Annotated in this window: 49 protein-coding genes (1 of these 49 only partly in view); 28 read left to right on the top strand and 21 right to left on the bottom strand. The window is 60.4% G+C overall.

Annotated elements, in window-relative coordinates; genetic code table 11:
* From CKW29_RS20510 to yaaA, 8 genes are all read right to left on the bottom strand, one after another.
* Positions 1-779 carry the 5' portion of an alginate O-acetyltransferase gene (locus CKW29_RS20510; protein WP_095149003.1) on the bottom strand. It extends 670 nt beyond the left edge of the window, so the window shows 779 of its 1,449 coding nt (coding positions 1-779); its start codon is at positions 777-779; its stop codon lies off the left edge, out of view.
* A gap of 11 nt (positions 780-790) precedes the next feature.
* Complete coding sequence (gene algG / locus CKW29_RS20515; protein WP_095149004.1) at positions 791-2,410, bottom strand: mannuronan 5-epimerase AlgG; 1,620 nt, start codon at positions 2,408-2,410, stop codon at positions 791-793.
* Complete coding sequence (locus tag CKW29_RS20520) at positions 2,410-3,897, bottom strand: alginate export family protein (RefSeq protein WP_095149005.1); 1,488 nt, start codon at positions 3,895-3,897, stop codon at positions 2,410-2,412. Before CKW29_RS20520 ends, algG begins: the two co-directional genes overlap by 1 nt.
* Complete coding sequence (algK, locus tag CKW29_RS20525) at positions 3,894-5,300, bottom strand: alginate biosynthesis TPR repeat lipoprotein AlgK (RefSeq protein WP_095149006.1); 1,407 nt, start codon at positions 5,298-5,300, stop codon at positions 3,894-3,896. Before algK ends, CKW29_RS20520 begins: the two co-directional genes overlap by 4 nt.
* 9 nt (positions 5,301-5,309) lie before the next feature.
* A complete protein-coding gene (locus tag CKW29_RS20530) occupies positions 5,310-6,479 on the bottom strand; it encodes an alginate biosynthesis protein Alg44 (RefSeq protein WP_095149007.1) in 1,170 nt (389 codons plus the stop codon).
* Positions 6,480-6,514: 35 nt separating this feature from the next.
* Complete coding sequence (gene alg8 / locus CKW29_RS20535) at positions 6,515-7,996, bottom strand: mannuronan synthase (RefSeq protein ID WP_371850800.1); 1,482 nt, start codon at positions 7,994-7,996, stop codon at positions 6,515-6,517.
* Positions 7,997-8,098: 102 nt separating this feature from the next.
* Positions 8,099-9,415 (bottom strand): nucleotide sugar dehydrogenase, encoded by a 1,317-nt coding sequence (locus CKW29_RS20540; protein ID WP_095144902.1) that lies wholly within the window; start codon positions 9,413-9,415, stop codon positions 8,099-8,101.
* 815 nt (positions 9,416-10,230) lie between these two features.
* Complete coding sequence (gene yaaA, locus CKW29_RS20545; protein ID WP_095149009.1) at positions 10,231-11,010, bottom strand: peroxide stress protein YaaA; 780 nt, start codon at positions 11,008-11,010, stop codon at positions 10,231-10,233.
* Between the two features lie 149 nt (positions 11,011-11,159).
* Between yaaA and CKW29_RS20550 the strand changes: the two genes are divergently transcribed.
* The 6 genes from CKW29_RS20550 to CKW29_RS20575 all read left to right on the top strand — a co-directional run bounded on the left by CKW29_RS20550 (position 11,160) and on the right by CKW29_RS20575 (position 16,413).
* Positions 11,160-12,284 carry a polysaccharide deacetylase family protein gene (locus tag CKW29_RS20550; RefSeq protein ID WP_095149010.1) on the top strand — a complete coding sequence of 375 codons (1,125 nt, stop codon included), beginning with the start codon at positions 11,160-11,162 and terminating at the stop codon, positions 12,282-12,284.
* Positions 12,285-12,621: 337 nt separating this feature from the next.
* Positions 12,622-14,016: a PhoH family protein gene (locus CKW29_RS20555; RefSeq protein WP_095144899.1), complete on the top strand. Its 1,395-nt coding sequence runs from the start codon at positions 12,622-12,624 to the stop codon at positions 14,014-14,016.
* Positions 14,017-14,248: 232 nt separating this feature from the next.
* Positions 14,249-14,722, top strand: coding sequence for a cyclic pyranopterin monophosphate synthase MoaC (gene moaC / locus CKW29_RS20560; protein ID WP_095144898.1), 474 nt, complete (start codon positions 14,249-14,251; stop codon positions 14,720-14,722).
* Positions 14,719-14,961 (top strand): MoaD/ThiS family protein, encoded by a 243-nt coding sequence (locus CKW29_RS20565; RefSeq protein WP_095149011.1) that lies wholly within the window; start codon positions 14,719-14,721, stop codon positions 14,959-14,961. Before moaC ends, CKW29_RS20565 begins: the two co-directional genes overlap by 4 nt.
* 3 nt (positions 14,962-14,964) lie before the next feature.
* Complete coding sequence (moaE, locus tag CKW29_RS20570) at positions 14,965-15,414, top strand: molybdopterin synthase catalytic subunit MoaE (RefSeq protein WP_095149012.1); 450 nt, start codon at positions 14,965-14,967, stop codon at positions 15,412-15,414.
* A gap of 222 nt (positions 15,415-15,636) precedes the next feature.
* Positions 15,637-16,413 carry an ABC transporter substrate-binding protein gene (locus CKW29_RS20575; protein WP_095144896.1) on the top strand — a complete coding sequence of 259 codons (777 nt, stop codon included), beginning with the start codon at positions 15,637-15,639 and terminating at the stop codon, positions 16,411-16,413.
* 45 nt (positions 16,414-16,458) lie between these two features.
* On the opposite strand, the gene CKW29_RS20580 is transcribed toward CKW29_RS20575, so the two are convergent.
* The 5 genes from CKW29_RS20580 to CKW29_RS20600 all read right to left on the bottom strand — a co-directional run bounded on the left by CKW29_RS20580 (position 16,459) and on the right by CKW29_RS20600 (position 21,766).
* Positions 16,459-17,085 (bottom strand): transcriptional regulator, encoded by a 627-nt coding sequence (locus CKW29_RS20580; protein WP_095144895.1) that lies wholly within the window; start codon positions 17,083-17,085, stop codon positions 16,459-16,461.
* Between the two features lie 88 nt (positions 17,086-17,173).
* Positions 17,174-18,301, bottom strand: coding sequence for an FAD-binding oxidoreductase (locus CKW29_RS20585; RefSeq protein WP_095144894.1), 1,128 nt, complete (start codon positions 18,299-18,301; stop codon positions 17,174-17,176).
* 157 nt (positions 18,302-18,458) lie between these two features.
* Positions 18,459-19,409, bottom strand: coding sequence for an ornithine cyclodeaminase family protein (locus tag CKW29_RS20590; protein WP_095144893.1), 951 nt, complete (start codon positions 19,407-19,409; stop codon positions 18,459-18,461).
* Positions 19,410-19,537: 128 nt separating this feature from the next.
* Positions 19,538-21,013, bottom strand: a complete 1,476-nt coding sequence (gene rhlB / locus CKW29_RS20595; protein WP_095149013.1) for an ATP-dependent RNA helicase RhlB — start codon at positions 21,011-21,013, stop codon at positions 19,538-19,540.
* Positions 21,014-21,109: 96 nt separating this feature from the next.
* Positions 21,110-21,766 (bottom strand): alpha/beta hydrolase, encoded by a 657-nt coding sequence (locus CKW29_RS20600; RefSeq protein WP_095144891.1) that lies wholly within the window; start codon positions 21,764-21,766, stop codon positions 21,110-21,112.
* Positions 21,767-22,233: 467 nt separating this feature from the next.
* Between CKW29_RS20600 and CKW29_RS20605 the strand changes: the two genes are divergently transcribed.
* From CKW29_RS20605 to CKW29_RS20645, 9 genes are all read left to right on the top strand, one after another.
* Positions 22,234-23,265 carry an amino acid ABC transporter substrate-binding protein gene (locus CKW29_RS20605; RefSeq protein WP_095144890.1) on the top strand — a complete coding sequence of 344 codons (1,032 nt, stop codon included), beginning with the start codon at positions 22,234-22,236 and terminating at the stop codon, positions 23,263-23,265.
* A 65-nt stretch (positions 23,266-23,330) separates the two neighbouring features.
* Positions 23,331-24,512, top strand: coding sequence for an amino acid ABC transporter permease (locus CKW29_RS20610; protein WP_095144889.1), 1,182 nt, complete (start codon positions 23,331-23,333; stop codon positions 24,510-24,512).
* A 10-nt stretch (positions 24,513-24,522) separates the two neighbouring features.
* On the top strand, positions 24,523-25,620 hold the full coding sequence (locus tag CKW29_RS20615) for an amino acid ABC transporter permease (RefSeq protein WP_095144888.1): 1,098 nt from the start codon (positions 24,523-24,525) through the stop codon (positions 25,618-25,620).
* An 11-nt stretch (positions 25,621-25,631) separates the two neighbouring features.
* A complete protein-coding gene (locus CKW29_RS20620) occupies positions 25,632-26,396 on the top strand; it encodes an amino acid ABC transporter ATP-binding protein (protein ID WP_095077659.1) in 765 nt (254 codons plus the stop codon).
* Positions 26,397-26,550: 154 nt separating this feature from the next.
* Positions 26,551-27,210, top strand: a complete 660-nt coding sequence (locus CKW29_RS20625) for a FadR/GntR family transcriptional regulator (RefSeq protein ID WP_095144886.1) — start codon at positions 26,551-26,553, stop codon at positions 27,208-27,210.
* On the top strand, positions 27,200-28,516 hold the full coding sequence (locus CKW29_RS20630; RefSeq protein ID WP_095144885.1) for a CynX/NimT family MFS transporter: 1,317 nt from the start codon (positions 27,200-27,202) through the stop codon (positions 28,514-28,516). Before CKW29_RS20625 ends, CKW29_RS20630 begins: the two co-directional genes overlap by 11 nt.
* 99 nt (positions 28,517-28,615) lie before the next feature.
* Positions 28,616-29,086: a nuclear transport factor 2 family protein gene (locus tag CKW29_RS20635; RefSeq protein WP_095144884.1), complete on the top strand. Its 471-nt coding sequence runs from the start codon at positions 28,616-28,618 to the stop codon at positions 29,084-29,086.
* Between the two features lie 42 nt (positions 29,087-29,128).
* Complete coding sequence (locus CKW29_RS20640; protein WP_095144883.1) at positions 29,129-29,449, top strand: GIY-YIG nuclease family protein; 321 nt, start codon at positions 29,129-29,131, stop codon at positions 29,447-29,449.
* Between the two features lie 87 nt (positions 29,450-29,536).
* Entirely contained in the window at positions 29,537-30,472 is a 936-nt protein-coding gene (locus tag CKW29_RS20645; protein ID WP_095149014.1) for a glutathione S-transferase family protein, read from the top strand.
* A gap of 43 nt (positions 30,473-30,515) precedes the next feature.
* On the opposite strand, the gene CKW29_RS20650 is transcribed toward CKW29_RS20645, so the two are convergent.
* Together CKW29_RS20650 and yejK are read right to left on the bottom strand one after the other, a co-directional pair.
* Positions 30,516-30,866 carry a glutaredoxin family protein gene (locus CKW29_RS20650; protein ID WP_095149015.1) on the bottom strand — a complete coding sequence of 117 codons (351 nt, stop codon included), beginning with the start codon at positions 30,864-30,866 and terminating at the stop codon, positions 30,516-30,518.
* On the bottom strand, positions 30,866-31,870 hold the full coding sequence (yejK, locus tag CKW29_RS20655) for a nucleoid-associated protein YejK (protein WP_095077646.1): 1,005 nt from the start codon (positions 31,868-31,870) through the stop codon (positions 30,866-30,868). The genes CKW29_RS20650 and yejK overlap by 1 nt, the downstream gene beginning before the upstream one ends.
* Positions 31,871-32,266: 396 nt before the next feature.
* On the opposite strand from yejK, the gene CKW29_RS20660 reads away from it, so the two are divergent.
* Positions 32,267-32,548, top strand: a complete 282-nt coding sequence (locus CKW29_RS20660; RefSeq protein WP_007905514.1) for an HU family DNA-binding protein — start codon at positions 32,267-32,269, stop codon at positions 32,546-32,548.
* 99 nt (positions 32,549-32,647) lie between these two features.
* On the opposite strand, the gene rlmF is transcribed toward CKW29_RS20660, so the two are convergent.
* From rlmF to CKW29_RS20685, 5 genes are all read right to left on the bottom strand, one after another.
* Positions 32,648-33,679: a 23S rRNA (adenine(1618)-N(6))-methyltransferase RlmF gene (gene rlmF, locus CKW29_RS20665; RefSeq protein WP_095144879.1), complete on the bottom strand. Its 1,032-nt coding sequence runs from the start codon at positions 33,677-33,679 to the stop codon at positions 32,648-32,650.
* A gap of 279 nt (positions 33,680-33,958) precedes the next feature.
* On the bottom strand, positions 33,959-36,805 hold the full coding sequence (locus tag CKW29_RS20670; RefSeq protein WP_095144878.1) for a valine--tRNA ligase: 2,847 nt from the start codon (positions 36,803-36,805) through the stop codon (positions 33,959-33,961).
* A 155-nt stretch (positions 36,806-36,960) separates the two neighbouring features.
* The gene (locus CKW29_RS20675) at positions 36,961-37,368 is read right to left on the bottom strand and encodes a DNA polymerase III subunit chi (RefSeq protein WP_095144877.1); all 408 of its coding nucleotides are present in this window, start codon (positions 37,366-37,368) and stop codon (positions 36,961-36,963) included.
* A 7-nt stretch (positions 37,369-37,375) separates the two neighbouring features.
* Positions 37,376-37,804 carry a DNA polymerase III subunit chi gene (locus tag CKW29_RS20680; protein ID WP_095077638.1) on the bottom strand — a complete coding sequence of 143 codons (429 nt, stop codon included), beginning with the start codon at positions 37,802-37,804 and terminating at the stop codon, positions 37,376-37,378.
* A 60-nt stretch (positions 37,805-37,864) separates the two neighbouring features.
* A complete protein-coding gene (locus tag CKW29_RS20685; RefSeq protein ID WP_095144876.1) occupies positions 37,865-39,355 on the bottom strand; it encodes a leucyl aminopeptidase in 1,491 nt (496 codons plus the stop codon).
* Between the two features lie 301 nt (positions 39,356-39,656).
* Here CKW29_RS20685 and lptF point away from each other — a divergent pair, with 301 nt between their 5' ends.
* The 10 genes from lptF (at position 39,657) to CKW29_RS26135 (ending at position 49,401) form a co-directional block, all read left to right on the top strand.
* Entirely contained in the window at positions 39,657-40,775 is a 1,119-nt protein-coding gene (gene lptF / locus CKW29_RS20690) for an LPS export ABC transporter permease LptF (RefSeq protein ID WP_095144875.1), read from the top strand.
* Complete coding sequence (gene lptG, locus CKW29_RS20695; RefSeq protein WP_095144874.1) at positions 40,768-41,829, top strand: LPS export ABC transporter permease LptG; 1,062 nt, start codon at positions 40,768-40,770, stop codon at positions 41,827-41,829. Before lptF ends, lptG begins: the two co-directional genes overlap by 8 nt.
* Positions 41,830-42,001: 172 nt before the next feature.
* Entirely contained in the window at positions 42,002-43,801 is a 1,800-nt protein-coding gene (lepA, locus tag CKW29_RS20700; protein ID WP_095144873.1) for a translation elongation factor 4, read from the top strand.
* Positions 43,802-43,806: 5 nt separating this feature from the next.
* The gene (lepB, locus tag CKW29_RS20705; protein ID WP_095077629.1) at positions 43,807-44,661 is read left to right on the top strand and encodes a signal peptidase I; all 855 of its coding nucleotides are present in this window, start codon (positions 43,807-43,809) and stop codon (positions 44,659-44,661) included.
* A 177-nt stretch (positions 44,662-44,838) separates the two neighbouring features.
* A complete protein-coding gene (gene rnc / locus CKW29_RS20710) occupies positions 44,839-45,528 on the top strand; it encodes a ribonuclease III (RefSeq protein WP_095077627.1) in 690 nt (229 codons plus the stop codon).
* Entirely contained in the window at positions 45,521-46,423 is a 903-nt protein-coding gene (era, locus tag CKW29_RS20715) for a GTPase Era (protein WP_095077626.1), read from the top strand. The genes rnc and era overlap by 8 nt, the downstream gene beginning before the upstream one ends.
* A gap of 174 nt (positions 46,424-46,597) precedes the next feature.
* Complete coding sequence (recO, locus tag CKW29_RS20720) at positions 46,598-47,281, top strand: DNA repair protein RecO (RefSeq protein WP_095149016.1); 684 nt, start codon at positions 46,598-46,600, stop codon at positions 47,279-47,281.
* Positions 47,282-47,378: 97 nt separating this feature from the next.
* Positions 47,379-48,125 carry a pyridoxine 5'-phosphate synthase gene (gene pdxJ / locus CKW29_RS20725; protein WP_095149017.1) on the top strand — a complete coding sequence of 249 codons (747 nt, stop codon included), beginning with the start codon at positions 47,379-47,381 and terminating at the stop codon, positions 48,123-48,125.
* Between the two features lie 122 nt (positions 48,126-48,247).
* Positions 48,248-48,871: a DUF4372 domain-containing protein gene (locus tag CKW29_RS26130; RefSeq protein WP_256584926.1), complete on the top strand. Its 624-nt coding sequence runs from the start codon at positions 48,248-48,250 to the stop codon at positions 48,869-48,871.
* Positions 48,835-49,401: an IS4 family transposase gene (locus tag CKW29_RS26135; RefSeq protein WP_256584927.1), complete on the top strand. Its 567-nt coding sequence runs from the start codon at positions 48,835-48,837 to the stop codon at positions 49,399-49,401. The genes CKW29_RS26130 and CKW29_RS26135 overlap by 37 nt, the downstream gene beginning before the upstream one ends.
* A gap of 49 nt (positions 49,402-49,450) precedes the next feature.
* Here CKW29_RS26135 and mltF read toward each other — a convergent pair whose 3' ends face one another.
* Positions 49,451-50,911, bottom strand: coding sequence for a membrane-bound lytic murein transglycosylase MltF (gene mltF, locus CKW29_RS20740; RefSeq protein WP_095144869.1), 1,461 nt, complete (start codon positions 50,909-50,911; stop codon positions 49,451-49,453).
* A 286-nt stretch (positions 50,912-51,197) separates the two neighbouring features.
* On the opposite strand from mltF, the gene purL reads away from it, so the two are divergent.
* The gene (gene purL / locus CKW29_RS20745) at positions 51,198-55,094 is read left to right on the top strand and encodes a phosphoribosylformylglycinamidine synthase (protein WP_095149018.1); all 3,897 of its coding nucleotides are present in this window, start codon (positions 51,198-51,200) and stop codon (positions 55,092-55,094) included.
* Between the two features lie 5 nt (positions 55,095-55,099).
* Positions 55,100-55,411 carry a YqfO family protein gene (locus tag CKW29_RS20750; RefSeq protein ID WP_095144867.1) on the top strand — a complete coding sequence of 104 codons (312 nt, stop codon included), beginning with the start codon at positions 55,100-55,102 and terminating at the stop codon, positions 55,409-55,411.
* Positions 55,412-55,605 lie beyond the last annotated feature (194 nt).

A 55,605-nucleotide genomic window follows, 5' to 3' on the forward strand; every position in this document is an offset into this window, starting at 1 on the left:
AACAGGTCGCCGTCCGCCGCCTCGCCCTTGGGCTCGGTGGTGAACTGGTCCATGTACTGGATGGCGTAACTGGTGCCGCACAGTTGCCCGGCCATGTTGTGCAGGGTGCCGGTCTTGCCCATACGTCCGGTCTTTTTGGTTTCGAACTCACGCTTGGGAATATCGGCGAACCCTGGCAGTTGCTTAACCTTCTCAGCGACGATTTTTGCCGTGCGTTGGGCACCGTACGGGGTCCAGTGCTGGTCGCCACGGAAGTAGAAATCGTGAGCGGGCAGGGTCTCGGGCAGTGATTCGTTGGTCAGTGGCGAGAGGTCCGGCACCACGTAGCCCATCTCGGCAAAACGCCCGAGCATGGTCTGGTAGTTTTTCAGCGCCTTGTCGTAATCGAACGCGGCCTTTTCCTGGGGGTTGAGTTTGTTGCGGTTCACCAGGCCACGGGTCGGCTGGTAGACCACCACCAGTTCAATGCCTTTGCTCTGGAACGCATCGTGCAGTTGCTTGAGGCGGCGGTAGCCTTCGGCCGTGGTAGTGAATTCGGTGCGCAGGTCTTCCCGGGTACGGAACAACCAGTCGCCTTGCGCCTGCACCAGGGTGGTGAAGTTTTGCTGATAGCGAGTGGTGTAGTTTTTCGCGTCGTGGGCCTCGGGGCACAGGTTGCAGCACGGCTCGGCGGTAAAGGCCGGCGCCTTGCCATCGTCCGCGCTGGCCGCAAGGCTGGCAGTGAACATGGCCGCGGTCAGGCCGGTGAGGCTGAACAGTTTGATCAGATGTGGCTTCATGAATGTCATCCTCAGTCGCGCAGGTCGGTCTGACGTTCGACGGGGTCGATCAGCACGGCTTTTTGCTGGCGCACCAACAGGTCGAGGATTTCGTCCTGGCGTTCGCCCAGGATCCCCGAGAAGCTGATGCCACTGGATTTGGTCGGGGCAAGCATCGACACCCGGTACAGCTCGACGCTCAACGGCGAGTCGATGGACATCGGTCCGCTGCCGTTGGCCGCCAGTTCACCGCCAACCACGATCAGCGACACCTGGGCATCGAACGGGTCGAGCTTGATGTCACGGTCGGTGTCGCTCAGGTCCTTGATGTGGCCGTAGACGCCGGTCAGGCCGTTGGCCATGGCGACGTTTTCGTAGAGACGAATGTTCACGCTGTTACGAATGCGGATGCCGTGGCGTTGGTTGCTGATCACCTTGTTGCCCCACAGCAGGTTGTCGGCACTCTCGTAGAGGGTGATGCCGTCGGTGTGGTTGCGGTAGATCTCGTTGTAGGCGATCAGGTTGTTGACGCTATTACGGTCGATCACCAACCCTGACAACTTGTTGTCGTAGCTGCGGTTGTTGAAGATGAAGCTGTCATTCACTTCACGGGAAATGATGATGCCGTGCTTCTTCTTCGTGCCATGGACGGTGTTGTCCGCGATGATCAGGCCATGGGAGCGGTCGTGGGGGTCGATGCCGTAGACGATGTTGTCGCGGTAGGTGTTGCCCTTGACCACGAAGTCCCGGGTCTCATAGCAGTAGAAGCCGTACCACATGTCCGAGAACTCGGAACCGATGATCCAGCCGGTCGGTTCCGGGCGCTTGAGCACCTTGGCCATGTTGGGCGTGTACTGGGAAATACTCACCCCGTAGGACTTACTGTTGGCGTAGCCGAAGCTGGCCATCTTGCTGTTGACGATGTACGTCTGGGTGCCACCCCAGGCCAGCAGGAACGGGCGGAACTCCTTGGGCGAGCGGAAGCTCGCCGGGCCGTTTTCCTTCTCGCGCCAGCCGGTGATTTTCGTGTCGCGCACGAACAGCTGGCCGTCGTTGACCAGGAACGAACCGGCCTCTTCGGACAGGCGCAACTCCTGGGTCTGCTGGTCGATGTCGAGGATGCCCTTGGCTCCGACCACGATCGGCAACCTGGCCAGGAACACACCCGGTGCCGTTTCGCTGAAGTACTGCTTGGGCAGTGTCTTGACCAGGTCCTTGAGGTTCAGGTAGCCGTCGTCGATAAAGATCGCCTGGGGGATGCCGTGTTGACGCACCACCCATTCGGCCATCTTGTTATCGCCGCCGATGAAGTCCTTGAGCGCGTCTTCCTGCATCATCCGCCGCACGCTGACCTTGCCGACCTTGCTGCGCACGATCTTCGCCTCGACCGCTTGCGCGGTATAGCCGGACAGGTCGGGCAAGGTCGGCGCCGCCAGTTCCAGTGGCGCGGTCGGTGCGCTGCTGACGGTGTAGGTCTTGGCCTGTTGCAGCTCCTTGGCCAGGGTCACCGGCTTGCCTTTCTGGACAGGCGCGGCAGGCTCGACGGCGGCGAATGCTGCGTGACTGGCCAGCAGCAACGCAGCAGCCAACAGGCCGAGCGAACGGTTGGTCGCTGGGATGTTCATCCGGGGCACTCCCTTGGCGGCTTGCATCAGAAGCGCCAGATCACGTCGACGAATGCACGGTGCATGTACGAATCGACCTGGTTGCCATAGGCGTCGCCCGGTTTGAACACACCGCCGCGAACGCGCACCAGTGCTGCCGGTTCATCGATCGACTGGCTCAGGTTCGCTGGCAGCAAGCCATGCTTGAAGTACTTGGTAACCACCAGGTCGACTTCCTGGCCGAGGTCTTTATTGCCGTCTTCCAGTGGCAGCGAGGTGCTGGACAGCAGGGCGCCGGTGACGTCGTCGTAGTTGTTTTCCACGGCATTGATGCCGTTGCTGCCGACCGGCTTGTTGCCGTCGACACGCCAGAACTTGTGGTAGACCAGGCTGGCGTCGTAGTCGTCCTGGAGCATCCAGGAGCCGAACAGGGTGGCGCTCTGCATGTTGTTCATCTCGCCGCGGAACGCTTCGCCAAAACGGTGAACCCGCGAACGCGTGCCGGTGTAGTTGGAGCGGTTGCTTTGCAGGCCGTTCTGTTCGTAATCGCTGCTGGCGCGGGCGTAGGCCGCACCGACTTGCCATTGCGGATCAAGGCGCAGACGCACCCCCAGGTCCGTGGCCCAGCCGTCGACGTCGCCGCTGCGCTTGGCATCGACTGGCTGGCTGCCATCGGCATTGAGCGGGTTGACGGTGTCACGATCGCCGGTCATGCCGGTGATGCTCGCCCAGTAGTTGACTGTGTTTCTGTTTTTCAAGCTGTAGGCGTCGCTGTTGGCTTCCAGGCCGACCCAGCTCAGGTCGCCGTTCTGTTTCTTGTCGCTGGCATCAGGCACTTCGCCGGGTGTCGGGTAGTCCAGCTTGCCGTCGTCGTGGGTATGGTGGGCACGCAGGCCGACCCATTGCCCCGGTGTCCATTGGGTCGCGATATCGCCGTACAGGTGCAGGCGATCCTTGTCCTCGGGTGCCAGTTCGGTCAGGTCGGTACGGTATTCGCTGAAGCGTTCGGCAACGCCGACGTTGGCTTTCAACAGGGTGGTGTCGAAGGTCCAGTTCAGCGCTTCGATATTGGTGTCGCGCCATTGGCCGTCGTCGTTGCGCAGACGCTGGCGACCGAACTTGAGGACCTCGCCGGGGTAGGGGGTCAGGCCGCCGTAGCCGACCCAGAACTCACGCATCGCCAGGTAGTTCTTTTTGCTCTCGCGGCCATCGTCGTTGCTGCCCTGGGTGCCCTCAGTGTCGGACTGCTGCAGGGTGTCGGTCTCGATGATGTCGGTGGAGGTCACGGCCTGGCCCATGGCGAAGGCACTCCAGTTGCCGCTTTCGCCGTAGACCCACGGACGCACGTCCAGGCCCACGCCGTTGACGTCGCCGCCAGGCAGCGTGCCCAGGTCGCGGTCGTCCTCGGATTGGCCGGTGATCTTCACGTCCAGGCCGAAGTTCTTGGTGTCAGTCATCGCGGCCAATGTCGGGCACGACCACAACAGGGCAAAGCTCAGGCCGATGCCGGCTTTCACAAAGGGGTTCAACTTCATAGGGATTCCTCGCCGTCTTCTGCTTGCAGGGCCTGCGCGGCCATTGGGTTGTGGCTCAAGGCGCCACGCATGGCCTGTTCTTGTCGCAACAGGCGTTGGGCCTCGGCCAGTTGCGCAGGGGGCAGTTGGGCTTCGAGTGTGTTGGCCAGTTCGTTGGCTTGCGGGGTGTTCTGGGCCTTGGCCAGTTGGCTGAAGACATAGGCATTGAGCGGGTCGGGCCGGGTGCCCTTGCCTTGGGAGAACAACTGGGCAATGGCGAAGTCGGCACTGTTCTGGCCGTTGCGCGCAGCCGTCAGCAAGTGGTCCAGGGCTTTTTGCGGATAGACCTGGCCCAGGTAGCCTCGGCGGTAGATCTGCCCCAGGTAGTAGTCGGCGGCGACTTCCTTGCCCACGGCTTTCTGGAAATGCGCTTCGGCGACCTTGGCGTCGGCCGGTACCCATTTGCCTTCGAAGTAGAGCTTGCCCAACAGCAATTCGGCCCGCGGCTGATCAGCGGCGCGGCCGTTGTCCAGGTAGTGCATCAGCGTGTCGACGTCACCCAGTTCGGGGAAGTCGTAGAGCAACTGTGCCAGGCTAACCCAGGATGCCGGGTAGCCTGGAGCGATCTGTTCCAGCATGGCTTGCGCGGTTTTTTCGTCCGGCTTGCCGAGGCTGGCATCGCTCAGGACCCGGGCGACGCTGTCCATGCGTTGAGCGGACACGGCGCCACGGGCAAACGCGGCGTGCAGTTGCTTGAGCAGTTCTGCCTGTTGCTCGGGTTGGGCCCGCTTCTGATAGACCGTGGCCAACTCGACGTAGCAGATGTCGGTGGTGGTGAGTGCGGCTTTGCAGATGCGCTCGACGTCGTCCAGGTGTTGGTCGTACGTGCCCTGTGTGCGATACAGCAGCACCTGGGCCAGACCGGCTTCCGGGTAACCGGCGGTGCGCCACTGACTGATCTGTTGCTGAGCGTTGACTTCGGGGAAGCTGTGGGGATATTGCAGGTACAGCATGGCCAGCGGGATCAGGGTGTTGCCTTCGCCATTGGCGAAGGCCTTTTTCAACAGGCCTTCGGCCTCATGGCGCTCGGCGTCGGTCGACCCCGGCTTGGCCACCAGCAGGCGCCCCAGGCGAGCCTGGGCCCGTGGCGAGATGTCGGCGGCCGCGCGGTAGGTGGCTTCGGCCGCCGTGATCTGGGCCGGGTCACGGCTTTCCACTTGCAGGTCGGCCAGGCCGACTTGGGCCTCGCTGTACCCCAGGTCCGCCAGTTGTTTGTAGTTCTGCTGCGCCAGCGCCGTGTCACCGCGTTTCAGGGCTTCATTGGCCAGGCGCTGGTCGGGCAGGCCGGCACAGCCAGCCAGGGCGATTGCCATGGCCAGGGTCAATGGCACCGGCAAGGTTCTGATAGGGCTAGTCACAGGCATGTCCTCTGCTTAAAGACCGGCGGCCATGGCTTTGTCGATCAGCCAGTTCACCGATGGGCCGCGGTCGCTGCTGACTTCCACCGGGCGACCGGCGAAGGTGCTGTTCAGTGGCTCGTCCGGCTTGATCTGCACGCGAATGTCGGACGACAGGTCGGCGCTGTTGAGGCTGGTGCTGCTGATGATCTTGCCGGTGCGCAGGCTGTCGTCGCCGGCCACCTGGAAGTTCACGGAGGTGCCAGGGCGTACGTCGGCGAACTGGCGATAGGAGAAGCGGGCCTCGACATTGGCCTCGCTGTTACGCGGCACCAACTGGAAGATCACGTCACCCTTGCTGGCGTACTGACCGTCGGCAACCATCTGCCGGGCCACGGTGCAATCGCAGGGCGAGGTGAGGGTGCCGGTCATTTGCTTGCCGAACAGTTCTTCAACCTTGGCCGGCTGCAGCTGGTCCTGATCCAGATGGCCCTTGAGTACGTCGAGCATGCTGGTGCTGAACGTCGCCAGTGGGGCGCCCTTGGCGGCTACGCCATCGGTCTGGATCAGGCTCTGCACCGTGCCGTCGCGGGGCATGGTCACGTTCATGCCCGGCACATTCACCAGCCCGGCCTGGGCATGGCTGACGAAGTACATGCCATACACCGACTTGAGAATGAACCCGAAGGCTGCCAGGCCCACGACGAAGATCCCGGCACTGAACGTCACCGCGCGCAAACGCCCGAGTGCGCTCATGCCACTGCCGCCGTCCTTGAGCTTGCGCGCCTTGGTGAAGTTGTCCCGTTGCAGGGTCGCCAGTACGTCACCCATGGTCACGATGTCACCGGACAGGTGCGAGGTGATCAGGTGACGCAGGGTGGAGATGTCCTGTGGTTCAAGGTTCTGGAACTGGCAGCCGGTGCGACCGCTCTGGCGATCGTACGAGCGGACCTGCAATTCGACGTCCATCGCCAGGCCGAGGTTGTCGATCAGGAACTGCAGCCGGGCCTTTTTCACTTCACCGACCTTGAACGGTATCTGCCCGGCGTTGAAGCTCAGGCCACCGGCGGACAAGTCGATCAGGCGTGTCTCCACAGGCGTACGGTCCGGGCCGAAGAAGCGCAGCCTGGCCGGGATTTTGACCCGGGCGTGCTGGCGCTGGGCTTCGGATTCATGCACTACGTTGACGTTCACGGCGGTATTCATAGGGGCGATTTCCTAGTTAATTCAGGCAAGGCGGTTCAGACCATCATCAGCAGCACGGCGACGAAAATACTGCCGGCGGAGAAGGTCATGGTCCGAGACGACCAGGTGTTGAACCAACGTTGAAAGCTGGCCAGATCACGGGTCAGGGAAGTGGGCTGGCGAGTCCAGGACTGTTGGTCGAGGCGGAAGAACACGTAGATCTTCACCAGCGCGCCGACGATCTGGTTGTAATAGAGAATCGCCGGGTAGGCCGGGCCGATCCGGTGGCCGGAGCAGGACAGCAGCAGGGTCAGGATCAGGCGGGTGATGCCGATCCACAGCAGGTACACCAGGATGAACGCGGTGCCGTACTTGAAGCTGGCGATCAGCGCCACGGTCAGGCCGAGCAGGGAGGTCCACATCGACACGCGCTGATCGAACAGCACCACCGAGGTGAACGCGCCGAGGCGTTTCACCCCAAGGCCGAGGGCCCGGGAGTTCTGCCGCAGGTTGTTGCCGTACCAGCGGAACATCAGCTTGCGACTGGCCTTGATGAAGCTCTTTTCCGGCGGATGCTCGACGGTGTTGATCGCGGCGTCGGGCACGTAGAAGGTGTCGTAGCCCAGGCGCATCAGGCTGAACCAGCTCGACTTGTCGTCGCCGGTGAGGAACTTGAAACGACCCAGGCGCCAGTGTTGCAGCGAGTCGCTTTCCACGTCGGCGATGAATTCCGGGTTGGTGACCACGGTGGCACGGAACACCGACATGCGCCCGGTCATGGTCAACACGCGCTTGGACAGGGCCATCGAGCACATGTTGATGTGACGCTGGGCGAAACGCAGCTTGTGCCATTCGCTCATGATGTAGCCGCCGCGCACTTCGCAGAACTCGTTGGTGGTCAGGCCGCCGACGTTGCCGAACAGCTGGAACCACGGCACGGTCTTGCGCACCGTGCCTTCGCCGAGCACGGTGTCACCATCGATCACGGCGACCACGGCGCGGTCATCCGGCAGGTGGCGGGAGATGGCGCGGAAACCGTAGGCCAGGCCGTCGCGCTTGCCGGTGCCGGGAATGCGCACGAAGTCGAGCTTGACCCGGGCAGGCGGATTCATCCGGTTCCACAGGCTTTTGACCAGCAGTTCATCGGACATTTCGACGATGGAGCAGACCACGGTGGTCGGCAACTCGCAGTCGATCGCTTCGCGGATCACCGAGCTGTAGACCTGCGCGGTGGTCAGCGCATCGATACGGAAACTGGTGACCATCAGGTACACGTGTGACGGGTCTGCCGCCTTGCCCAGCTTGCGCACTTTGCGCCGCAGGTGCGGGTAGACCACGTAGAGAAACAGCATGCCGCGCACAAAGTGCGTGGCACCCATCGAGTAGCGCCAGATACCCACGGCGCCAATCAGGAAAATGAAGTCCTTCGATTCGGAGTCGAACGTGGACGCGGGCAACGCGAGGGCGAGCCCCATCAGCAAACATAAAAACAACAGCCAACCGGCGGCCTGAAGTAGGCCGTGCTTTAGCCTGTGCATAATCAACATCCGTCGGAGTGGAGGGGCCCCAAGCGGCAAGCCACAAGGCTCGAGTGAGGAGCTTTGAACTTGCCGCTTGCCGCTTGAAGCTTGAAGCTGCTCTTACCAACAGATGCCTTCAGTCCGGCCACTCGCGCTGGTGGCCTTGGACATGAAGCCGACCAGGTCGATGACCTGTTTACCGTCCGGCGCGGTCTCGGCCAGGGCGCGGAACTTCTCGTCGCGGTTGCCCAGGATGATCACGTCGCTGTTGTCGATCACCGAGTCGAAGTCGGCGTTGAGCAGGGACGAGACGTGAGGGATCTTCGACTCGATGTAGTCCTTGTTCGCACCGTGCACGCGAGCGTACTCGACGTTGCTGTCGTAGATGCTCAGGTCATACCCCTTGCCGATCAGCATTTCCGCCAGGTCCACCAACGGGCTTTCGCGCAGGTCGTCGGTGCCGGCCTTGAAGCTCAGGCCGAGCAGGGCGACTTTGCGTTTGTCGTGGCTCTTGACGATGTCGAAGGCGTTCTGCACCTGGGACTCGTTACTGCGCATCAGCGAGTTGAGCAGCGGTGCTTCTACGTCCAGGGTGCCGGCGCGGTAAGTCAGGGCGCGTACGTCCTTGGGCAGGCAGGAGCCGCCGAAGGCAAAGCCTGGGCGCATGTAGTACTGGGACAGATTGAGGGTCTTGTCCTGGCAGACCACGTCCATCACTTCACGACCATCGACACCGACGGCCTTGGCGATGTTGCCGATCTCGTTGGCGAAGGTCACCTTGGCGGCGTGCCAGACGTTGCAGGTGTACTTGATCATCTCGGCCACGGCGATGTCCTTGCGGATAATCGGCGCATCGAGCTCTTCGTACAGCGATTGCAGGACGTCGCCGGACGCTTTGTCGAATTCGCCGATGACGGTCATGGGTGGCTGGTCGTAGTCGGCGATGGCGGTGCTTTCGCGCAGGAACTCAGGGTTCACGGCTACGCCGAAATCAACACCGGCCTTCTTGCCGGAGCAGTCTTCGAGAATCGGGATGACCACGTTGGCCACGGTGCCCGGCAGCACGGTGCTGCGCACGACGATGGTGTGGCGGGTGGTCTTGTCGCGCAGGACAAAACCGATCTCACGGCACACGGCCTCGATGTAGTTCAGTTCCAGATCGCCGTTTTTCTTGCTCGGTGTGCCGACGCAGATCATCGACAGGTCAGTGTCACGGATCGCCTCGGCGAAGTTGGTCGTGCCACGCAGGCGACCGGTCTGGATACCTTGTGCCAGAAGTTCACCCAGTCCCGGTTCAACGATCGGTGAACGACCGGCGTTGATCATGTCGATCTTGTCTTTGGCGACATCAACGCCAACCACGTCGTGGCCCCGTGCAGACAGGCAACCGGCACATACTGCGCCGACGTAACCCAAACCAAATATGCTGATGCGCATCGCATTTACCTCTGTATATATCACGCCATTAAATGGCCGAAGTTAATAGTGTTCAGCGGTCAAAGAGCACTCGGAAGTTAGGCGAGCAGGCGCCACAACGCCGTGTGCTGGCATACTCAATTTCGAGTGTCTAAATAAGTGCACTCAAGTTGTGCGTAACTTGGCCGGATTATGTTGGCTTGCCCTGATATGCAGCCCGGCGTCCTCGGGACGTCGTGGTGCAGCAGAATGGTGGCACTTGAATGTCGGCACAATACCAGCAATATCAAGCACTTTGGTGCTCGAGTGAGCACGCTTTCAGGGGCAAAGCCTTGGCCTTAATGGGGATAGTGAGGTTAGGTTCTCTCCTGCGGTTCACTGTTATCCCGATTCAGTGGCCCCGATGCGCAAGTTGTGTGTAGCAACTTGGTTATAGGGTTAGCACTGTTCGTAAGTTATCTCGTACAAGCGCTGCGAGAATCGTTACCGATGGTATGAGCGGTGCATTTTCAGATAGTTCATGGCCGTTCATCCTGAAATCTGAAATTTCTTGAAATATTGCAAAAGATGGCACTGCCCTCATATTGATAGCACTTACCATTTCGCCCTTTATTGGCGGGGAGTTAATTGGCCGGGATAGTTTTATGCCACTACCGGTAAAAAAAACACGTGCCACTAGTGAAAAAAATCACCGTTGTCGAGTGAAATTAAAGTTAGCGAACAGGTGCGCTGTGTTTTTGGCGTCATTAAAATGACGATTTGGCAGGTGCCGGGGCAGAATCGGGCAGGTTGCAGGCGCACGTGCATCTCTCAATGCCGTGCGCCAGGAGGAGGGGTTACTCGGGGGCGTGATCGCGCAGGAACACCAGATTGTCTGGTTTCGATTGTTCGGCGCTGTAACGGTACCCCTGTGCGTCAAATTGCTTGAGTGCTGCGGGGTCGTCGATGCGTTCCTGGATCACGAAGCGGCTCATCATGCCGCGGGCTTTTTTCGCGTAGAAACTGATGATCTTGTACTGGCCGTTCTTCAGGTCCTTGAACTCGGTGTTGATGATCCGGGCGTTCAGGGCGCTGCGTTTGACCGCCGAGAAATACTCGTTGGAGGCCAGGTTCAGTAGTACATCGTCACCTTGCTCGGCCAGCGCTTCATTAAGCCACTCACTGATGAGCGTGCCCCAGAAGGCGTACAAATCCTTGCCACGGGCGTTGGCCAGCTTGGTGCCCATCTCCAGCCGATACGGCTGCATCAGGTCCAGCGGGCGCAGCAGGCCGTAGAGGCCCGAGAGCATGCGCAGGTGCTGCTGGGCATAGTCGAAGTCGGCTTCGCTGAAGGTCTGGGCATTCATGCCGGTGTACACGTCGCCCTTGAACGCCAGCAATGCCTGCTTGGCGTTTTCCGGGGTAAAGGCCGGGGTCCAGCTGCCGAAACGGGCAGCATTGAGGCCACCGATCTTGTCGGAAACGTGCATCAGCTCGCTGATGTGCGCCGGTGTCAGCTCGCGCAATTGCTGGATCAGCTCCTGGGAGTGGTCCAGGTAGTGCGGCTGAGTGAAGCGCTGGGTGGCCGGCGGTGTTTCGTAATCGAGAGTTTTGGCGGGGGAAATCACCATCAGCATGAAGTCGTCTCCTTTAATCGTGCGGCGATTCTAGGGGGTTGTCCTGCTTGACTCCAGCTATCGGGGTCATAGGTGATCGGCGGTGTGCCGCGATCCCGTAAGCGGGATCGGCTATAGTGCCGCGCGGGTTTTGTAACGGAGACATCCCTTTGCGCATCGCTTTACTGTTTGTTGCCTGGCTGTCGGCTGCCGGAGCGTTTGCCGCGCCCAACGAACCGGCCTCGCTGGATCGCAGTACCTGGCCAGAACCACTGACCAGCCCGACCCTGTTCGATGTTGCCTCACGGGCGGAGATCCTCACATTTGCCCGCGCGCTGCTGGCCAGTGAATCGCTGGACGAAGCCGCATTAAAGCAGCGCCTGGGGCTGCGCATGATCAACCTCGATGCCATCAACACCCTGCGCGAGCGGATGTGGCAGCGCCTGCTCGTCAATTACAACTTCGCCCAGCAGAGCTGCGATCAGGATGCTTCTTTCTGCTTCCTGGTGGAGGACCGGGATACCCTGCGTCAGCAGGCCGCCAAGTTCGAGCTGGGCCCGGACTCCTATTACACCCGTTGGGTCGAACCGAGCCGGCAGTTTCATGAGCGCTACCTGGACGAGCAGTTGCGCAAGGCCGCGCTGTTTCCACAGGTCGGCAGCGAAGTAGCGTTGTTTGGTGACCACGAGCGCAATGGCGATGGTCTCAACGACCGGCTCTTTGCACTGAGTTTCGACAGCGGCGCCAACCTCGCACCGGATCACACGCCATGGCTGACCGAGTACCTGCGCAAGGCGAAGCTGAGCGGTACCTTCTTTGTGCTGGGCAGTGATATCCAGAACCGCCTGGCGCAACACTCGGTGGGCGAGTTGCAAGCGCTCTATTCAACGCAGTGCATCGGCGTGCAGGGCTGGGAGTTTCGTTCCCACAGTCACTGGCAGGACTGGCAGTACTCAGTGACGCGCAGCGTCGAGCTGGTCAAGAACAAGCTGCCAGAGAATTTCGTACCGCTGTTCCGTCCGCCTACCGGCCAGCGTCGCGCCGATGCGGCCGGTTTCTTCAGGGGCCAGGGGCTGCAGGTGGCGCTTTGGGACATTGATCCTGCGGACAGCAATCGTCAGTTGACCGGTGAGCAGAGCGCACAGCGGGTGCTGACGCTGATGCTGTTGTGGCGCCATGGGGTGATCAATTTCAACGCAAAACAGGATGGGGTCAAAACGGCGATGCCCTGGCTGTTGACGCACACGGCGCAAAGCGGGATCGGCTGGGAGGATTGTCAGGATACGTTCCGCTGAAAAAAACGCAGGCCCCGGAAATACGGGGTTTGGGGTGATTTCAGGAGGGATTTCGAGGCAGGCGGACTTTCGACTTTAACGGTGCTGGGGCAATGCGCCAAGCGCTTTTTATCGCTCTGAAAAATAAACTTCAAAAAAGCGTCAAAGTACTTTTTTCTGTCACGGGTTTTGGAGTATTACGAAGACAGACCGCCGAAACCTGCAACACAGGTGGCGTCTTCCAAGACCCGCTTGTGTGCAATTCACCTGAAGCCCCCACGGGTGAATTCGGTGGCCACTTCGAGGCGCAGCACTGTCATGGTATTGCGTCGACTGGCTCCCACAAAGGTGACCGAGTATGGATGATCACGGACGTAGCTCTTCTTCCAACCAGCCAATCCTTTATGTACTCGATACCAACGTATTGATTCACGACCCAAACGCGCTCCTGAACTTCGAAGAACACCACGTTGCCATACCGATGACCGTCCTTGAGGAGCTGGACAAGCTCAAGAGCGGGCATCACAGCGTTGCGGCCGAATGCCGTCAGGCTATCCGGTTGATCGACAAGACCCTGGGCGATGCCTCACCCGAGGATGTCGAACAGGGAGTGCCGATTCAGCGGGGCAAGAGCGGGCCGAAGGGTTTGCTGTCAATTCTGATGAGCAAGCGTGCCGAGCCGACCATCATTCTGCCCGAGCACCTGAACGACAACATCATCATCAACCAGTTGATCGACCTGCATACACGCGATCCGAAGTTGCCTGTGGTGCTGGTCACCAAAGATATCAACATGCGCCTCAAGGCCCGTGCCTGCGGGATTGCGGCCGAGGACTACAGCACTGACCAGTTGGTCGACGACGTGTCGCTGCTGCCTAACGGCTATCACAACATGACCGGCTCGTTCTGGGACCGTGTGAGCAAGGTCGAAACTCGTCAGGACCATGGCCGCACCTGGCATCAGGTGCAGTTGATCGACAACCTGCCGGCGGTGCATATCAACGAGTTCATCATCGATGAGCAGGGGTTTGTCGGCTGGATCAAGGAAATAGAGGAAGACAAGCTGCTGATTCTGGATCTGCACCAGGAACCGCTGTTGCACCAGGAAGCCTGGGGCCTGAAGCCACGTGATATCTATCAGAGCCTGGCGCTGTATGCCTTGCTCGACCCGGATATCCACCTGGTCAACCTGTCGGGTGCGGCCGGTTCCGGTAAAACCATCCTGGCGCTGGCTGCTGCCATCGAGCAGACCATGGTCAGCAAGCGCTACCGGCGCATCATCGCCACCCGTAGCGTGCAGGGCCTGGACCAGGAGATCGGTTTCCTGCCCGGCACCGAAGCGGAAAAAATGGAACCTTGGCTGGGCGCCATTACCGACAACCTCGAAGCCTTGCACATGGATGATGAAAGCACCCATGGCAGCGTCGACTACATCCTCAGCAAAGTGCCGTTGCAGTTCAAATCCCTCAACTACATCCGCGGTCGCAGCTTCCAGCAAAGCCTGATCCTGATCGATGAATGCCAGAACCTCACCCCGCACCAGATGAAAACCATCATCACCCGTGCCGGCGCCGGTTCCAAAGTGGTGTGCCTGGGCAACCTGGCGCAGATCGACACCCCTTACCTGTCCGCGACCAGCTCCGGACTGACCTACCTGACTGAACGCTTCAAGGATTTCCCCAACGGTGTACACATCACCCTGCAAGGGGTGCCACGTTCGATTCTGGCCGAATACGCCGAATCGCATCTGTAACCGTCAATCAGAACCGGGCGGCCGCAAAGCCGCCCGGTTTTTTTATACCCGACACCCATATCCCCTGTAGGAGCGAGCTTGCTCGCGAGAAACCTGAGGGCGCCGGGGTAAATCAGGTTTACGCGTCATCGTTGACCACCATCGCGAGCAAGCTCGTTCCTACAGCGTAATCAGGCGTGCGAAAAATTGACCCGCGGGTTTACAATCGACGCTCCTGATCAGGAGTAATCCCGTGCTGACTCATCTCGATTCCCAAGGTCGCGCCAATATGGTCGACGTCACTGAAAAAGCCGTGACGTCCCGTGAAGCCACGGCCGAAGCGCTTGTGCGTATGCTCCCTGAAACCCTGCAAATGATTGTCAGCGGCGGTCACCCCAAGGGCGATGTGTTCGCCGTGGCGCGCATTGCCGGGATTCAGGCCGCGAAGAAAACCTCCGAGTTGATTCCGTTGTGCCATCCGCTGATGCTGACGGGCGTCAAGGTCGAGCTCAGTGCCGAAGGGGTCGATGCCGTGCGGATTACCGCTCGCTGCAAATTGGCGGGGCAGACCGGGGTGGAAATGGAAGCGCTGACCGCCGCCAGCGTCGCTGCCCTGACGATCTATGACATGTGCAAGGCCGTGGACCGTGGCATGGTCATCGAAACCGTGCGCTTGCTGGAAAAGCTTGGCGGCAAGAGTGGGCATTACCAGGTGGCCGGGCAATGAAACTGACGGTGAAGTTTTTTGCCCGTTACCGCGAGGCGCTGGGCGTGGACTCGGTGAAGGTCGAAGGCGATTTCGCCACGGTCGATGATGTGCGCGTGCTCTTGGCGCAACGCGACGGTGCCCAGGTGCTGAGCGAACAGAACCTGATGTGTGCCCGCAATGAAGACCTGTGCCAGCTAGGCGAGCCAGTGAGCGACGGTGATGAAGTGGCGTTTTTCCCCACCGTGACGGGAGGCTGAGCCATGGCGATTCGCGTGCAGCCCACGGCGTTCGACCCCGGTGCTGAAGTCAATGCGATGCATGCGGCGAATGTCGGCGTCGGCGCGGTGGTCAGTTTTGTCGGCTACGTGCGCGACTTCAATGACGGTCTCGATGTGGCCGGGATGTTCCTGGAACACTATCCGGGCATGACTGAAAAGGCGCTCGGCAAGATTGCCCTGGAGGCAGAGCAGCGCTGGCCGTTGCTCAAACTTGAAGTGCTGCATCGCATCGGTGCGCTGGAGCCGGGCGAACCGATTGTCTTCGTTGGTGCGGCCAGTGCCCACCGCGAGGCGGCATTCGAGGCCTGCGCCTTTGTCATGGACTACCTGAAAACCCGCGCACCGTTCTGGAAGAAAGAACAGACCTCCGACGGCCCGCGTTGGGTGGAAGGGCGCGAAAGCGATCATGCGGCGGCAGATCGCTGGAAGTAGTGTTCAGCGCTGATCGTACCCACGCCCCCGCGTGGGTACGATTACCACGATCTCCAATCCCCTCAACTCACTCACTCGACCAATGGGCGAAATACCCCTGTTCGCCTGATTGACGTCAAATACATAAAAGTCCAGTATGGAATTATAAGTACAAAAAAAGGCGTTCCCTGTTTCTCATTCTTCACTCTTGCCAAACCAACAACAACTCGCGAGAAAACGAATATGAAGAAATTCCCCCTCATCAGTGGTCTGGCCCTCAGTCTGCTGGCGTCTACCAGCCTTTTCGCCGCCGAGAAAACCCTGCGTCTGGGTATTGAAGCGGCGTATCCGCCATTTGCCTCCAAGACCTCGGATGGAAAAATCACCGGTTTTGACTATGACATCGGCAATGCGCTGTGCGCGCAGATGAAGGTCAAGTGCGAGTGGGTCGAGGGTGAGTTCGATGGTTTGATTCCTTCCCTCAAAGTGAAGAAAATCGACGCCGCGCTGTCGTCCATGACCATTAACGAAGACCGCAAGAAGTCGGTGGACTTCAGCCACAAGTACTACTTCACTTCCTCGCGGCTGGTGATGAAGGAGGGGGCCGTGGTGGATGACCAGTATGCCAGCCTCAAAGGCAAGACCATTGGTGTGCAACGGGCGACCACGACCGACCGCTATGCCTCTGAAGTCTTCGAGCCCAAGGGCATCAAGGTGGCGCGTTACAGCAACAATGAAGAGATCTACATGGACCTGGCGGCCGGGCGGCTGGATGCCATTTTCGCCGATACCATTCCACTGAGCGACTTCCTGTCGATGCCGCGCGGCAAGGGTTACGCCTTCGTCGGCCCGGAGCTCAAGGATCCGAAGTACGTGGGCGAGGGGGCAGGGATTGCGGTGCGCAAGGGCAACACCGAGTTGGTCACCCAGCTCAACAGCGCCATTGATGCGATTCGGGCCGATGGCCAATACCAGAAGATTTCCGAGCATTACTTCAAGTCGGACATCTACGGCGATTGATGACCTGTGGCGAGGGAGCGTGCTCCCTCGCCACAACGGCAGATGTCAGCCCTTCAATTCCTTCAAATGCTTGTACACCGTCGCCCGGCCCATGTTCAGTACATTGGCCACATAGTTGGAGGCGCTCTTGCCCTTGAAAGCGCCTTCGGCGTGCAGTGCCAGCACCAGCTCGCGCTTATGCTCGCGGGTCAGCACGTTCAGGCCCAGTTGCCGCTCCCGCAGCCAGCTATGCAGGAAGGTGTTGATCCGTTCCTGCCAGTCATCGCGAAACAGCGCATCGGGTTGCGGAATCAGCTTGCTCGGCGACAGAAACAGGTCCAGCGCCGCCTTGGCGTTTTCAAGCAGCGAAATATTCAGGTTGATGCACAACACCGCCATCGGCTGGCCTTCGCTGTCGCGTAGCACGCTGCTCAGGCTGCGGATCTTCTGACCATCCCAATTGAGCTTTTCATAAGGGCCAATGTTGCGCTCGCTGACGTCACCGCTGAGCATGTCTTCCAGCGCGGCATCGCCGCCGACTTCGCGTTTGGACAGGTTGTTGGCGATGTAGTCGATTTTCTGCGTGCGCAGGTCGTGCAGCACCACCTCGGCATGGGGGAAAAACAGCGTGGCAATGGCGTCGGCGACCGCCCGGAAATTATCCAGGGCAGGATCTTGAAGAGGTGGGTTCATCGGTGTTGCTCCAGGCAATCAGCACCCCTTGAGCCAGGGGCGCTGGAAGTTTGCCGCAATCGGGATCGGACGTCACCCCAAGGCGGGGTCAGCCGAGGCGGGAAGGGGACAGCATCTCGGCGCTCAGGCCAAAGCGGCGCAGGTGTTCCGGCAAGGCCTCACCGCGAACCAGCGCGGCACTGGCCTGGCCCATGGCCGGCGAGGTCTGGATGCCATAACCTCCTTGGGCTGCTACCCAGAACAGCCCGGGCACCTGGGGGTCGAAGCCGCTGATCAGGTCGCCATCGCCGACAAAACTGCGCAGGCCTGCCCAGGTGCGGGTGGGGCGGCGAATGGTCAGGGTAGTGGCTTCTTCGATCTGGTAGATGCCCATGGCGATGTCCAGCTCTTCCGGCTGCACGTCATGGGGTTCGACCGGGTCGGCATTGGCGGGCGAGCCGAGGAACATCCCGGCGTCCGGCTTCATGTAGAAGGACTCGTCGAGGCTGACCAGCATCGGCCAATTGTGGATGTCCACGCCGTCGGGACCGGCGAAGATGAACGCGGCGCGGCGCTTGGGGACCAGCCCCAGGGGTTTGGCGCCGGCCATTTCGCCGAGCCGGTCGGCCCAGGCGCCGGCGGCATTGATGATGACCGGTGCACTGAAGGTCTGGTGGGTGGTGCTCACCTGCCACAGGTCGTCGGCATCCCGGGACAGGCCCAGCACTTCACAGTCGGTGTGTACTTCGCCCTGATTGCGGCGGATGCCGCGCAGGTAGCCTTGGTGCAGGGCATCGGTGTCGATGTCGGTCGCGGTCGGATCGTAGATCGCACCAAAGACCTTTTCTCGACGCAGGATCGGCAGGCGCGCACAGGCTTCGTCGGCGCTGAGCAATTGCATCTGCGGCACCGTGGCCTTGGCGCTCAGGTACTGGTTGTTCAACTCGTCCGGATCGCCGGTGAAGTCGACGGTCATCTCGCCGCGCGGGGTCAGCAGCGGGTGTTCGCAGAAGCCGGCTGGCGGTGTGTCGAAGAAATCCCGGCTGGCCTGGGTCAGCGCCCGCACTTGTGGCGTGCCGTAGGCTGCGGTGTACAACGCTGCCGAACGCCCGGTGGAGTGGTAGGCCGGGTGGGATTCACGTTCCAGCACGATCACCCGAGCGTGTTGCGACAGCCAGAAACCGGTGGAAGCACCGGCGATACCACCGCCGATGATGATGAAGTCTGCCTGGGTCATGAACGTCTCCTGAAAGGCGCAAATACCGAAAGTGTGGAGGTGCCCTGCGGGAGCGAGCTTGCTCGCGATGGTCGTGAACGATAACGCAGAAAACCTGATACCCGACGGTGCTCTCAGGTTTTTCGCGAGCACGCTCGCTCCTACAAAGGGAGAGGTGTCAGCTCAGTAATTGGTAAATGGCGTTGGCCAGCGCGATGTCTTCCAGGCCCAGTCCGATGGAGCGGAAAAATACAGGGCGATCATAGGTCGGGCGTGGCGCCTGTTCGCTCAGCAGTTCAGCCAGGTCGCCGATGATGGAGGACTTGTTCCAGCCATGCTGTTCGCTGGCGATCAGCATTTCGCCGGCCGAACCCGGTGTGGTCAGGCGATAGTCGCAATAGACCTGCATGTTACCCAGGGAGTGTGGCGGCACTTCGTGAGCCCGCACGGCGTTGGTGCTGATGGAGGTGATCAGCGCCGGCTTGCTCAGGTTCCGTGGATCGATCACGGGACCTGCGGATGAGGTGCAGAGCATGATCACGTCGGCGTCCTGGATCGCCGCTTCAAGGCTGCGTTCTATTTGCAGGCGCGGGTCGATGGCCATCCATTGAGCCTGTGTCTCGGAACTGCAGTTCGCCAGGCTGGGCGAATGAAGACTGATGCTTTGCCACTCGCGCAGGTGCTTCACGTAGTGCAGGTGCGCTTGCGCTACCGGGCCGCTGCCAATGATTGCCAGGTGTGCCGCGTTTGGCCGGGCCAGGGTGTCAATGGCCACGGCCGTGGTGGCGGCGGTGCGAGCCGTGGTCAACTCGCCGGCATCACACAGCATCAAGGGCTGGCCGGTCTGCATCGACATCAACAGCGTCCAGGCCGTGACCAGAGACCCGCCGTCCTTTCGCACAATGTAGGGCGAGGTTTTCACCCCGTACACACCGTCTTCGGCCAACACCCCGAGGTAGTTGATGAAGTCACCCGCGCCTTGCGGGAACTCCACCAGCTGCTGAGCCGGTTGCACGGCCTGGCCGGCGGCCAGGTCACGGAACAGCTTGCGCAGGATCTGTGGCACGTCGACGCGATCAAGCAGTTCGCGGGCCTGGGGTTTGGCGATCACAAAAGGGAGGCTGGACATGCGGAGGCTCCATGGCGTTGCAAGTAAACTAATTTGTCCATTGTGGACTTATTGTTCCGATTGGCAATATCCAGGCGTAAAAAAAGCGCAGTCCGTTGCCGGCTGCGCTTCTCTGGTTGCTACTCGACCTACGGGCGCTTGCGCTCTACGGGGCGTAGCAGATGGGTCGGCGGGGTTTCGCAACTGATCTTGCGGCCCAGCAGCGTCTCGATGGACGGTAGTTGGTAGGAGTCGTCTTCACCGGCAAAGCTGATGGACACACCATCGGCGCCTGCACGACCGGTACGGCCGATGCGGTGCACATAATCGTCCGGCACTTCGGGCAGGGTGAAGTTGATCACGTGGCTGATGCCGTCGATGTGAATCCCGCGACCGGCGACATCGGTGGCCACCAGTACGCGGATCTTGCCTTCGCGGAAGCCTTCTAGGGTCTTGATGCGCTTGTGCTGCGGAACGTCGCCCGACAGTTGGGCGGCGTTGACACCGTCGCGCACCAGGCGTTCTTCGATGCGTCGAACTTCATCCTTGCGGTTGGCGAAGACCATGACCCGCTCCCAACCGTTGTCGTTGACCAGGTTGTAGAGCAGCTTGTACTTGTCGGCACCGGCCACGGCGTAGATGTGCTGCTCGACGTTTTCGCTGGCCACGTTCTCGGATTCGATTTCGACGATGGACGGATCAGTGGTCCATTGCTTGGCCAGGTTCATCACGTCTTCGGTGAAGGTCGCGGAGAACAGCAGGGTCTGGCGTTCGCTTTTCGGTGGGGTCTGGCGAATGATCTGACGCACTTGCGGGATGAAACCCATGTCGAGCATCCGGTCGGCTTCGTCCAGCACCATCACTTCCACCATGTCCAGGTGCACGTCGCCGCGCTGGTTGAAGTCCAGCAGGCGGCCTGGCGTGGCCACGAGGATGTCACAGTGGCGGGCTTCGAGGTGCTTGAGTTGCTTGTCGAAGTCCATGCCGCCGACGAAGGTCATCACGTTGAGGCCGGTGTACTTGGTCAGGTTTTCCGCGTCCTTGGCGATCTGCACCACCAGTTCACGGGTGGGGGCGATGATCAGCGCCCGCGGCTCGCCCATGTAGCGCTCTTTCGGCGGCGGGGTCTGCAGCAGTTGGGTGATGATCGAGACCAGGAACGCGGCGGTCTTGCCGGTACCGGTCTGGGCGCGACCGATCGCGTCCTTGCCGGCCAGGGTAAAGCCCAGTACTTGCGCCTGGATCGGTGTGCAGTACGGGAAACCCAGGTCCTGGATGGCGTGCATCAGTTCCGGGGCCAGTTTGAAATCGTGGAAGCGGGTTTTGCCTTCCTGGGGCTCGACGACGAAATCCTCGAGTTTCCAGGCGACGACCGGCGGCTTGGCGGCACGTTCGCGACGTGGCTTGGCAGGTTTTACCGGCTCGCTAAGCGGTTTTTGCGCGACCGCTTCGCTGGCAGGCGGGGTCACCTGCTCGTGTTGGGGAGCCGCAACGGCAGCGGCACGGCCAGGCTGATGACCGTCGGTACGGCTGCTGGTAGTCGGGGAAGGTGCGCTGGAGCTGGGCGCGAGCTGCTCAGCCTCGCTTTTACCGAACATTTTCTTGAGTGCTTTGAGCACGGTCATCTCATCAATTGGTTAAGGAATGTACGCCGGCCAGTGTAATGCAAGAATCGGGCGCGGCGTAGTGTGTTGGTCATACTGCTACACGAAGTTTGTGTGCTAGCGCAAACGTTCGCTGAGCCAGACGCCAATATCGCGAATTTCTTCGGGTAACACTTCGTGACCCATTGGGTATTCCTGCCATGCCACGGTGACACCACGGGCCTTCAGGTGCTCGTAGGCCGTGCGGCCCATGGCGTTCTGCACGACATCGTCGTACTGGCCATGCAGGCACAGCACCGGAATCCGCTGTTGGCTGGCGGAAAGTTCCAGCTCGTCGCTGAAGGTTGGCGCATAGGTGGAGAGGGCAAGTACGCCACCGAGCGGTCCCTGCCATTTGAGGAACGTGCTGTGCAAGACCACCGCGCCACCCTGGGAAAAGCCGGCCAGGAAAATCCGCGAGGCGTCTATTCCGCTGGCGCGCTGCTCTTCGATCAAATCGATGACCCGCTGTGCCGATTCATCCAGTTGTTCACGGTTGATTGCCCGCGCCGGACTCATGGCCAATATGTCGTACCAGCTCGGCATCTCGTAACCACCGTTGATGGTCACGGCGCGGGTCGGCGCCTGGGGCAGCACGAAGCGGGTTGTCTGCAGTATTTCCTGTAACGCTTCGGCCACTGGCAGGAAGTCATAGCGGTCGGCGCCCAGGCCGTGAAGCCAGATGACACAAGCGTCTTCGGGCTTGGCGGGGTGAAGAATCAAGGGCTCGGTCATGGTTGCTCCATTGTTGTGCGCTCGCTCCCTTTGAGTGCGAGCTCAAAGTGCACGGCATGTCGATCAGTTAAGAAGATGTCGCAAGGTTGCAAGTTTTGCTCTTGACCTGTCACTGAACCGCTTAAGCGGCCGGTGTGGTACGGCGCTTGCTATGAAAGAGCCCGTGCAAGCAATCCTGCGCCTGGCGGTAACACTATCAGGCTACTGTCAGCTGCGGGAGTGCAAAAGTCCGGTGATGGACGTTCGCCATAGGCCGCTACGGGCTTGGCAGACAAGAAAGGGCTACAGCCCGTTCGGCCGATTGGTGAGAAGTGAGTTTTCCATTATGTGGATTTTCTCCTACTAGACTCATAGCTAAGGTCTTACGCCGCTTGACCCTATAAAAAGCCAACACGGGTCAACAGCGCCTCATAAGGGTGCGGCAGGACTCAAGCTCCGACACAACAAGAGCAAAACTGGAGGTTTGAATGAAGATGTTGAAATCCACCCTGGCAGTCGTGACTGCGGCCGCAGTACTCGGCGTCAGTGGGTTTGCCCAGGCGGGCGCAACCCTGGATGCGGTCCAGAAAAAAGGTTTCGTACAGTGCGGTGTGAGTGACGGTCTGCCGGGTTTTTCGGTTCCTGACTCCACTGGCAAGATCGTCGGTATCGATGCTGACTACTGCCGTGCTGTGGCCGCTGCCGTCTTCGGCGATGCGACCAAGGTCAAGTTCAGTCAGTTGAACGCCAAAGAGCGCTTCACCGCGCTGCAGTCGGGCGAAATTGACATCCTGTCGCGCAACACCACCATGACCAGCTCCCGTGACTCGGGCATGGGCCTCAAGTTTCCTGGCTTCATCACTTACTACGACGGCATCGGCTTCCTGGTAAACAACAAGCTGGGCGTCAAGAGCGCCAAAGAGCTGGATGGCGCGACCATCTGCATCCAGGCCGGTACCACCACCGAACTGAACGTTTCCGACTACTTCCGCGGCAACGGTCTGAAATACACCCCGATCACTTTCGACACCTCCGATGAAAGCGCCAAGTCGCTGGAGTCCGGCCGTTGCGACGTACTGACCTCCGACAAATCCCAGCTGTTCGCCCAGCGCAGCAAGCTGGCAAAGCCTGCGGACTACGTGGTTCTGCCGGAAACCATTTCCAAGGAACCGCTGGGCCCGGTCGTGCGTAACGGCGACGACGAGTGGCTGGCCATCGTGCGCTGGACTGGCTACGCCATGCTCAACGCTGAAGAAGCAGGCATCACGTCGAAGAACGTCGAAGCCGAAGCCAAGGCCACCAAGAACCCGGACGTTGCCCGTCTGCTGGGTACCGACGGTGAATACGGCAAAGACCTGAAAGTGAAAAAAGACTGGGTCGTCCAGATCGTCAAGCAAGTCGGCAACTATGGCGAAGTGTTCGAGAGGAACCTCGGCAAGAGCACTCCGCTGGAAATCGACCGCGGGCTGAACGCTCTGTGGAACAACGGCGGCATTCAATACGCACCACCAGTGCGCTAATGGATCTATCACCCGGTGGGCCAACCGCCGGGTGATGTTCTGTTCCATTATTTGCGGGGCACTTCATGCAAAATTCAATCGGCGCACCAAAGCAGAGGCTCAGCCTCAGCGATCCACGAGTGCGTGCCTGGGTATTTCAGATCATCACGATTGCCGCGGTGGTCTCGCTGGGCTGGTTTCTGTTCGATAACACTCAAACCAACCTGGAACATCGGGGTATTACCTCCGGTTTCAGCTTTCTGGAGCGCAGTGCCGGATTCGGCATCGCTCAACACCTGATCGACTACACCGAATCGGACAGCTATGCCCGGGTGTTTGTCATCGGCCTGCTCAACACCCTGTTGGTGACCTTTATCGGCGTGATTCTGGCGACGATCCTCGGATTCATCGTCGGTGTGGCACGGTTGTCGTCGAACTGGATCATCGCCAAGCTGGCTACTGTTTACGTGGAAGTCTTCCGTAACATTCCGCCGCTGCTGCAGATCCTGTTCTGGTACTTCGCGGTGTTCCTGACCATGCCAGGGCCACGCAACAGCCACAACTTCGGTGACACCTTCTTTGTCAGCAGCCGCGGCCTTAACATGCCGGCAGCGCTGGCAGCGGACGGCTTCTGGGCATTCATGGCGAGCATCGTCGTGGCCATTGTCGCCATCGTGCTGATGTGCCGCTGGGCCAACAAGCGTTTCGAAGCCACCGGCGTCCCGTTCCACAAATTCTGGGTGGGGCTGGCGATGTTCCTGGTGATCCCTGCACTGTGCGTGCTGATCTTCGGCGCACCGCTGCATTGGGAAATGCCTGAGCTCAAGGGTTTCAACTTTGTCGGTGGCTGGGTACTGATTCCTGAACTGCTGGCGCTGACGCTGGCCCTGACGGTGTACACCGCGGCGTTCATCGCCGAGATCGTGCGCTCCGGGATCAAGTCGGTCAGTCACGGGCAGACCGAAGCGGCCCGCTCGCTGGGGCTGCGCAACGGTCCGACCCTGCGCAAGGTGATCATCCCGCAAGCCCTGCGAGTGATCATTCCACCGCTGACCAGCCAATACCTGAACCTGGCGAAGAACTCCTCGCTGGCCGCCGGTATCGGTTATCCGGAAATGGTTTCGTTGTTTGCTGGCACGGTGCTGAACCAGACCGGGCAGGCGATCGAAGTCATTGCCATCACCATGAGCGTGTACCTGGCGATCAGTATCAGCATTTCCCTGCTGATGAACTGGTACAACAAGCGCATTGCGCTGATCGAGCGGTGAGGAAACGCGCATGAGCATTCATATTTTCAAACCTGACATGCCAGCCCCTAACCGCAGTATCGGTGTGGTGGCGTGGATGCGCGAGCACATGTTCTCCAGTTGGCTCAACACCCTGCTGACCCTGCTGGCGTTCTACCTGATTTACCTGGTGGTCCCGCCGATCCTGCAGTGGGCGGTCCTGGACGCCAACTGGGTTGGCACCAGCCAGGCCGACTGCACAAAGGAGGGCGCCTGCTGGGTGTTCATCCAGCAGCGCTTTGGTCAGTTCATGTACGGCTACTACCCGACGGATCTGCGCTGGCGCGTTGACCTGACCGTGTGGCTGGCGGTACTCGGCGTGGCGCCGCTGTTTATCTCGCGCTTTCACCACAAGGCGGTGTACGGCCTGGGCTTCCTGGTGCTGTACCCGATCATGGCCTACTTCCTGCTGCATGGCGGCATCTTCGGCATCACCACCGTGGCGACTAGCCAATGGGGTGGCCTGATGCTGACCCTGGTGATCGCCACGGTCGGGATTGCCGGCGCCTTGCCGCTGGGGATTGTGCTGGCGTTGGGGCGGCGCTCGAACATGCCGGCGATTCGTGTGGTCTGCGTGACCTTCATCGAGTTCTGGCGCGGCGTGCCATTGATCACGGTGCTGTTCATGTCGTCGGTGATGCTGCCGTTGTTCCTGCCCGAAGGCATGAACTTCGACAAGCTGCTGCGGGCCTTGATCGGGGTCATCCTGTTCCAGTCGGCCTACGTCGCCGAGGTGGTGCGGGGCGGCCTGCAAGCGATCCCCAAGGGGCAGTACGAAGCGGCCGCGGCGATGGGCCTGGGTTACTGGCGCAGCATGGGCCTGGTGATTCTGCCGCAAGCCCTGAAGCTGGTGATTCCCGGCATCGTCAATACCTTCATTGCGCTGTTCAAGGACACGAGCCTGGTGATCATCATCGGCCTGTTCGACTTGCTCAACAGCGTCAAACAAGCCGCCGCCGACCCGAAATGGCTGGGCATGGCCACTGAAGGCTACGTGTTCGCGGCCCTGGTGTTCTGGATTTTCTGTTTTGGTATGTCCCGCTATTCCATGCATTTGGAACGCAAGCTGGACACAGGCCACAAGCGTTAGGAGCGTAGTTTATGAGTGAAGCGATCAAACAGCCTGTGAGCCCTGAAGGCATTATTCAGATGCAGGGCGTCAACAAGTGGTACGGCCAGTTCCACGTGTTGAAAGACATCAACCTCAACGTCAAGCAGGGCGAGCGTATCGTGCTGTGCGGGCCGTCGGGTTCCGGCAAGTCCACGACCATCCGTTGCCTCAATCGCCTGGAAGAACACCAGCAGGGCCGCATCGTGGTGGATGGCGTGGAACTGACCAACGACCTCAAGCAGATCGAAGCGATTCGCCGTGAAGTCGGCATGGTGTTCCAGCACTTCAACCTGTTCCCGCACCTGACCATTTTGCAGAACTGCACCCTGGCGCCGATGTGGGTGCGCAAGATGCCCAAGCGCAAGGCCGAGGAAATTGCCATGCATTACCTGGAGCGCGTACGCATTCCAGAGCAGGCGCTCAAGTACCCGGGGCAACTGTCCGGCGGTCAGCAACAGCGTGTGGCGATTGCCCGTGCCCTGTGCATGAAGCCGAAAATCATGCTGTTCGACGAACCGACTTCGGCACTCGACCCCGAGATGGTGAAGGAAGTACTCGATACCATGATCGGCCTGGCTGAAGACGGCATGACCATGCTCTGCGTGACCCACGAGATGGGCTTTGCCCGCACCGTGGCCAACCGCGTGATCTTCATGGACAAGGGCGAAATCGTCGAACAGGCCGCGCCGAACGACTTCTTCGACAATCCGCAGAACGAGCGCACCAAGCTGTTCCTGAGCCAGATCCTGCATTGATCCAGGCTTGGTAATGAAATAAACCCGGACAGTGTTCCGGGTTTATTTTTGTCCTCGATTTTTGATCATCTCCCGGTAACCCGTTGCTCTGGTGGATTAACCTGACTAACATGTCAGAAAATTCATCCTATGATTGGATGAAAGGGCGAATTTCATGACAGACACCTCCCCACTGATTAAGCGCTCCCTGGTCGATCAGGCCCTTGAACAGCTGCGCCTGCGTATCAACACCGGCACCTGGACCGTCGGCCAGCGCCTGCCCACGGAGCCGGAGCTGGCGAGTGAGTTGGGCATCAGCCGTAACACCGTGCGTGAAGCCATGCGCGTGTTGGCGTTTTCCGGGCTGATCGAAATCCGCCAGGGCGACGGCAGTTACCTGCGGGCGGTGGTCGACCCACTCGATACGATGAAAGCCTTGTCCCGCTGCTCCCATGAGCAGGCGCGGGAGACCCGGCACATTCTGGAAGTCGAGGCCATAGGCCTGGCGGCGTTGCGCCGTACCGATGAGGACCTGATTGCACTGCGTGCAGCGCTGGGTACCAGTGGCGGTCACTACCATGGTGATCTGGACAGCTACATCGCGTGCGACATGGTGTTCCACCGCCTTCTGGTGGACGCCGCACACAACCCGACCCTCAGCGAGCTGTATCGCTATTTCTCCAGCATCGTCGGCGCGCAACTGCGCGAGACCCTGAGCATCACCCCCAGGCGTCAAGCCGTGTTCGATCTGCATATCGATTTGCTCGATGCCGTCGAGCAGCGCGACCCGCAGCGGGCCAAAGCCATTTGCCGGCAGTTGATCAATGAACCGTGAGACCGAGAGCCCTATGTCCAGCCAGCAGGCGACCCCCAACAGCACGGCCCAGGCCAAACGTTCGACGGAGCTCGAAGAGCTGCTGATCGATGCCGAGGCCGATGACGAACAGGTCCAGCAAAGCCATCCGGTGTTGCGTCGCCCGTGGCTGTTGTTGCTGGGGCTGGTGCTGGTGGCGCTGAACCTGCGTCCGGCGCTGTCGAGCATGGCGCCATTGCTCAGCGATGTGTCGAAGAACCTCGGGTTGTCGGCGGCCCAGGCCGGTTTGCTCACCACCTTACCGGTCCTGTGCCTGGGCCTGTTTGCCCCGCTGGCGCCGGTGCTGGCACGGCGTTTTGGTGCCGAACGGGTGGTCCTGGGGATTCTGCTGACCCTGGCGGGGGGGATTATCCTGCGCAGTTCCTTCGGTGAGATCGGCCTGTTTGCCGGCAGCATTCTGGCGGGTGCCAGCATTGGCGTGATCGGCGTGTTGTTGCCGGGCATCGTCAAGCGCGATTTCGCCAGGCACGCCGGCACCATGACTGGCGTGTACACCATGGCCCTGTGCCTGGGCGCCGCCATGGCCGCCGGTGCGACGGTGCCCTTGAGCGAGCATTTCGGCGACCGCTGGGCGCTGGGTCTTGGCTTCTGGATGATCCCGGCGCTGGTCGCGGTGGTCTTCTGGCTGCCGCAAGTCGGCAGCCGACAGGGCGCACACAACGTGGCGTATCGAGTGCGCGGCTTGCTGCGCGATCCACTGGCCTGGCAAGTGACCCTGTACATGGGCCTGCAATCGTCGCTGGCCTACATCGTGTTCGGCTGGTTGCCGTCGATCCTGATCGGCCGTGGCCTGACGCCCACCCAGGCCGGGCTGGTGCTGTCCGGTTCGGTGATCGTGCAGTTGGCCAGTTCACTGGCAGCTCCCTGGCTGGCCACGCGTGGCAAGGATCAGCGCCTGGCGATTGTGGTGGTGATGTTGATGACCCTGGGCGGCTTGTTTGGTTGTCTGTATGCACCGATCGAAGGCTTGTGGGGCTGGGCGATTCTGTTGGGACTGGGGCAGGGCGCTACGTTCGCCCTGGCCCTGACCTTGATTGTGCTGCGTTCGCGTGATGCCCATGTGGCGGCCAACCTGTCGAGCATGGCCCAGGGTTTCGGTTACACCCTGGCCTCCATGGGGCCGTTTGCGGTCGGTATCGTGCATGACTGGACGGGTGGCTGGACCGCGGTGGGCTGGATTTTCGGGGTCATAGGCCTCGGCGCGATCATCGCCGGGCTAGGTGCAGGTCGCTCGCTGTACGTGCAGGTTGAAAGCGAAAGGCTATGAGATCGACACACTACCGGTATTTGCCTGGCGAATACCGGTAGTTTTCCCGACGTTTGCAGACTATCGTCCAGGTACCTTTCGATTGTCCGGAGCCTGTCCATGAGTGACGCCAACCGCGCCTTGATCACGGCGTTCTATCAAGCCTTCCAGCGGCTGGATGCCGAGGCCATGAGCGCCTGCTACACCGAGGATGTGGTGTTCAGTGATCCGGCCTTTGGCGAGTTGCGCGGGCGCGATGCCGGCGACATGTGGCGGATGCTCACCAACCGCGCCAAGGACTTCTCCCTGACCTTCGACAGCGTGCGTGCCGACGAACGCACGGGCAATGCTCACTGGGTGGCCACGTACCTGTTCAGCCAGACCGGCAACACGGTGGTCAACGATATCCAGGCGCGTTTTGTGTTCCGTGACGGCAAGATCTGCGAGCATCACGACCAGTTCGACCTGTGGCGCTGGTCGCGTCAGGCGCTGGGCTTCAAAGGGCTGGTGCTGGGCTGGACGCCACTGGTGCGCAACGCCGTTCGGGCCCAGGCCTTGAAGGGTTTGAAGGCGTTCCAGGTTGGTCGCTGATAAGATCGCAGCCTTGTCTTCTTTTTAAGTCTTGAGCGTCACGTGAGCACCCTGAGCGATACCTCCCCCCTTTCTGAAGAGCCTGCAATTACGCTCGGCAAACCCTGGTTCGTCTACCTTGTTCGCGCGGCCAATGGTTCGTTGTACTGCGGCATCAGCGATGATCCGGTCAAGCGTTTCGCCAAGCACCAGAGCGGCAAGGGCGCACGGTTTTTTCTCTCAAGCCCGGCGGTGGAGTTGGTCTATACCGAAGTCTGCCGCGACAAAAGCGAAGCGCTGCGTCAGGAACGCCTGATCAAGAAACTCAGGAAAAGCGCCAAGGAATGCCTGGTGGCGAGCGCCGCTGCCGGCTTATCAATCTGACTGATAAGCGTCCATCAGGCGGATGGGTAGGCTGCTATCCGATTGCGCGTTAAGCTGCCAATTCCTCACACAAGCGGCGGAACCAGCATGTCCGAGTTGATTCTTCATCATTACCCGGCTTCCCCATTCGCGGAAAAGGTACGCCTGTTGCTGGGCTTCAAGGGCCTGTCCTGGCGCTCGGTCAACATTTCGCCAGTGATGCCAAAACCTGACCTCACCGCGCTGACTGGCGGTTATCGCAGGACCCCGGTATTGCAGGTCGGCGCGGATATCTATTGCGATACGGCCCTGATTGCGCGGCGTCTTGAGCAGGAAAAGGCCCTGCCGGCGTTCTTCCCGGAAGGCCGGGAAATGATCACCGCCAGCTTCGCGGCCTGGGCTGACTCGGTGGTGTTCCAGCATGCGGTGAGCCTGGTGCTCCAGCCGGAATCGATCGCGGTGCGCTTCGGCAAGTTGCCACCGCACGCGGTCAAGGCGTTTGTTGCCGACCGTGCCGGGTTGTTCAGCGGCGGCAGTGCCACTCGCTTGTCGGCCGAGCAGGCCAAGCATCAGTGGCCGACGATCATGGCGCGTCTTGAGCAGCAGTTGCAGCGCGAGGAGGGGGATTACCTGTTTGGCGAGCCTTCGATTGCCGACTTCGCCATGGCTCACCCGCTGTGGTTCCTCAAGGGCACGCCAGTGACATCGCCGCTGGTCGATGGCTATCCGGCGGTGTCGGCCTGGCTGGGTCGGGTGCAGGGCTTCGGACATGGCGCGTTCAGCGAGATGACGGCCGAAGAGGCGCTGCAGGTGGCACGGGATTCACAACCGGCGGCCTTGCCGGATGAACTGTTCGTTGAGCCAAACGGCTTCAAGGCGGGTCAGCAGGTGGTGATTGCCGCCACGGACTATGGGGTTGATCCGGTTGAAGGCCAGTTGCTGTTTGCCGGCAGCGAGGAGTTGATTCTACGTCGCAAAGACGAGCGGGCTGGCTTGGTGCACGTGCACTTCCCGCGCTTGGGTTTCCGCATCGAGGCGCGTTGACGGACACCGGGTGGGAGTGGGCCGGGCAAGCCCGCTCCTGCCGTTATTTCAGCGCTGCAAGGATCGCCTCGGGTTCATACCCGCGAATCAAGGTGCCGTTCACGTCCAGCACCGGAATGCCCCGGCCGCCCAATGCTTCATAGGCCTTGCGCGCATCAGCGTCTTTCTCGATATCGAATTCCTTGTAGGGGATACCTTTCTGGTCGAGAAAGCGCCGGATCAGCTTGCAGTAGCCGCACCACTCGGTGGCATAGAGCGTGACCCTGGCATTGGCCTGGATCTGCGCGGACACCCCTTGCGAGGGGTTGAATACCCGCTCGATCTTGCCCCAGTTCTGGTAGGTCACTACCACCAGCAAGATCAGCAGGAACTTCTTCAGGACGCCTGCGAGCATCAGTTGCGACGCTTGAGCTGGTCGGTCAGGGAGGTCGGCAGGCCCTTGATGATCAGGGTGCCGGCCTCTTCGTCGTATTCGATCTTCGAGCCCAGCAGGTGCGCTTCGAAACTGATGGACAGGCCTTCGGCGCGGCCGGTGAAGCGGCGGAACTGGTTCAGGGTACGCTTGTCTGCCGGAATCTCGGGCGACAGGCCGTAGTCCTTGTTGCGGATGTGATCGTAGAAGGCTTTCGGACGTTCTTCGTCGATCAGTCCGGACAGTTCCTCCAGGCCCATCGGCTCGCCGAGCTTGGCCTGGCTGCTGGCGTAGTCGACCAGGGTCTTGGTCTTCTCGCGGGCGTCGTCTTCGGGCAGGTCTTCGCTTTCGACGAAGTCACTGAAGGCCTTGAGCAGGGTACGGGTCTCGCCCGGGCCGTCGACGCCTTCCTGGCAGCCGATGAAGTCGCGGAAATACTCCGACACCTTTTTCCCGTTCTTGCCCTTGATGAACGAGATGTACTGCCTGGACTGCTTGTTGTTCTGCCACTCGGAGACATTGATTCGCGCCGCCAGGTGCAACTGGCCCAGGTCCAGGTGACGGGACGGGGTCACGTCGAGCTGGTCGGTCACGGCCACGCCTTCGCTGTGGTGCAGCAGGGCGATAGCCAGGTAGTCGGTCATGCCTTGCTGGTAGTGGGCGAACAGCACGTGGCCGCCGGTCGACAGGTTGGACTCTTCCATCAGCTTCTGCAGGTGTTCCACTGCAATGCGGCTGAACGCGGTGAAGTCCTTGCCGCCCTCGAGGTATTCCTTCAGCCAGCCGCTGAACGGGTGCGCACCGGATTCGGCGTGGAAAAATCCCCAGGCCTTGCCCTGTTTGGCGTTGTAGCTCTCGTTGAGGTCGGCGAGCATGTTCTCGATGGCGGTGGACTCTGCCAGTTCCGAGTCGCGGGCGTGGAGAACTGCAGGGGTGCCGTCGGGTTTTTTGTCGATCAGGTGGACGATGCAATGACGGATCGGCATGGGCTTCTCGGCTCAATGAATGGAGGAGGGCGTGCTCCCCCGAAAAAGTGCCCAGTGTACCGCACCTGCCGGTTTTGGCGGTGCTTGAACGGCCGTTGAGGCCAGTCGGGCCGGGCTTATGCGGTTTTTTCCCGATTTAGAGCAATAAAGCTGACCAAATGGGTAGGTAGAGGCGGATATTTCCCCGTCTCTGTGCTAGTTTTGCCCCGTCTTACGCGAAGTCACTGCGTTAAGCGTGCATTCAGCATTTGTCAGGTCGAACCAAACCCTGATTTCGGCATCTATAACCCCGAACCGTCGGTGTTGTAGCCGAGGGTGCCAGATCCAGAAGATCGGGCTCGATGGCTGACACTGCACTCTGCAATCCATATGAATTTGATAGGGAAGGAACACTACATGGCTCTTACTAAAGACCAACTGATCGCCGATATCGCTGAAGCTATCGACGCGCCAAAAACCACCGCGCGTAACGCACTGGACCAACTGGGCCAAATCGTTGCTGATCAACTGGAAAACGGCGGCGAAATCACCCTGCCAGGTATCGGTAAGCTGAAAGTGACCGAGCGTCCTGCCCGTACCGGCCGCAACCCTTCGACCGGCGCTGCCATCGAAATCGCTGCCAAGAAAGTTATCAAGCTGGTTGTGGCTAAAGGCCTGACCGACGCTGTTAACAAGTAAGACGCATAAAAGAAAGCCGTGCTGCGGAGCGATCCGGGCACGGCTTTTTTGTGTCCATTACAACGATTTACGCAAGGTAAATCGCCGCAACACGTCTATTTACTCCGCTGAGGCCTTGACCCACCGCGCCTGACGCCAGGCCTGTTGCTGCACCTTGCTCTGGAATGTCCAGGCAACGAAGCGGCTTTGCTTCTGCCCTTGGGACATCTCCACGACCTGGCTTTGCAGCGCGCCGGCTTTTTTCAGTGCGGTTTGAATGGCTGGCAGGTTCGAGGCTTTGGACACCAGTGTGCTGAACCACAGTACCTGCTGGGCAACTTGAGCGCTTTCGCTGATCAGTTGTGTCACGAAGCGTGCTTCGCCACCCTCACACCACAGCTCTGCTGCCTGGCCACCGAAGTTCAGTACCGGCAGTTTGCGTTTTGGGTCGGCCTTGCCCAATGCTCGCCATTTCCGGGTGCTGCCCCGTGTCGCTTCGTCCAGGGAGGCATGGAACGGAGGGTTGCACATGGTCAGGTCAAAGCGCTCGGCGCTCTCAAGCAGGCCCAGGAGGATCTGCTTGGGGTTGGTCTGCTGGCGCAACTGGATCGATTTGTTCAGGCCGTTGGACTGCACAATGGCCTTGGCGGCTGCGATGGCGGTCGAATCGATTTCCGAGCCCAGAAACTGCCAGCGGTAATCGCTGTAGCCGATCAGTGGATAGACGCAGTTGGCGCCCATGCCGATGTCCAGTACCCGTACCGCCGCACCGCGAGGGATCACGCCGTCATTGCCGCTGGCCAGCAGGTCGGCCAGGAAGTGCACGTAGTCGGCGCGTCCTGGTACCGGCGGGCACAGGTAGTCCGCCGGAATGTCCCAGTGGGCAATGCCATAGAACGACTTGAGCAGCGCCCGGTTGAACACCCGTACGGCATCAGGGCTGGCGAAATCGATGCTCTCTTTGCCGTAGGGGTTGATGATCACGCACTTCGCCAGTTCCGGCGTGCTCTTGATCAGCGCCGGGAAATCGTAACGGCCCTGGTGGCGGTTGCGCGGATGCAGGCTGGCCTTTTCGCGGGGCGCCACGGCTTTGGCCGGGGTCGCGGACTCAGGCTTCTTGCGCGCAGGTTTGGGGGAGCGGGGGGCGTTCATTGGTGTGATCGATTCGGGTATGGCTAAAAGTGGCGGGCATTGTCCCACATTCAGCCGTTGTGAACCCAATTGCAAAGAACACGATGCTCGACGGTGGCAGCGGGCTTGGTCCGGGCGGCGTTCCGACGAAGGCGAAGTGCCAGGCAGCATCAATGTTGAATGTGAAATCGTTTCGCGGGCAAGCCCGCTCCCACAGGGGACTTGTAGTGCTGGGGAGAGTGTACCGGGCATGAAAAAGGGAGGCCTTCGCAGGCCTCCCTTTTTTATTGCGTGTTGCCGTTACAGACTGGCAATCCGCGCATGCTGCTCGGCCAGCTTGCCCAGAGCCTGTTCGGCTTCGGCCAGTTTGGCGCGTTCCTTCTCGATGACTTCGGCCGGGGCCTTGTCCACGAAGCCGGCATTGGACAGCTTGCCGCCAACGCGCTGCACTTCACCTTGCAGGCGCTGGATTTCCTTGTCCAGGCGCGCAAGTTCCGCACCCTTGTCGATCAGGCCAGCCATTGGCACCAGCACTTCCATCTCGCCGACCAGGGCGGTGGCGGACAGCGGTGCTTCTTCGCCGGCCGCCAGGACGGTGATCGACTCGAGGCGGGCCAGCTTCTTGAGCAAGGCTTCGTTCTCGGTGAGGCGACGCTGGTCTTCGGCGGATACGTTCTTCAGGAACAGTGGCAGTGGCTTGCCCGGGCCAATGTTCATCTCGCCACGGATGTTGCGCGTGCCGAGCATCAGGCCCTTGAGCCATTCGATGTCGTCTTCGGCGGCTTGATCGATGCGTGCTTCAACGGCCACCGGCCAAGGCTGCAGCATGATGGTCTTGCCTTCGATGCCGGCCAGCGGCGCCAGGCGCTGCCAGATCTCTTCGGTGATGAACGGCATGAACGGGTGAGCCAGGCGCAGGGCCACTTCCAGTACGCGAACCAGGGTGCGACGGGTGCCGCGCTGACGTTCGATCGGTGCGTTTTCGTCCCACAGCACAGGCTTGGACAGCTCCAGGTACCAGTCGCAATACTGGTTCCAGATGAACTCGTACAAGGCTTGTGCGGCCAGGTCGAAACGGAACTGGTCGAGTTGGCGGGTCACTTCGGCTTCGGTGCGCTGCAGCTGGGAAATGATCCAGCGATCGGCCAGCGACAGCTCGTAGGCTTCGCCGTTCTGGCCGCAGTCTTCGCCCTTGTCCAGCACGTAACGCGCGGCGTTCCAGATCTTGTTGCAGAAGTTGCGATAGCCTTCGACGCGGCCCATGTCGAACTTGATGTCGCGACCGGTGGACGCCAGCGAGCAGAACGTGAAGCGCAAGGCGTCGGTGCCGTAGCTGGCGATGCCATCGGCGAACTCGTCGCGGGTCTGCTTCTCGATCTTCTTCGCCAGTTTCGGCTGCATCATGCCGGAGGTGCGTTTCTGCACCAGGGCTTCCAGTTCGATACCGTCGATGATGTCCAGCGGGTCAAGGACGTTGCCCTTGGACTTGGACATTTTCTGGCCCAGGCCATCCCGCACCAGGCCATGCACATACACGGTCTTGAACGGAACCTGCGGCGTGCCGTCTTCGTTTTTCACCAGGTGCATGGTGAGCATGATCATCCGGGCAACCCAGAAGAAAATGATGTCGAAGCCGGTCACCAGGACGTCGGTGGAGTGGAACTTCTTCAGGAACTCAGTCTGCTGCGGCCAGCCGAGGGTGGAGAAGGTCCACAGGCCCGAGCTGAACCAGGTGTCGAGTACGTCGTTGTCCTGCTGCAGCGCAACGTCGGCGCCCAGGTTGTGCTTGGCACGCACTTCGGCTTCGTCGCGGCCGACATAGACCTTGCCCGACTCGTCGTACCAGGCCGGAATCCGGTGGCCCCACCACAGCTGACGGCTGATGCACCAGTCCTGGATGTCACGCATCCACGAGAAGTACATGTTCTCGTACTGTTTCGGTACGAACTGAATGCGGCCGTCTTCAACGGCAGCAATGGCAGGCTCCGCCAATGGCTTGGTGGACACGTACCATTGGTCGGTCAACCACGGTTCGATGATGGTGCCGGAACGGTCGCCTTTCGGTACCTTCAGGGCGTGATCGTCGACACTGACCAGCAGGCCAGCGCCTTCGAACGCAGCGACGATTTGCTTGCGCGCTTCGAAGCGGTCGAGACCAGCGTATTCAGCCGGGATCTTGCCGTCGATGGTGTCGTTCAGGGTCCCGTCGAGGTTGAACACCTGGCAGGCCGACAGCACGGCGGCGTTCTTGTCGAAGATGTTCAGCAGCGGCAGGTTGTGGCGCTTGCCGACTTCGTAGTCGTTGAAATCGTGGGCCGGGGTGATTTTCACGCAGCCGGTGCCGAATTCAGGATCGCAGTAATCGTCGGCGATGATCGGGATGCGGCGGCCAACCAATGGCAGCTCGACAAACTTGCCGATCAGGGCTTTGTAGCGCTCATCGTTCGGGTTAACGGCCACGGCGGAGTCGCCGAGCATGGTTTCCGGACGGGTGGTCGCGACGATCAGGAAGTCGTTGCCTTCAGCAGTCCTGGCGCCGTCGGCCAGCGGGTACTTCAGGTTCCACAGGGAGCCTTTCTCGTCGTGGTTTTCCACTTCGAGGTCGGAAATCGCCGTGTGCAGCTTGGTGTCCCAGTTGACCAGGCGCTTGCCGCGGTAGATCAGGCCGTCTTCGTGCAGGCGCACGAACGCTTCTTTAACCGCTTCCGACAGGCCGTCGTCCATGGTGAAGCGCTCGCGGCTCCAGTCCACGGACGAGCCGAGGCGGCGGATCTGACGGCTGATGTTGCCGCCGGACTCGTCTTTCCATTCCCAGACTTTCTCGAGGAATTTCTCACGGCCCAGGTCGTGGCGGTTCTGGCCCTTGGCTTCGAGCTGGCGTTCCACCAGCATTTGCGTGGCGATACCGGCGTGGTCGGTGCCCGGCTGCCACAGGGTGTTGCGACCCTGCATGCGGCGGAAACGGATCAGGGCGTCCATGATCGCGTTGTTGAAGCCATGGCCCATATGCAGGCTGCCAGTGACGTTCGGTGGCGGGATCATGATGGTGTAGGAGTCGCCCGCGCCTTGCGGGGCGAAGTAGTTCTCGGACTCCCAGGTGTTGTACCAGGAAGTTTCAATGGCGTGCGGCTGGTAGGTCTTATCCATGCGCGGCGGGACCCTATTGGCATTTATTCAGGAAAAGCCGGCAAGTATAGCGGGGCATGGGGCGAAGGGCGAGCAGGCAAGGACAGGGGGCTTGATCAATGACAGCGCTGATCTCCTGTGTGAGCGAGCCTGCTCGCTCGCACAGGAGATAGAGATTATTCGTACTGGCTCAACAGCCGTTCCATTCGCGCATCGAGGCGACGTTTGATTTCTGTCTCGATGTGCGGGGCAAAGTCATCAATGACGTCTTGCATGATCAATTGCGCGGCGGCGCGCAGTTCGCTGTCCAGGTGCAGCATGATGTCGGCCGCTTGCCGGGCTGTCGTCGCTGGAGCGGGGGCGGCCACCGGCGCAGGGGCAGGGGCAGGTTGCTCGATCGCGGCAGCAGGCTGTTTGCCGCTGATCTGATCGAACAGCAAGGGAATCTGGCCTTCATCACCTTCCGGTGTGACGGTTTCGGTCAGCAGGGGCGGTTGCAGGTTGTCATCGCCGAGCAGCTGGCGGATCGACTCGAGGTCATCCAGCAGGTGCGCAGACTTTTGCAGTGGATTTGGAGTGTCCATCGTGTACTCAGAGTCGCTGTAGACGGTGATCTTGCAGAGGATAGCCCTGTTCGCGGTAGAAGCGGAAACTCTCCCGCGCGGCCTGACGAATAGTCGGGTCTTCTACCACCACTTCCGCCACACGGGCAAAGCGCTGGGCAAAGGAGGGGACCTTGAGGTCAAGGTTGACCAGCAGGTCCTGGTGCTGCCCTGGATCGTCTCCCACGCCCAGCACAATCAAACCGTCCGGTTCGCTTTCGGCGTGGCCGTGGGGTACGAAGCTTTCGCCTTTGAAGGCCCACAGCCGTGCATCGAGATCGTCGCGCTGAGCGGCATCGCTGCAGTGCAGGTAGATGCGGTGGCCCATGCGCCAGGCCTTGTCGGTGAGTTTGCAGGCAAAATCCAGTCGTGCAGACGGATCGGCACTGGGCAGGATATAGAAGTCGACTTTGGTCATTGAGGTTCCTGAGCCTTGAGCGGCGTCACCCATGAGCGACGCCGCGCAAGGTCATCGGTTTCAGGCTTTGGCGCGGTCCAGCAGGTACTGGGTCAGCAACGGAACCGGGCGGCCGGTGGCGCCCTTGTCCTTGCCGCCGCTGGTCCAGGCAGTGCCCGCGATGTCCAGGTGCGCCCAGTTCAGGTTCTTGGTGAAGCGCGAGAGGAAGCACGCGGCCGTGATGGTGCCGGCTTTCGGGCCACCAATGTTGGCGATGTCGGCGAACGGGCTGTCCAGCTGTTCCTGATACTCGTCGAACAGCGGCAATTGCCAGGCGCGGTCGTCGGCGGCCTGGCCGGCGCTCAGCAGTTGGCCGATCAGTTCGTCATTGTTGCCCAGCAGGCCCGAGGTGTGGGAGCCCAGGGCAACGACGCACGCGCCCGTCAGGGTGGCGATGTCGATCACGGCCTGTGGCTTGAAGCGCTCGGCGTAGGTCAGGGCGTCGCACAGCACCAGGCGGCCTTCGGCGTCGGTGTTGAGGATTTCCACGGTCTGGCCGCTCATGGTCGTGACGATATCGCCTGGGCGCGAGGCGTTGCCGCTCGGCATGTTCTCGGCGCAGGCCAGGATGCACACCAGGTTGATCGGCAGTTTCAGTTCAAGCACGGCGCGCAGGGTGCCGAACACGCTGGCTGCACCGCCCATGTCGTATTTCATTTCGTCCATGCCGGCACCGGGCTTGAGGCTGATGCCGCCGGTGTCGAAGGTGATACCCTTGCCGACCAGTGCGTACGGCTTCTCGGATTTCTTGCCGCCGTTGTACTGCATGACGATCAGGCGCGGTGGCTGGGCGCTGCCCTGGCCAACGGCGTAGAACGAGCCCATGCCCAGTTCCTTGATTTTCTTCTCGTCAAGAATCTCGACTTTCAGGCCTTTGAATGCCTTGCCCAGGCCCTTGGCCTGTTCGGCGAGGAAGCTCGGGTGGCAGATGTTCGGTGGCAGGTTACCCAGGTCGCGGGTGAAGGACATGCCATGGGCAATCGCGGTGGCGTGGGTCACGGCGCGTTCCACTTCGGCCTGGGCGGCCTTGATGGTCAGCAGGGTGATTTTTTTCAGGGGGCGGGGGTCGGTCTTCTGGCTCTTGAACTGCTCGAAGCTGTACTCGCCGTCTACCAGGGTTTCGGCCAGCAAACGGGTCTTGCCGTAGCTGTCACGACCTTTGACGACCACTTCGTCCAGTGCCAGTGCGGCTTCGCTGCCGCCCAGGCCCTTGAGGGTGTTCAGCACGCCGGCGATGATTTTGCGGAACGGTCGGTCACCCAGTTCGGCATCCTTGCCCACGCCCACCAGCAGCACGCGTTCGGCCTTGAGATTCGGCAGGCTGTGCAGCAACAGGCTCTGGCCTACTTTGCCGGCCAGGTCGCCACGCTTGAGAATGGCGCTGATGGCGCCGCCAGTGAGGTCGTCGATCTGCTTGGCAACGTTGCCGAGTTTGCGGTCTTCGCCGACGGCGACCACCAGAGTGGCGGTTTTCAACGTTTCTGGGCTAACGCTTTTTACAACCAGTTCCATGTCCGGGTCCCTGAATAAATGGTCAAATGGCAGCGTGTCGCACGGCGTGCGCACACGTTTGCCTTTCTATTTGGAAAGACGCTGGTACAGCCTGCGACAAAGGCCGCAGTTTGAACCTCGCGCCCGAGCCAGACAACCCTCGCCAAGCTGATCTTTAATGCATTGCATGCCTGCTTGAGCGTGCGAAGTGACAGGCGCGACCAATCACAGGATAATGCGGCATCTTTTCGAGTGGCTCAGCCTTGCTGGCCGCTGTTTGCTTGTTTGGCCGCCTTAGCCTGACAACCCTGGAGTGTCTGGTTTGATCGTCTTCCGTTATCTGTCCCGCGAAGTCCTGGTGACCCTGAGCGCTGTCAGCGCCGTGCTGTTGGTCATCATCATGAGCGGACGCTTCATCAAATACCTTGCCCAGGCTGCCGCGGGGCTTCTGGATCCGGGTTCGCTGTTCCTGATCATGGGCTTTCGCCTGCCGGGGTTCCTGCAGCTGATCCTGCCGCTGGGGCTGTTCCTGGGGATTCTGCTGGCCTACGGCCGTCTCTACCTGGAAAGCGAGATGACCGTGCTCTCGGCCACAGGCATGAGCCAGCAGCGGCTGTTTGCCTATACCTTGTTTCCGGCCACGCTGGTTGCCTTGCTGGTGGCGTGGCTGAGCCTGAGCCTGGCCCCGCAAGGTGCCAATCAGTTTCAATTGCTGCTGAACTCCCAGGACGCGCTGACCGAATTCGATACGTTGGAGCCAGGCCGTTTCCAGGCCCTGCGCGATGGTACTCGGGTGACCTACACCGAGAAGCTGTCGGACGACCGTATCAATCTGTCGGGGGTATTCATGTCGCAAAAGAATCTCTCCTCCGACAAAAAGGACCGCGGTATCTCGGTCCTGGTAGCTGAAAGCGGTCGTCAGGAAATCATGCCGGACGGCAATCGCTATCTGATCCTGGAAAACGGTTATCGCTACGACGGTAGCCCGGGGCAGGCCGATTACCGGGTCATCAAGTACGACACCCATGGCATGCTGCTGCCAAAGCCTGATGTCAGTGACGAAGTGACCGATCGTGATGCAATCAGCACCCGCACGCTGATGGGCAACGATGACGTGCGCTCCTATGCCGAATTGCAATGGCGCCTGTCGTTGCCGTTGCTGGTCTTCATCGTGACCCTGATGGCGGTGCCGTTGTCGCGGGTCAATCCGCGCCAGGGCCGTTTCCTCAAGCTGCTGCCGGCGATTCTTCTCTACATGGCCTACCTGACTATCCTGATTGCCGCGCGCGGCGCCCTGGAAAAAGGCAACCTGCCGCCCGCGTTGGGCCTGTGGTGGGTTCACGGGATCTTCCTGGCCATTGGCCTGGGCTTGCTGTACTGGGAACCGTTGCGCTTGAAAATGGCGAGTCGCCGCAGCACGTTGGAGGTGGCTCGTGGTTAAGCTCGATCGCTACATTGGTAGCAGTGTGTTCCTGGCGATCCTGGCGGTACTGGGGATTATTCTCGGGCTGGCGACGCTGTTCGCGTTCATCGATGAAATGGGTGATGCCAGCGACACCTACACCGTGATGGATGTCCTGAGCTATGTGCTGCTGACGGCGCCACGTCGCCTGTACGACATGTTGCCGATGGCGGCGCTGATCGGTTGCCTGATCGGGCTTGGAGGTCTGGCCAGCAACAGTGAACTGACCATCATGCGTGCGGCGGGCGTGTCGATCGGGCGGATCGTCTGGGCCGTGATGAAGCCGATGCTGGTCCTGATGGTGGCCGGCCTGCTGATTGGTGAGTACGTGGCGCCGGCGACGGAAACCATTGCTCAGGCCAATCGTTCGCTGGCTCAGGGCAGTGGCAATTCGCAAAGTGCCAAGCACGGCTTGTGGCACCGTCAGGGCGACGAGTTCATTCATGTCAACGCCGTGCAGCCTAACGGCCTGTTATATGGGGTGACCCGCTATCGTTTCGACAACGAACGGCATCTGCTGTCGTCGAGCTTCGCCAGGCGTGCCGAGTTCGACACCGATCACTGGATGCTGAGCGAAGTCACCACCACGTTGTTCCACGACAAGCGCAGTGAAGTGGTGAATACGCCGTCGGAGCGCTGGAATGTGACCCTGAGCCCGCAATTGCTCAGTACTGTAGTGATGGCGCCGGACTCTCTGTCGATCACCGGTTTGTGGGGTTACATCCACTACCTGGCGGAGCAGGGGCTGAACAACGGTCGTTACTGGCTGGCATTTTGGGTCAAGGTGTTGCAACCGCTGGTCACCGCGGCACTGGTGTTGATGGCGATTTCCTTCATCTTCGGTCCACTGCGTTCGGTGACTCTGGGGCAGCGGGTGTTCACCGGGGTGCTGGTGGGCTTTACCTTCCGTATCGTCCAGGATTTGCTGGGACCCTCGAGCCTGGTGTTCGGTTTTCCGCCGCTGTTTGCGGTGCTGTTGCCGGCCGGAGTCTGCGCGCTGGCAGGCTTCTGGCTGCTGCGCCGAGCGGGTTGAACGCAGTATTTTCAGTCTTTGCTGAGCCTATTAGACGCCCCGCTCGCAAGAGCGGGGCGTTTTTGCATTCGACGCCATTGACCTGCAAGCGTGACGCTTGCGTCGTGTATCAGGTACAATTCCCGGCTATTTTTCGGCGGGCTATGCCTGCAGCCTTTTTGAGTGTTGATCCGTGAGTGATTTGAGTCATATCCGCAATTTCTCCATCATCGCCCACATTGACCATGGCAAGTCGACGCTGGCCGATCGCTTCATCCAGATGTGCGGCGGCCTGGCCGAGCGCGAAATGGAAGCCCAGGTACTGGACTCCATGGACCTTGAGCGTGAACGCGGGATCACCATCAAGGCCCACAGCGTCACCCTGTATTACACGGCGCGTGACGGCGTTACCTACCAGTTGAACTTCATTGATACCCCGGGCCACGTCGACTTCACCTATGAAGTCAGCCGCTCCCTGGCGGCCTGTGAGGGTGCGCTGCTGGTGGTCGACGCCGGTCAAGGTGTCGAGGCCCAGTCCGTAGCCAACTGCTACACCGCCATCGAGCAGGGCCTGGAAGTGATGCCGGTACTGAACAAGATCGACCTGCCACAGGCCGATCCAGACCGCGTGAAGGAAGAAATCGAGAAAATCATCGGCATCGATGCCACTGACGCGGTGACTTGCAGTGCCAAGACCGGTCTGGGCGTCGATGAAGTGCTGGAACGCCTGGTAACGACTATTCCTGCGCCGACCGGCAACATCGAAGATCCGCTGCAGGCGTTGATCATCGACTCCTGGTTCGACAACTACCTGGGCGTCGTGTCTCTGGTTCGCGTGCGCCACGGCCGCGTGAAAAAGGGCGACAAGATCCTGGTGAAGTCCACCGGCAAGATCCACCTGGTGGACAGCGTCGGCGTATTCAACCCGAAACACACCGCCACCGTTGACCTGAAGGCCGGTGAAGTAGGCTTCATCATCGCCGGCATCAAGGACATTCACGGTGCGCCGGTGGGTGACACCCTGACCTTGAGCTCGACGCCAGACGTCGACGTGCTGCCAGGCTTCAAGCGCATTCAGCCGCAGGTTTACGCCGGCCTGTTCCCGGTCAGCTCCGACGACTTCGAAGATTTCCGCGAAGCGCTGCAAAAGCTCACCCTGAACGACTCATCGCTGCAATACACCCCGGAAAGCTCCGACGCGCTGGGCTTCGGCTTCCGTTGCGGGTTCCTCGGCATGCTGCACATGGAAATCATCCAGGAGCGCCTGGAGCGCGAGTACGACCTGGACCTGATCACCACCGCGCCGACAGTAATCTTCGAACTGCTGCTCAAGAGCGGTGAGACGATCTACGTCGATAACCCGTCCAAGTTGCCTGACCTGTCGGCCATCGAAGACATGCGCGAACCGATCGTTCGGGCCAACATTCTTGTACCGCAAGAGCACCTGGGCAACGTCATTACCCTGTGCATCGAGAAGCGTGGCGTCCAGCACGACATGCTGTTCCTCGGCTCCCAGGTCCAGGTGACCTACGATTTGCCGATGAACGAAGTGGTCCTGGACTTCTTCGATCGCCTGAAATCCACCAGCCGTGGCTATGCTTCGCTGGACTATCACTTCGATCGTTACCAATCAGCTAATCTGGTGAAGCTGGATGTACTGATCAACGGTGAGAAAGTCGACGCCCTGGCGTTGATCGTGCACCGCGACAATGCGCACTACAAAGGTCGTGCGTTGACCGAGAAGATGAAAGAGCTGATTCCGCGGCAGATGTTCGACGTTGCCATCCAGGCCGCCATTGGCGGGCAGATTGTGGCGCGGACAACCGTCAAGGCACTCAGAAAGAACGTATTGGCCAAATGCTACGGCGGCGACGTCAGCCGTAAGCGCAAGCTGTTGGAAAAGCAAAAGGCCGGTAAAAAACGCATGAAGCAGGTCGGTAACGTGGAAATTCCACAAGAAGCCTTCCTTGCTGTGCTCAGGTTGGATAGTTAGGTCCTATGTCACTAAATTTCCCGCTGTTGCTGGTCATCGCTGTCTTCGTCTGCGGTCTGTTGGCGTTGCTCGATCTGGTGTTTCTGGCACCGCGTCGGCGTTCTGCCATTGCCTCTTATCAGGGCAGTGTCAGCCAACCCGACATGGTGGTGGTCGAGAAGCTGAACAAAGAACCTTTGCTGGTTGAATACGGCAAATCGTTCTTCCCGGTGCTGTTCATCGTGCTGGTGCTGCGTTCGTTTCTGGTCGAGCCGTTCCAGATTCCGTCCGGTTCGATGAAACCGACCCTGGATGTGGGTGACTTCATTCTGGTGAACAAGTTTTCTTACGGGATCCGCTTGCCGGTACTCGACAAGAAAGTCATCGAAGTCGGCGAGCCACAGCGCGGGGATGTGATGGTGTTTCGCTATCCAAGCGACCCTAACGTCAACTACATCAAGCGTGTAGTGGGCCTTCCGGGCGACCAGATTCGCTACACCGCCGACAAGCGCCTGTTCGTCAATGGCCAGTCGATCGCCGAGCAACTGGTCGGCTCCGAGCCAGGTACGCTGGGCAGTGCCGAGCTCTACAAGGAAAAACTGGGCGTCGCCGAGCACATGATCCGCAAGGAAATGAGCCGCTACCGTGCAACGCCTGATCGTTCCTGGACCGTGCCTGCCGGGCACTACTTCATGATGGGCGACAACCGCGACAACTCCAACGACAGTCGCTACTGGGATGATCCGAGCATTCCCAAGAACCTGCTGGGCATGGTTCCCGACCAGAACATCGTCGGCAAGGCTTTCGCGGTCTGGATGAGCTGGCCGGAACCCAAACTCGGTCATCTGCCGAATTTTTCGCGGGTTGGCCTGATCAAGTAATCACACACGGCGCTGTTGAACACAGCGCCGAATGCATTTCTGGCACCGACAGAACGTCGCCGCCAGCGTGCTGACAACGATACTCAGGATGTAATTTTTGAACACAGCGTTAATTGTCCCAGGCCTTCGCAGCTACGCTTTGAAGGAAGTCGACCACGAACTCAGCGTGGGTAAACCGTGAGCGTCTCTTTAAGTCGTCTCGAGCGTCAGCTCGGTTATACCTTCAAGGATCAGGAACTGATGATCCTGGCCCTCACTCACCGCAGCTTTGCCGGGCGTAACAACGAACGCCTGGAATTTCTCGGCGACGCCATCCTCAATTTCGTCGCCGGTGAGGCGCTGTTCGACCGCTTCCCGTTGGCCCGTGAAGGCCAGTTGTCGCGTTTGCGCGCGCGCCTGGTGAAGGGTGAGACGCTGGCGGTGCTGGCGCGCGGTTTCGACCTGGGCGAGTACCTGCGCCTGGGTTCCGGCGAGTTGAAGAGCGGTGGTTTCCGCCGCGAATCGATCCTCGCCGATGCCCTTGAGGCGCTGATCGGTGCGATCTACCTGGACGCCGGCATGGATATGGCGCGCGAACGCGTGCTGGCCTGGCTGACGTCCGAGTTCGAGAGCCTGACACTGGTCGACACCAACAAAGATCCAAAGACCCGCCTGCAAGAGTTCTTGCAGTCGCGTGCCTGTGAGCTGCCGCGTTACGAAGTGGTGGATATCCAGGGTGAGCCGCATTGCCGGACGTTCTTCGTCGAATGTGAAATCACCTTACTGAATGAAAAAAGCCGAGGTCAGGGTGTGAGTCGTCGTATTGCCGAACAGGTAGCGGCCGCCGCAGCACTGATAGCCCTGGGCGTGGAGAATGGCCATGACTGATTCAACTGCAACTCGCTGTGGCTATGTCGCCATCGTCGGCCGCCCGAACGTGGGCAAGTCCACGCTGCTGAACCACATTCTGGGCCAGAAGCTGGCCATCACCTCGCGCAAGCCGCAAACCACCCGCCACAACATGCTCGGGATCAAGACCGAAGGCGCCGTCCAGGCGATCTACGTCGACACCCCCGGTATGCACAAAGGCGGCGAAAAGGCCCTGAACCGCTACATGAACAAGACCGCTTCGGCGGCGTTGAAAGACGTCGACGTGGTGATCTTCGTGGTGGATCGCACCAAGTGGACCGAAGAAGACCAGATGGTCCTCGAGCGTGTCCAGTACGTGACCGGTCCCTTGATCGTGGCGCTGAACAAGACCGACCGCATCGAAGACAAAGCCGAGTTGATGCCGCACCTGAGCTGGTTGCAGGAACAGCTGCCGAATGCACAGATCATCCCGATTTCGGCCCAGCACGGGCATAACCTCGATGCGCTGGAGCGGGTCATTTCCGGGCACTTGCCGGAAAACGATCACTTCTTCCCGGAAGACCAGATCACCGACCGCAGCAGTCGTTTCCTTGCCGCCGAACTGGTGCGCGAGAAAATCATGCGCCAGATGGGCGCCGAGCTGCCGTACCAGATCACCGTGGAAATCGAAGAGTTCAAGCAGCAGGGCAAAACCCTGCATATCCATGCCTTGATCCTCGTTGAGCGTGACGGCCAGAAGAAAATCATCATTGGCGACAAGGGCGAGCGCATCAAGCGCATCGGCACCGAAGCGCGCAAGGACATGGAGCTGCTGTTTGACTCCAAGATCATGCTCAACCTGTGGGTCAAGGTGAAGGGCGGCTGGTCCGACGATGAGCGCGCCCTGCGTTCGCTGGGTTATGGCGACCTGTAAATCCGGTTCCTGATACACAGCAGAACCCCCTGTGGGAGCGGGCTTGCCCGCGATGAGGATGTAACATTCAATGAAGATGTTGAATGTGAGTCCGCCATCGCGAGCAAGCCCGCTCCCACTTTGGTTTTGGGTTGTTTGTAAAACTGCGTTTCCTCATTGAGAACTCCGATTTCCATGTCCCAGCCCCTCAGCCAACCCGCCTATGTCCTGCACTCTCGGGCCTATCGTGAAAGCAGCGCGCTGGTGGACTTCCTCACGCCGCAAGGCCGGCTGCGGGCGGTGTTGCGCAGTGCGCGTGGTAAGGCGGGGACCTTGGCGCGACCGTTCGTGCCCCTGGAGGTCGAGTTCCGGGGGAGGGGCGAGCTGAAGAACGTTGGCCGCATGGAAAGCGCAGGCGTTTCCACCTGGCTCAATGGCGAGGCGCTGTTCAGTGGCCTGTACCTCAACGAGCTGCTGATCCGCTTGCTGCCCTCCGAAGATCCCCATCCCGCGGTATTCGATCACTACGCGGCGACCTTGCTGGCCCTCGCCGAAGGGCGTCCGCTGGAGCCCTTGCTGCGTTCATTCGAATGGCGGTTGCTGGATGACCTGGGGTACGGCTTTGCGCTGAACAGGGATATTCACCAGGCTCCCATCGAAGTCGATGGTATGTACCGTCTGAAGGTGGACGCCGGGCTTGAGCGGGTCTACCTGCTGCAGCCCGGTCTGTTCAACGGCGCCGAATTGTTGGCTATGGCTGAGGCTGACTGGAGCGCGCCGGGTGCATTGCCTGCCGCCAAGCGCCTGATGCGCCAGGCACTGGCCGTCCATCTGGGCGGTCGGCCGCTGGTCAGTCGCGAGCTGTTTCGCAAACCGTAGGGGCGGTTGTTGCCGGCTGGCCTTCACCTGGCGTCAACAGACCCGGTATCCCCGTGTATGCTGTGCACCGAACTTTCTCTTCTTCTGGAGCGCTTCCGTGACCACCAGCACCCGCATTCTTCTTGGCGTGAACATCGACCACGTTGCCACCCTGCGTCAGGCCCGGGGCACCCGCTACCCTGATCCCGTGAAGGCGGCGCTGGATGCGGAAGAGGCGGGGGCTGACGGCATCACCGTGCATTTGCGCGAAGATCGCCGGCACATCCAGGAGCGCGACGTGCTGCTGCTCAAGGACGTGCTGCAAACCCGCATGAACTTCGAAATGGGCGTCACCGAGGAAATGATGGCGTTCGCCGAGCGCATTCGTCCGGCGCACATTTGCCTGGTCCCGGAAACCCGCCAGGAACTGACCACCGAAGGCGGCCTGGATGTCGCAGGACAGGAAGCCCGGATCAAGGCGGCGGTGGAGCGCCTGGCGAAAATCGGCTGTGAAGTGTCGCTGTTCATTGACGCCGATGAGCGTCAGATCGAGGCGTCGAAACGCGTCGGCGCCCCGGCCATCGAGTTGCATACCGGTCGCTACGCCGATGCGCAGACGCCCACCGAAGTTGCTGAAGAGTTGCAGCGCGTCGCCGACGGTGTGGCCTGCGGCCTGGCTCAGGGCCTGATCGTCAATGCTGGCCACGGCTTGCATTATCACAACGTTGAAGCGGTCGCCGCCATCAAGGGCATCAATGAGCTGAACATCGGCCACGCGCTGGTGGCGCATGCCCTGTTCGTCGGGTTCAAGTCGGCGGTATCGGAAATGAAAGCGTTGATTCTGGCAGCCGCGGCAAAAGCCTGAGGTAGATCGTTCCCACGCGGGAGCGTCACTAGTGTCCGGTAAAAACCGAAGGGGGAGCTTGCTCCCCCTTGCTCTTGGCGGCCTTCGGTCATAATCGGATCTTTCAGACTCGATTTTGACTCATGTTTTCCAGCACCCGTTTAGCCCAACTACTCAGTGCGATCCCGCGCCTGTTCTTCCAGCAATCCACCGAAACGCATCAGGCTGATCGTTACGTCAAACGCTGTACGTCCTGGCAATTGTTGGTGACATTGATCAGCGGCCATCTGACCCAAGCCTTGAGCCTGCGGTCCCTGGCGACTTTCTCCGAGACTCTGGCTGCGCATAGCTACCATCTGCAGGCCGGTCCCATTGCTCGCTCGACACTGTCGGATGCCTTGAACAAGCGTGACTACCGGCCGTTTCAGGACCTTTGCGAACTCCTGTTACGCGGCGTCAGTCACCAGCAGCGCAAGGCAGTCGGCGCCATGGTCAGCTTAATTGACTCCACGTCCATTACCTTGCGCGGACCTCACTTCGATGATTGGACTGCCGCGACGAAAACCCGCATTACACAAGGTCTCAAAGTGCATGTAGGGCTGGATCTGGCGCAGTTGGCCCCGGTCTACGTGAACATTACTCACGCCAACGTCAACGACCTGAGTGACGCGTTGGACATGCCGATTCAGGCCGGCATAAGGGCTACTGCGATTACAACTGGTGGCACCAGTTGCAAACCAAGGGGGCTCTGTTCGTTACCCGGTTGAAGAAAAACGCCAATATCAAGGTGCTGCACGAGCACTCAAATGTGGCTGAGCACAGCGTGGTCATGACCGATGAAGTCATACGGTTCGGCAAAAAGCACCTAGGCGGCAAACGTCTGAATGACTACTGGGAAGAGCCGGTAAGGCGTGTCGTGGTTGCACGCGAGGGGCATGCAACGCCGCTGATCCTGGTGACCAACGACTTCGCGAGAACCGCTGAAGAAATCGCTGATTTGTACAAAGATCGTTGGAAAATCGAGCTGTTTTTCAAGTGGATCAAGCAACATCTGAAACTCAAACGCTTCTATGCCTTCTCCGAAAACGCCGTGCGCCTACAGATCTACAGTGCCTTGATCAGCTACCTGCTGTTGCACCTTTTCCAGCGCCGCTCAGGGTTTCCCGGCTCGTTATTTGAACTGACGGTTCGCATCGCTCATGTCCTGCATGAACGGCCTGCTACCCAAGAATTCAAAGACCGACGAAGGCAGGAGCGAGAAAAGCTGAAGGCTGCCCAAGGCAGCCTTCAGCTATGACACATGTTTACCGGACACTAGTGACGCGGGAGCGTGGGATCGATCAGTGTCAAAGCGGCGAGTTGTCTTGCGGCGGCTTGGTCTTGTCGATGCCCGGTACATGCAGGTTGCCTTCGGCAATCTGGTCACCCTCTAGCTGCGGCTGTGTGACCCACGTCAGGATGTCGTAGTAGCGGCGGATGTTCGCCACGAAATGCACCGGCTCGCCGCCACGGGCGTAGCCATACCGCGTCTTGCTGTACCACTGCTTCTGCGACAGGCGCGGCAGGATCTTTTTCACGTCCAGCCACTTGTTGGGGTTCAACCCTTCCTTGGCCGCCAGCTTGCGTGCGTCATCCAGGTGGCCGCTGCCCACGTTGTACGCGGCCAGGGCAAACCAGGTGCGGTCCGGCTCCTTGATCGAGTCGTCCAGTTGATCTTTCATATAGGCTAGGTACTTGGCGCCGCCCATGATGCTTTGCCTGGCGTCCAGGCGATTGGACACGCCCATGGCCTGCGCGGTGTTCTGGGTCAGCATCATCAGGCCGCGCACCCCGGTCTTGGAGGTGACGGTCGGTTGCCACAGCGATTCCTGATAACCGATCGCCGCCAGCAGGCGCCAGTCGACTTTCTCTTTCTTGGCGTACATCTTGAAGTGCTGTTCGTACTTGGGCAGCCGTTGTTGCAGGTGCTGGGCGAAGGTGGTGGCACCCATATAGCCGAGTACGTCGACATGCCCGTAATAGCGATCCTTGAGGCGTTGCAGGGTGCCGTTTTTCTGCACCTTGTCGAGGTAGGTGTTGATCTCGTTGAGCAGGCTGTTGTCGTCGCCGGCGGCCACGGCCCAGCTCTGGTTGCTGGCGTCGCCCAGGTCGAACGCCACCCGGACGTTAGGGAAGTACACCTGGTTCATGGCCACTTCGTTGGAATCGACCAGTGTCAGATCGATCTGACCGTCGTCCACCATGCGCAGTAGGTCTACGACCTCAACGGCGTCAGACTCTTCGTATTCAATTCTGGGGTTTTTCTGTTTCAGCGCTGCCAATTGCTCGGCGTGGGTGCTGCCCTTGAGCGCCATGATCTTCTTGCCCACCAGATCCGCCGGATTAGTAGGGCGTGACTGGCCGTTGCGGTAGATGATCTGTGGGGTGACTTCCAGATACGAGTGGGAAAACCTGACCTGTGCCTTGCGTTTCTCGCTGCTGACCAGACCGGCAGCAGCGAGTACCGGGCCGTTAGGCTTGCCCACCTGATCAAACAGATCGTCAAGGTTGTCGGCGGTTTCGATCTTCAGCTCAACCCCCAGATCGTCGGCGAAGCGCTTCACCAGCTCGTATTCGAAGCCGGTTTCACCGTTGCGATCCTGGAAGTAGGTGGCCGGGCTGTTACGCGTCACCACGCGCAGCACACCATCCTCCTTTACGCGCTCCAGGGTGTTGGGTTTATCAACACAGCCGCCGAGCATCAGGAAGAGTCCGGTTGCGATGAGCCATTTGGCGTATCGCGGACGTAAGACCATTGGGGAAAACATCTGCGCAGTATACGCAAAGGACCACGGCCGCCATATCTCGACAGCACAGGGCTTGTCTGCTAGAGGCCCGGAAACTCGAGCAAAGCCCTCAAGAACGGGCATTGAGGGCTTATCAGGGGGGCTGAAATAACCCTTTGAACTTGAGCTGATGAGCATTGGTTATAGGCCTCAAACCCCTGGCCGACGTTCGGACGATATCGGGCGTAGCGTTTCGGGTGCTGTCGCGGACGGTTTAGGCTAGAATGCACGGCCTCAAAGCACACCCCTTCCCGAGGCTGTCCCGAAGATGTTGATCCTGCGCGGCGCTCCTGCCCTTTCTGCCTTTCGCCACAGCAAACTCCTTGAGCAACTGAGCCAGAAGGTCCCGGCTGTCAGTGGCCTGTATGCTGAATTCGCTCACTTCGCCGAAGTTACCGGCGTCCTGACCGGCGACGAACAGCAGGTGCTTGCGCGCCTTCTGAAGTACGGCCCCAGCGTTCCAGTACAAGAGCCGACCGGTCGCCTGTTCCTGGTGTTGCCACGTTTCGGCACCATCTCGCCATGGTCGAGCAAGGCCAGCGACATTGCCCGCAACTGTGGCCTGGGGAAAATCCAGCGCCTGGAGCGCGGCATCGCTTTCTACGTCACCGGTGAGTTCACCGACGTACAGGCCCAGCTTGTTGCTGATGCACTGCACGACCGCATGACCCAGATCGTCCTGGAAAACCTGGAGCAGGCTGCCGGCCTGTTCAGTCACGCCGAACCCAAGCCGTTGACGGCGATCGACGTACTGGGTGGCGGTCGCGCCGCGCTGGAAACTGCCAACGTCGAACTGGGCCTGGCCCTGGCTGAAGACGAGATTGACTATCTGGTCAACGCTTTCATCGGCTTGAAGCGCAACCCGCACGACATCGAACTGATGATGTTTGCCCAGGCGAACTCCGAGCATTGCCGTCACAAGATCTTCAACGCCAGTTGGGACATCGACGGCGAGAGCCAGGAAAAAAGCCTGTTCGGCATGATCAAGAACACCTACGTGATGCACAGCGAAGGCGTTCTGTCGGCTTATAAGGACAATGCTTCGGTCATCGTCGGCAGCGTCGCCGGCCGTTTCTTCCCGGATCCTGAAACCCGCCAGTACGGCGCGGTGCAGGAACCGGTGCACATCCTGATGAAAGTCGAAACCCACAACCACCCGACCGCGATTGCTCCGTTCCCCGGCGCGTCCACCGGTTCCGGTGGCGAGATTCGCGACGAAGGCGCCACCGGTCGCGGTGCCAAGCCGAAGGCTGGCCTGACCGGTTTCACCGTGTCCAACCTTCAGATCCCGGGCTTCGAACAGCCGTGGGAAGTGCCGTACGGCAAGCCCGAGCGCATCGTCACCGCGCTGGACATCATGATCGAAGGCCCATTGGGCGGCGCTGCATTCAACAACGAATTCGGCCGTCCGGCGTTGACCGGCTACTTCCGTACCTTCGAACAATCCATCACCACTCCGCACGGTGATGAAGTTCGCGGTTACCACAAGCCGATCATGCTGGCCGGCGGTATGGGCAACATCCGTGAAGGGCACGTCAAGAAAGGCGAAATTCTCGTTGGTTCCAAGCTGATCGTGCTGGGCGGCCCGGCGATGCTCATCGGCCTGGGTGGCGGCGCAGCTTCCTCCATGGCCACCGGCACCAGCTCGGCTGACCTGGACTTCGCTTCGGTACAGCGTGAGAACCCGGAAATGGAACGCCGTTGCCAGGAAGTCATCGACCGTTGCTGGCAGTTGGGTGAACACAACCCGATCAGTTTCATTCACGACGTGGGTGCCGGCGGCCTGTCCAACGCCTTCCCGGAACTGGTTAACGACGGCGACCGTGGTGGCCGTTTCGAACTGCGCAACATTCCAAACGACGAGCCGGGCATGGCCCCGCACGAGATCTGGAGTAACGAATCCCAGGAACGCTACGTTCTGGCGGTCGGCCCTGCCGACTTCGAGCGCTTCAAGGCGATCTGCGAGCGTGAGCGTTGCCCATTCGCCGTGGTCGGCGAAGCCACTGCCGAGCCGCAACTGACGGTCACCGACAGCCACTTCGGCAACAGCCCGGTGGACATGCCGCTCGAAGTGCTGCTGGGCAAAGCCCCGCGCATGCACCGTTCGGTGGTTCGTGAAAACGAACTGGGCGACGACTTCGATCCGTCGACCCTGAACATCGCCGACTGTGTCGAGCGCGTGCTGCATCACCCGGCCGTGGCCAGCAAGAGCTTCCTGATCACCATTGGCGACCGCACCATCACCGGCCTCGTGGCCCGTGACCAGATGGTCGGCCCGTGGCAGGTTCCGGTGGCCGACGTTGCCGTCACCGCCACCAGCTTCGACGTCTACACCGGTGAAGCCATGGCCATGGGCGAGCGTACTCCGCTGGCGCTGCTGGACGCTCCGGCGTCGGGTCGCATGGCCATCGGTGAAACCCTGACCAACATTGCAGCCTCGCGCATCGGCAAGCTCTCCGACATCAAGCTGTCGGCGAACTGGATGTCGGCTGCCGGCCACCCGGGCGAAGACGCGCGTCTGTACGACACCGTCAAAGCGGTCGGCATGGAACTGTGCCCTGAGCTGGGCATCACCATTCCGGTGGGCAAGGACTCGATGTCCATGGCCACTCGCTGGAACGACGAAGGCGTGGACAAGACCGTGACGTCGCCGATGTCGCTGATCGTGACCGGTTTCGCGCCAGTGACGGACATTCGCCAGACCCTGACCCCGCAACTGCGCATGGACAAGGGCACCACCGACCTGATCCTGATCGACCTGGGGCGTGGCCAGAACCGCATGGGCGCTTCGATCCTCGCCCAGGTTCACGGCAAGCTCGGTAGCCAGGCTCCGGACGTCGATGACGCCGAAGACCTGAAAGCCTTCTTCGCGGTGATCCAGGGCCTCAACGCCGACGGCCACCTACTGGCTTACCACGACCGTTCCGACGGCGGTCTGTTGACCAGCGCCGTGGAGATGGCCTTCGCCGGCCACTGCGGCCTGAGCCTGAACCTCGACGGTCTGGCGGAAACATCGGCCGACATCGCTTCGATCCTGTTCAACGAAGAACTGGGTGCAGTGATCCAGGTTCGCCAGGACTCCACTCCGGACATCCTCGCGCAATTCAGCGCTGCGGGCCTGGGCGACTGCGTGTCGGTGATCGGTCAGCCGATGAACAACGGCGAGATCAGCATCACCTTCAACGGCGACACCGTGTTCGAAGGCCAGCGTCGCCTGCTGCAGCGCCAATGGGCTGAGACCAGCTACCAGATCCAGCGCCTGCGTGATAACGCCGACTGCGCCGATCAAGAGTTCGACGTCCTGCTGGAAGAAGACAACCCGGGCCTGAGCGTCAAGCTGAGCTACGACGTCAACCAGGACATCGCCGCGCCTTACATCAAGAAAGGCATTCGCCCACAGGTTGCCGTGCTGCGTGAGCAGGGCGTCAATGGTCAGGTGGAAATGGCGGCCGCGTTCGACCGCGCCGGTTTCAACGCGATCGACGTGCACATGAGCGACATTCTGGCCGGCCGTGTCGATCTGAACGAGTTCAAGGGCCTGGTGGCGTGTGGTGGTTTCTCCTACGGCGACGTTCTCGGTGCCGGTGAAGGCTGGGCCAAGTCGGCGCTGTTCAACAGCCGTGCCCGTGATGCGTTCCAGGGTTTCTTCGAGCGTAACGACAGCTTCACCCTCGGCGTGTGCAACGGTTGCCAGATGATGTCCAACCTGCACGAACTGATCCCGGGCAGCGAGTTCTGGCCGCACTTCGTGCGTAACCGTTCCGAGCAGTTCGAAGCCCGCGTGGCCATGGTCCAGGTGCAGGAGTCGAACTCGATCTTCCTGCAAGGCATGGCCGGTTCGCGCATGCCAATCGCCATCGCCCACGGTGAAGGCCATGCCGAGTTCGAAAGCGAAGAAGCACTGCTGCAAGCCGATCTGTCGGGTTGCGTGGCGATGCGTTTCGTCGACAACCACGGCAAGGTCACCGAAAGCTACCCGGCCAACCCGAACGGCTCGCCGCGCGGGATCACCGGCCTCACCAGCCGTGACGGTCGCGTGACCATCATGATGCCGCACCCGGAGCGTGTGTTCCGCGCCGTGCAGAACTCGTGGCGCTCGGAAGAGTGGAACGAAGATGCACCGTGGATGCGCATGTTCCGTAATGCTCGCGTGTGGGTTAACTAAGCGCTGTGTACAAGCTTTCCTTTTTTGTTCCGGCCAGTCATGTGGAACAGGTCAAAAGTGCCGTATTCGCCGCCGGTGGCGGCCGAATCGGTGACTATGACCACTGTGCGTGGCAGGTGCTCGGCTTGGGTCAGTTTCGTCCGTTGGATGGCAGTCAGCCGTTCATTGGCGAGGCCGGACAGGTCGAGCAGGTTGAGGAATGGAAGGTCGAGCTTGTCGTGGCCGATGAGTTGATTCGCTCGGTGGTGATGGCTTTGAAACAGAGCCATCCCTACGAGACACCGGCGTATGAGGTGTGGCGGTTGGAGGATTTCTGATCGTCCTGGCCGCTGAAATGAGAAACCCGCTGATTCGTCAGCGGGTTTTTTATTGCGTGCGCCAGGTATGGCGCGTTGCGCGTAAGCGCAACCAGTTTGGCTATGGTGGCCACGCTGGTGACTTGGAGGTGCAAGTCCTCTACACACCCGGCAAGGGGAAGTGTTAGCCAGAGGCAAGGGTGTCGCGGGTGACC

Origin of the sequence: Pseudomonas sp. Irchel s3a18 (assembly GCF_900187535.1) — a bacterium.
Lineage (GTDB): Bacteria > Pseudomonadota > Gammaproteobacteria > Pseudomonadales > Pseudomonadaceae > Aquipseudomonas.

What these genes read in the sequence shown, in the direction of transcription:
- algK (WP_095149006.1), bottom strand. Translation starts at nt 5,300, where the DNA reads ATGCCTGTGACTAGCCCTATCAGAACCTTGCCGGTGCCATTGACCCTG.
- CKW29_RS20650 (WP_095149015.1), bottom strand. Translation starts at nt 30,866, where the DNA reads ATGCTCGCAGGCGTCCTGAAGAAGTTCCTGCTGATCTTGCTGGTGGTA.
- CKW29_RS20555 (WP_095144899.1), top strand. Translation starts at nt 12,622, where the DNA reads ATGGATGATCACGGACGTAGCTCTTCTTCCAACCAGCCAATCCTTTAT.
- era (WP_095077626.1), top strand. Translation starts at nt 45,521, where the DNA reads ATGACTGATTCAACTGCAACTCGCTGTGGCTATGTCGCCATCGTCGGC.
- yejK (WP_095077646.1), bottom strand. Translation starts at nt 31,870, where the DNA reads ATGCCGATCCGTCATTGCATCGTCCACCTGATCGACAAAAAACCCGAC.
- CKW29_RS20630 (WP_095144885.1), top strand. Translation starts at nt 27,200, where the DNA reads ATGAACCGTGAGACCGAGAGCCCTATGTCCAGCCAGCAGGCGACCCCC.
- CKW29_RS20625 (WP_095144886.1), top strand. Translation starts at nt 26,551, where the DNA reads ATGACAGACACCTCCCCACTGATTAAGCGCTCCCTGGTCGATCAGGCC.
- CKW29_RS26130 (WP_256584926.1), top strand. Translation starts at nt 48,248, where the DNA reads ATGTTTTCCAGCACCCGTTTAGCCCAACTACTCAGTGCGATCCCGCGC.
- rhlB (WP_095149013.1), bottom strand. Translation starts at nt 21,013, where the DNA reads ATGACCGTGCTCAAAGCACTCAAGAAAATGTTCGGTAAAAGCGAGGCT.
- CKW29_RS20540 (WP_095144902.1), bottom strand. Translation starts at nt 9,415, where the DNA reads ATGCGCATCAGCATATTTGGTTTGGGTTACGTCGGCGCAGTATGTGCC.
- CKW29_RS20620 (WP_095077659.1), top strand. Translation starts at nt 25,632, where the DNA reads ATGAGTGAAGCGATCAAACAGCCTGTGAGCCCTGAAGGCATTATTCAG.
- moaE (WP_095149012.1), top strand. Translation starts at nt 14,965, where the DNA reads ATGGCGATTCGCGTGCAGCCCACGGCGTTCGACCCCGGTGCTGAAGTC.
- rlmF (WP_095144879.1), bottom strand. Translation starts at nt 33,679, where the DNA reads ATGAACGCCCCCCGCTCCCCCAAACCTGCGCGCAAGAAGCCTGAGTCC.
- CKW29_RS20675 (WP_095144877.1), bottom strand. Translation starts at nt 37,368, where the DNA reads ATGGACACTCCAAATCCACTGCAAAAGTCTGCGCACCTGCTGGATGAC.
- CKW29_RS20585 (WP_095144894.1), bottom strand. Translation starts at nt 18,301, where the DNA reads ATGACCCAGGCAGACTTCATCATCATCGGCGGTGGTATCGCCGGTGCT.
- yaaA (WP_095149009.1), bottom strand. Translation starts at nt 11,010, where the DNA reads ATGCTGATGGTGATTTCCCCCGCCAAAACTCTCGATTACGAAACACCG.
- purL (WP_095149018.1), top strand. Translation starts at nt 51,198, where the DNA reads ATGTTGATCCTGCGCGGCGCTCCTGCCCTTTCTGCCTTTCGCCACAGC.
- CKW29_RS20645 (WP_095149014.1), top strand. Translation starts at nt 29,537, where the DNA reads ATGTCCGAGTTGATTCTTCATCATTACCCGGCTTCCCCATTCGCGGAA.
- recO (WP_095149016.1), top strand. Translation starts at nt 46,598, where the DNA reads ATGTCCCAGCCCCTCAGCCAACCCGCCTATGTCCTGCACTCTCGGGCC.
- CKW29_RS20685 (WP_095144876.1), bottom strand. Translation starts at nt 39,355, where the DNA reads ATGGAACTGGTTGTAAAAAGCGTTAGCCCAGAAACGTTGAAAACCGCC.
- alg8 (WP_371850800.1), bottom strand. Translation starts at nt 7,996, where the DNA reads ATGCACAGGCTAAAGCACGGCCTACTTCAGGCCGCCGGTTGGCTGTTG.
- CKW29_RS20580 (WP_095144895.1), bottom strand. Translation starts at nt 17,085, where the DNA reads ATGAACCCACCTCTTCAAGATCCTGCCCTGGATAATTTCCGGGCGGTC.
- lepB (WP_095077629.1), top strand. Translation starts at nt 43,807, where the DNA reads ATGTCACTAAATTTCCCGCTGTTGCTGGTCATCGCTGTCTTCGTCTGC.
- CKW29_RS20615 (WP_095144888.1), top strand. Translation starts at nt 24,523, where the DNA reads ATGAGCATTCATATTTTCAAACCTGACATGCCAGCCCCTAACCGCAGT.
- CKW29_RS20530 (WP_095149007.1), bottom strand. Translation starts at nt 6,479, where the DNA reads ATGAATACCGCCGTGAACGTCAACGTAGTGCATGAATCCGAAGCCCAG.
- CKW29_RS20635 (WP_095144884.1), top strand. Translation starts at nt 28,616, where the DNA reads ATGAGTGACGCCAACCGCGCCTTGATCACGGCGTTCTATCAAGCCTTC.
- CKW29_RS20575 (WP_095144896.1), top strand. Translation starts at nt 15,637, where the DNA reads ATGAAGAAATTCCCCCTCATCAGTGGTCTGGCCCTCAGTCTGCTGGCG.
- CKW29_RS20610 (WP_095144889.1), top strand. Translation starts at nt 23,331, where the DNA reads ATGCAAAATTCAATCGGCGCACCAAAGCAGAGGCTCAGCCTCAGCGAT.
- CKW29_RS20605 (WP_095144890.1), top strand. Translation starts at nt 22,234, where the DNA reads ATGAAGATGTTGAAATCCACCCTGGCAGTCGTGACTGCGGCCGCAGTA.
- algG (WP_095149004.1), bottom strand. Translation starts at nt 2,410, where the DNA reads ATGCAAGCCGCCAAGGGAGTGCCCCGGATGAACATCCCAGCGACCAAC.
- CKW29_RS20660 (WP_007905514.1), top strand. Translation starts at nt 32,267, where the DNA reads ATGGCTCTTACTAAAGACCAACTGATCGCCGATATCGCTGAAGCTATC.
- CKW29_RS20680 (WP_095077638.1), bottom strand. Translation starts at nt 37,804, where the DNA reads ATGACCAAAGTCGACTTCTATATCCTGCCCAGTGCCGATCCGTCTGCA.
- CKW29_RS20590 (WP_095144893.1), bottom strand. Translation starts at nt 19,409, where the DNA reads ATGTCCAGCCTCCCTTTTGTGATCGCCAAACCCCAGGCCCGCGAACTG.
- mltF (WP_095144869.1), bottom strand. Translation starts at nt 50,911, where the DNA reads ATGTTTTCCCCAATGGTCTTACGTCCGCGATACGCCAAATGGCTCATC.
- CKW29_RS20565 (WP_095149011.1), top strand. Translation starts at nt 14,719, where the DNA reads ATGAAACTGACGGTGAAGTTTTTTGCCCGTTACCGCGAGGCGCTGGGC.
- CKW29_RS20670 (WP_095144878.1), bottom strand. Translation starts at nt 36,805, where the DNA reads ATGGATAAGACCTACCAGCCGCACGCCATTGAAACTTCCTGGTACAAC.
- CKW29_RS20600 (WP_095144891.1), bottom strand. Translation starts at nt 21,766, where the DNA reads ATGACCGAGCCCTTGATTCTTCACCCCGCCAAGCCCGAAGACGCTTGT.
- CKW29_RS20520 (WP_095149005.1), bottom strand. Translation starts at nt 3,897, where the DNA reads ATGAAGTTGAACCCCTTTGTGAAAGCCGGCATCGGCCTGAGCTTTGCC.